This window comes from Frankia sp. AvcI1 (assembly GCF_001420875.1).
Classification (GTDB): Bacteria; Actinomycetota; Actinomycetes; order Frankiales; family Frankiaceae; genus Frankia; species Frankia alni.
Map to the genome: position 1 here is coordinate 285,057 of NZ_LJFZ01000001.1, position 55,832 is coordinate 340,888.

The 55,832-nt window shown below is 71.5% G+C and carries 28 protein-coding genes and 74 pseudogenes (1 of these 102 only partly in view); 57 read left to right on the forward strand and 45 right to left on the reverse strand.

The features are described from left to right. The 7 genes and pseudogenes from UK94_RS36200 to UK94_RS01175 all read right to left on the reverse strand — a co-directional run. Positions 1–56 (reverse strand): annotated as a pseudogene (locus tag UK94_RS36200) (allophanate hydrolase subunit 2 family protein) (its annotated part extends 282 nt beyond the left edge of the window); the annotation flags it as partial. 6 nt (positions 57–62) lie between these two features. Then, positions 63–348: pseudogene (locus UK94_RS36205) on the reverse strand (allophanate hydrolase subunit 2 family protein); the annotation flags it as partial. A gap of 1 nt (position 349) precedes the next feature. Next, positions 350–400: pseudogene (locus UK94_RS72525) on the reverse strand (hypothetical protein); the annotation flags it as partial. A gap of 35 nt (positions 401–435) precedes the next feature. Further along, on the reverse strand, positions 436–1,053 hold the full coding sequence (locus UK94_RS72530; protein ID WP_268761161.1) for an allophanate hydrolase subunit 1: 618 nt from the start codon (positions 1,051–1,053) through the stop codon (positions 436–438). A gap of 1 nt (position 1,054) precedes the next feature. Continuing rightward, a pseudogene (locus UK94_RS36215) lies at positions 1,055–1,135 on the reverse strand (allophanate hydrolase subunit 1); the annotation flags it as partial. Position 1,136: 1 nt separating this feature from the next. After that, positions 1,137–1,296, reverse strand: a pseudogene (locus UK94_RS36220) (hypothetical protein); the annotation flags it as partial. Continuing rightward, positions 1,253–2,149, reverse strand: coding sequence for a 5-oxoprolinase subunit PxpA (locus UK94_RS01175; RefSeq protein ID WP_231861163.1), 897 nt, complete (start codon positions 2,147–2,149; stop codon positions 1,253–1,255). The pseudogene UK94_RS36220 and the gene UK94_RS01175, both read right to left, overlap by 44 nt. A 562-nt stretch (positions 2,150–2,711) precedes the next feature. Between UK94_RS01175 and UK94_RS36225 the strand changes: the two genes are divergently transcribed. The 3 genes and pseudogenes from UK94_RS36225 to UK94_RS36235 form a co-directional block, all read left to right on the forward strand. After that, positions 2,712–3,367 (forward strand): DUF222 domain-containing protein (locus UK94_RS36225; protein ID WP_235486174.1); only part of this gene is annotated, 656 nt, incomplete at its 3' end. 67 nt (positions 3,368–3,434) lie between these two features. Beyond that, positions 3,435–3,639 (forward strand): annotated as a pseudogene (locus UK94_RS36230) (hypothetical protein); the annotation flags it as partial. Between the two features lies 1 nt (position 3,640). Next, positions 3,641–4,085 (forward strand): annotated as a pseudogene (locus tag UK94_RS36235) (hypothetical protein); the annotation flags it as partial. A 68-nt stretch (positions 4,086–4,153) separates the two neighbouring features. Here the strand turns inward: UK94_RS36235 and UK94_RS36240 are convergent. The 8 pseudogenes from UK94_RS36240 to UK94_RS36275 form a co-directional block, all read right to left on the reverse strand. Then, positions 4,154–4,354: pseudogene (locus tag UK94_RS36240) on the reverse strand (hypothetical protein); the annotation flags it as partial. 1 nt (position 4,355) lies between these two features. After that, a pseudogene (locus UK94_RS36245) lies at positions 4,356–4,902 on the reverse strand (ribonucleoside-triphosphate reductase); the annotation flags it as partial. Position 4,903: 1 nt separating this feature from the next. Continuing rightward, positions 4,904–5,283: pseudogene (locus UK94_RS36250) on the reverse strand (ribonucleoside-triphosphate reductase); the annotation flags it as partial. A 1-nt stretch (position 5,284) separates the two neighbouring features. Then, positions 5,285–5,338 (reverse strand): annotated as a pseudogene (locus UK94_RS36255) (hypothetical protein); the annotation flags it as partial. 1 nt (position 5,339) lies between these two features. After that, positions 5,340–5,737 (reverse strand): annotated as a pseudogene (locus UK94_RS36260) (ribonucleoside-triphosphate reductase); the annotation flags it as partial. A 1-nt stretch (position 5,738) separates the two neighbouring features. Beyond that, positions 5,739–5,951: pseudogene (locus UK94_RS36265) on the reverse strand (hypothetical protein); the annotation flags it as partial. Between the two features lie 6 nt (positions 5,952–5,957). After that, positions 5,958–6,118 (reverse strand): annotated as a pseudogene (locus tag UK94_RS36270) (hypothetical protein); the annotation flags it as partial. Position 6,119: 1 nt separating this feature from the next. Then, positions 6,120–6,378: pseudogene (locus UK94_RS36275) on the reverse strand (ribonucleoside-triphosphate reductase); the annotation flags it as partial. 401 nt (positions 6,379–6,779) lie between these two features. Between UK94_RS36275 and UK94_RS36280 the strand changes: the two are divergent. Further along, the coding region (locus UK94_RS36280; protein WP_235486050.1) for a thioredoxin domain-containing protein at positions 6,780–7,127 on the forward strand (348 nt) is incomplete at its 3' end. Between the two features lies 1 nt (position 7,128). Next, positions 7,129–7,316 (forward strand): annotated as a pseudogene (locus tag UK94_RS36285) (disulfide bond formation protein DsbA); the annotation flags it as partial. Here UK94_RS36285 and nhaA read toward each other — a convergent pair. From nhaA to UK94_RS75670, 8 genes and pseudogenes are all read right to left on the reverse strand, one after another. Continuing rightward, positions 7,275–8,485 (reverse strand): Na+/H+ antiporter NhaA (gene nhaA, locus UK94_RS01195; protein WP_235486052.1); only part of this gene is annotated, 1,211 nt, incomplete at its 5' end. The pseudogene UK94_RS36285 and the gene nhaA overlap by 42 nt on opposite strands. Before the next feature lies 1 nt (position 8,486). Continuing rightward, positions 8,487–8,666, reverse strand: a pseudogene (locus UK94_RS36290) (Na+/H+ antiporter NhaA); the annotation flags it as partial. Between the two features lie 256 nt (positions 8,667–8,922). Further along, positions 8,923–9,176 (reverse strand): annotated as a pseudogene (locus UK94_RS36295) (prephenate dehydratase); the annotation flags it as partial. Position 9,177: 1 nt separating this feature from the next. Then, positions 9,178–9,789 (reverse strand): annotated as a pseudogene (locus UK94_RS01200) (prephenate dehydratase domain-containing protein); the annotation flags it as partial. Between the two features lie 55 nt (positions 9,790–9,844). Continuing rightward, positions 9,845–10,503: pseudogene (locus UK94_RS36300) on the reverse strand (acetate--CoA ligase family protein); the annotation flags it as partial. 1 nt (position 10,504) lies between these two features. Next, positions 10,505–11,228: pseudogene (locus UK94_RS36305) on the reverse strand (GNAT family N-acetyltransferase); the annotation flags it as partial. Between the two features lies 1 nt (position 11,229). Further along, a pseudogene (locus tag UK94_RS36310) lies at positions 11,230–12,137 on the reverse strand (CoA-binding protein); the annotation flags it as partial. Between the two features lies 1 nt (position 12,138). Further along, positions 12,139–12,548: pseudogene (locus tag UK94_RS75670) on the reverse strand (GNAT family N-acetyltransferase); the annotation flags it as partial. A 1,244-nt stretch (positions 12,549–13,792) separates the two neighbouring features. Here UK94_RS75670 and UK94_RS36320 point away from each other — a divergent pair. The 13 genes and pseudogenes from UK94_RS36320 to UK94_RS36380 all read left to right on the forward strand — a co-directional run. Next, positions 13,793–14,318: pseudogene (locus tag UK94_RS36320) on the forward strand (ATPase); the annotation flags it as partial. Between the two features lies 1 nt (position 14,319). Continuing rightward, a pseudogene (locus UK94_RS36325) lies at positions 14,320–14,595 on the forward strand (ribonuclease H-like domain-containing protein); the annotation flags it as partial. 1 nt (position 14,596) lies between these two features. Further along, on the forward strand, positions 14,597–14,691 hold a 95-nt coding region (locus UK94_RS36330), incomplete at its 3' end, for a hypothetical protein (protein ID WP_235486176.1). 1 nt (position 14,692) lies between these two features. Further along, positions 14,693–15,602 (forward strand): annotated as a pseudogene (locus UK94_RS36335) (ATPase); the annotation flags it as partial. Position 15,603: 1 nt separating this feature from the next. Then, positions 15,604–16,179 (forward strand): annotated as a pseudogene (locus UK94_RS36340) (AAA domain-containing protein); the annotation flags it as partial. A gap of 43 nt (positions 16,180–16,222) precedes the next feature. Next, positions 16,223–16,349 (forward strand): hypothetical protein (locus UK94_RS72535; RefSeq protein ID WP_268761179.1); only part of this gene is annotated, 127 nt, incomplete at its 3' end. A gap of 1 nt (position 16,350) precedes the next feature. Next, positions 16,351–16,484, forward strand: a pseudogene (locus UK94_RS36350) (hypothetical protein); the annotation flags it as partial. 1 nt (position 16,485) lies between these two features. Continuing rightward, positions 16,486–16,645: pseudogene (locus UK94_RS36355) on the forward strand (AAA domain-containing protein); the annotation flags it as partial. 1 nt (position 16,646) lies between these two features. Next, positions 16,647–17,002: pseudogene (locus UK94_RS36360) on the forward strand (hypothetical protein); the annotation flags it as partial. 203 nt (positions 17,003–17,205) lie between these two features. Further along, positions 17,206–17,285: pseudogene (locus UK94_RS36365) on the forward strand (hypothetical protein); the annotation flags it as partial. 1 nt (position 17,286) lies between these two features. Next, a pseudogene (locus UK94_RS36370) lies at positions 17,287–17,422 on the forward strand (helix-turn-helix transcriptional regulator); the annotation flags it as partial. 1 nt (position 17,423) lies between these two features. Then, positions 17,424–17,901: pseudogene (locus UK94_RS36375) on the forward strand (helix-turn-helix transcriptional regulator); the annotation flags it as partial. A gap of 1 nt (position 17,902) precedes the next feature. After that, a pseudogene (locus UK94_RS36380) lies at positions 17,903–18,054 on the forward strand (LuxR C-terminal-related transcriptional regulator); the annotation flags it as partial. A gap of 1,174 nt (positions 18,055–19,228) precedes the next feature. On the opposite strand, the pseudogene UK94_RS72540 reads toward UK94_RS36380, so the two are convergent. Both UK94_RS72540 and UK94_RS36385 read right to left on the reverse strand, forming a co-directional pair. Continuing rightward, positions 19,229–19,376: pseudogene (locus UK94_RS72540) on the reverse strand (1-acyl-sn-glycerol-3-phosphate acyltransferase); the annotation flags it as partial. A gap of 1 nt (position 19,377) precedes the next feature. Beyond that, positions 19,378–19,769: pseudogene (locus UK94_RS36385) on the reverse strand (lysophospholipid acyltransferase family protein); the annotation flags it as partial. Positions 19,770–20,412: 643 nt separating this feature from the next. On the opposite strand from UK94_RS36385, the pseudogene UK94_RS36390 reads away from it, so the two are divergent. From UK94_RS36390 to UK94_RS36410, 7 genes and pseudogenes are all read left to right on the forward strand, one after another. Then, positions 20,413–20,824, forward strand: a pseudogene (locus UK94_RS36390) (MMPL family transporter); the annotation flags it as partial. Position 20,825: 1 nt separating this feature from the next. After that, positions 20,826–20,913, forward strand: a pseudogene (locus tag UK94_RS36395) (hypothetical protein); the annotation flags it as partial. A gap of 1 nt (position 20,914) precedes the next feature. Continuing rightward, positions 20,915–21,030 (forward strand): annotated as a pseudogene (locus tag UK94_RS72545) (hypothetical protein); the annotation flags it as partial. 873 nt (positions 21,031–21,903) lie between these two features. Then, the coding region (locus UK94_RS72550; protein ID WP_268761180.1) for a hypothetical protein at positions 21,904–22,054 on the forward strand (151 nt) is incomplete at its 3' end. A 1-nt stretch (position 22,055) separates the two neighbouring features. Beyond that, a pseudogene (locus tag UK94_RS36400) lies at positions 22,056–22,279 on the forward strand (hypothetical protein); the annotation flags it as partial. Between the two features lies 1 nt (position 22,280). Then, positions 22,281–22,468, forward strand: a pseudogene (locus UK94_RS36405) (MMPL family transporter); the annotation flags it as partial. A gap of 4 nt (positions 22,469–22,472) precedes the next feature. Continuing rightward, a pseudogene (locus UK94_RS36410) lies at positions 22,473–22,801 on the forward strand (MMPL family transporter); the annotation flags it as partial. Between the two features lie 660 nt (positions 22,802–23,461). Here UK94_RS36410 and UK94_RS01230 read toward each other — a convergent pair. Then, positions 23,462–23,914: a ChaB family protein gene (locus UK94_RS01230; RefSeq protein ID WP_011606009.1), complete on the reverse strand. Its 453-nt coding sequence runs from the start codon at positions 23,912–23,914 to the stop codon at positions 23,462–23,464. Between the two features lie 737 nt (positions 23,915–24,651). On the opposite strand from UK94_RS01230, the pseudogene UK94_RS36415 reads away from it, so the two are divergent. The 3 genes and pseudogenes from UK94_RS36415 to UK94_RS36425 form a co-directional block, all read left to right on the forward strand. Continuing rightward, positions 24,652–25,194 (forward strand): annotated as a pseudogene (locus tag UK94_RS36415) (hypothetical protein); the annotation flags it as partial. A 1-nt stretch (position 25,195) separates the two neighbouring features. After that, positions 25,196–25,360 (forward strand): annotated as a pseudogene (locus UK94_RS36420) (twin-arginine translocation pathway signal protein); the annotation flags it as partial. 5 nt (positions 25,361–25,365) lie between these two features. Then, positions 25,366–25,677: an N-acetylmuramoyl-L-alanine amidase gene (locus UK94_RS36425; RefSeq protein WP_235486187.1), complete on the forward strand. Its 312-nt coding sequence runs from the start codon at positions 25,366–25,368 to the stop codon at positions 25,675–25,677. Positions 25,678–25,841: 164 nt separating this feature from the next. Here UK94_RS36425 and UK94_RS01240 read toward each other — a convergent pair. From UK94_RS01240 to UK94_RS01245, 3 genes and pseudogenes are all read right to left on the reverse strand, one after another. Continuing rightward, the coding region (locus UK94_RS01240) for a class I SAM-dependent methyltransferase (RefSeq protein ID WP_235486056.1) at positions 25,842–26,307 on the reverse strand (466 nt) is incomplete at its 5' end. Between the two features lies 1 nt (position 26,308). Then, positions 26,309–26,411 (reverse strand): annotated as a pseudogene (locus tag UK94_RS36430) (SAM-dependent methyltransferase); the annotation flags it as partial. 237 nt (positions 26,412–26,648) lie between these two features. Then, positions 26,649–27,581, reverse strand: coding sequence for an NADP-dependent oxidoreductase (locus UK94_RS01245; protein ID WP_011606005.1), 933 nt, complete (start codon positions 27,579–27,581; stop codon positions 26,649–26,651). A gap of 214 nt (positions 27,582–27,795) precedes the next feature. Here UK94_RS01245 and UK94_RS36435 point away from each other — a divergent pair. Together UK94_RS36435 and UK94_RS36440 are read left to right on the forward strand one after the other, a co-directional pair. Then, positions 27,796–27,926 (forward strand): winged helix-turn-helix transcriptional regulator (locus UK94_RS36435; protein ID WP_235486188.1); only part of this gene is annotated, 131 nt, incomplete at its 3' end. Position 27,927: 1 nt separating this feature from the next. Next, positions 27,928–28,194 (forward strand): annotated as a pseudogene (locus UK94_RS36440) (helix-turn-helix domain-containing protein); the annotation flags it as partial. 99 nt (positions 28,195–28,293) lie between these two features. Here UK94_RS36440 and UK94_RS01255 read toward each other — a convergent pair. Both UK94_RS01255 and UK94_RS01260 read right to left on the reverse strand, forming a co-directional pair. After that, on the reverse strand, positions 28,294–28,785 hold the full coding sequence (locus UK94_RS01255; protein ID WP_055748334.1) for a carbonic anhydrase: 492 nt from the start codon (positions 28,783–28,785) through the stop codon (positions 28,294–28,296). Between the two features lie 579 nt (positions 28,786–29,364). After that, on the reverse strand, positions 29,365–30,015 hold a 651-nt coding region (locus tag UK94_RS01260; RefSeq protein WP_235486058.1), incomplete at its 5' end, for a dienelactone hydrolase family protein. Between the two features lie 617 nt (positions 30,016–30,632). On the opposite strand from UK94_RS01260, the pseudogene UK94_RS36445 reads away from it, so the two are divergent. The 8 pseudogenes from UK94_RS36445 to UK94_RS36485 all read left to right on the forward strand — a co-directional run. Continuing rightward, positions 30,633–30,863: pseudogene (locus UK94_RS36445) on the forward strand (FMNH2-dependent monooxygenase); the annotation flags it as partial. Between the two features lie 58 nt (positions 30,864–30,921). Further along, a pseudogene (locus UK94_RS01265) lies at positions 30,922–31,858 on the forward strand (LLM class flavin-dependent oxidoreductase); the annotation flags it as partial. 90 nt (positions 31,859–31,948) lie between these two features. Further along, positions 31,949–32,144: pseudogene (locus UK94_RS36455) on the forward strand (F420-dependent methylene-tetrahydromethanopterin reductase); the annotation flags it as partial. A gap of 27 nt (positions 32,145–32,171) precedes the next feature. Continuing rightward, a pseudogene (locus UK94_RS36465) lies at positions 32,172–32,239 on the forward strand (hypothetical protein); the annotation flags it as partial. 1 nt (position 32,240) lies between these two features. Beyond that, positions 32,241–32,605, forward strand: a pseudogene (locus UK94_RS36470) (LLM class flavin-dependent oxidoreductase); the annotation flags it as partial. Position 32,606: 1 nt separating this feature from the next. Then, a pseudogene (locus UK94_RS36475) lies at positions 32,607–32,926 on the forward strand (LLM class flavin-dependent oxidoreductase); the annotation flags it as partial. 1 nt (position 32,927) lies between these two features. Further along, positions 32,928–33,070: pseudogene (locus UK94_RS36480) on the forward strand (F420-dependent methylene-tetrahydromethanopterin reductase); the annotation flags it as partial. A gap of 1 nt (position 33,071) precedes the next feature. Then, positions 33,072–33,295, forward strand: a pseudogene (locus UK94_RS36485) (F420-dependent methylene-tetrahydromethanopterin reductase); the annotation flags it as partial. Positions 33,296–33,520: 225 nt separating this feature from the next. On the opposite strand, the pseudogene UK94_RS36490 reads toward UK94_RS36485, so the two are convergent. From UK94_RS36490 to UK94_RS36510, 5 genes and pseudogenes are all read right to left on the reverse strand, one after another. Next, positions 33,521–33,789: pseudogene (locus UK94_RS36490) on the reverse strand (phosphotransferase); the annotation flags it as partial. A 1-nt stretch (position 33,790) separates the two neighbouring features. Beyond that, positions 33,791–34,527: pseudogene (locus UK94_RS01275) on the reverse strand (phosphotransferase family protein); the annotation flags it as partial. Next, positions 34,524–34,860 (reverse strand): acyl-CoA dehydrogenase family protein (locus tag UK94_RS36495; protein WP_268761162.1); only part of this gene is annotated, 337 nt, incomplete at its 5' end. The gene UK94_RS36495 and the pseudogene UK94_RS01275, both read right to left, overlap by 4 nt. Before the next feature lie 47 nt (positions 34,861–34,907). After that, a pseudogene (locus tag UK94_RS36505) lies at positions 34,908–35,262 on the reverse strand (acyl-CoA dehydrogenase family protein); the annotation flags it as partial. 1 nt (position 35,263) lies between these two features. Then, positions 35,264–35,738 (reverse strand): annotated as a pseudogene (locus UK94_RS36510) (acyl-CoA dehydrogenase family protein); the annotation flags it as partial. A 231-nt stretch (positions 35,739–35,969) separates the two neighbouring features. On the opposite strand from UK94_RS36510, the gene UK94_RS72555 reads away from it, so the two are divergent. Both UK94_RS72555 and UK94_RS01285 read left to right on the forward strand, forming a co-directional pair. Further along, positions 35,970–36,077 (forward strand): TetR family transcriptional regulator (locus UK94_RS72555; protein WP_268761181.1); only part of this gene is annotated, 108 nt, incomplete at its 3' end. A 1-nt stretch (position 36,078) separates the two neighbouring features. Next, positions 36,079–36,560: pseudogene (locus UK94_RS01285) on the forward strand (TetR/AcrR family transcriptional regulator); the annotation flags it as partial. A gap of 44 nt (positions 36,561–36,604) precedes the next feature. On the opposite strand, the gene UK94_RS36515 reads toward UK94_RS01285, so the two are convergent. Together UK94_RS36515 and UK94_RS36520 are read right to left on the reverse strand one after the other, a co-directional pair. After that, positions 36,605–37,497 (reverse strand): AMP-binding protein (locus UK94_RS36515; RefSeq protein ID WP_235486059.1); only part of this gene is annotated, 893 nt, incomplete at its 5' end. A 1-nt stretch (position 37,498) separates the two neighbouring features. Then, positions 37,499–38,311: pseudogene (locus UK94_RS36520) on the reverse strand (AMP-binding protein); the annotation flags it as partial. A 630-nt stretch (positions 38,312–38,941) separates the two neighbouring features. On the opposite strand from UK94_RS36520, the pseudogene UK94_RS36525 reads away from it, so the two are divergent. The 8 genes and pseudogenes from UK94_RS36525 to UK94_RS01310 all read left to right on the forward strand — a co-directional run. Then, positions 38,942–39,059 (forward strand): annotated as a pseudogene (locus UK94_RS36525) (amidohydrolase); the annotation flags it as partial. Position 39,060: 1 nt separating this feature from the next. Next, positions 39,061–39,289 (forward strand): annotated as a pseudogene (locus tag UK94_RS36530) (amidohydrolase); the annotation flags it as partial. 42 nt (positions 39,290–39,331) lie between these two features. After that, positions 39,332–39,739, forward strand: a pseudogene (locus UK94_RS36535) (amidohydrolase family protein); the annotation flags it as partial. Then, a partial coding sequence (locus tag UK94_RS36540) for a hypothetical protein (protein WP_235486192.1) occupies positions 39,736–39,838 on the forward strand: 103 nt, incomplete at its 3' end. The pseudogene UK94_RS36535 and the gene UK94_RS36540, both read left to right, overlap by 4 nt. 1 nt (position 39,839) lies before the next feature. Continuing rightward, positions 39,840–40,391, forward strand: a pseudogene (locus UK94_RS36545) (thiolase); the annotation flags it as partial. A 537-nt stretch (positions 40,392–40,928) separates the two neighbouring features. Next, a partial coding sequence (locus UK94_RS36550) for a zinc ribbon domain-containing protein (protein ID WP_235486061.1) occupies positions 40,929–41,168 on the forward strand: 240 nt, incomplete at its 3' end. Position 41,169: 1 nt separating this feature from the next. After that, positions 41,170–41,331 (forward strand): annotated as a pseudogene (locus UK94_RS36555) (OB-fold domain-containing protein); the annotation flags it as partial. Positions 41,332–41,442: 111 nt separating this feature from the next. Beyond that, a complete protein-coding gene (locus UK94_RS01310; RefSeq protein ID WP_011605990.1) occupies positions 41,443–42,129 on the forward strand; it encodes an FCD domain-containing protein in 687 nt (228 codons plus the stop codon). Between the two features lie 69 nt (positions 42,130–42,198). On the opposite strand, the gene UK94_RS36560 is transcribed toward UK94_RS01310, so the two are convergent. Next, positions 42,199–42,588: LLM class flavin-dependent oxidoreductase (locus UK94_RS36560; RefSeq protein ID WP_235486063.1), on the reverse strand; the 390-nt coding region annotated here is incomplete at its 5' end. A gap of 1 nt (position 42,589) precedes the next feature. Continuing rightward, positions 42,590–43,548, reverse strand: a pseudogene (locus UK94_RS75675) (LLM class flavin-dependent oxidoreductase); the annotation flags it as partial. Here UK94_RS75675 and UK94_RS01320 point away from each other — a divergent pair. The 9 genes and pseudogenes from UK94_RS01320 to UK94_RS01345 form a co-directional block, all read left to right on the forward strand. Continuing rightward, positions 43,494–44,471, forward strand: a 978-nt coding sequence (locus UK94_RS01320) for an acyl-CoA dehydrogenase family protein (RefSeq protein WP_235486065.1), incomplete at its 3' end; no start/stop codon positions are given. The pseudogene UK94_RS75675 and the gene UK94_RS01320 sit on opposite strands and share 55 nt — an antisense overlap. A 1-nt stretch (position 44,472) precedes the next feature. Continuing rightward, positions 44,473–44,729: pseudogene (locus tag UK94_RS36570) on the forward strand (isovaleryl-CoA dehydrogenase); the annotation flags it as partial. A gap of 28 nt (positions 44,730–44,757) precedes the next feature. Then, on the forward strand, positions 44,758–45,991 hold a 1,234-nt coding region (locus UK94_RS01325), incomplete at its 3' end, for an acyl-CoA dehydrogenase family protein (protein WP_235486194.1). A gap of 339 nt (positions 45,992–46,330) precedes the next feature. Then, complete coding sequence (locus UK94_RS01330) at positions 46,331–47,836, forward strand: fatty acid--CoA ligase family protein (protein ID WP_268761182.1); 1,506 nt, start codon at positions 46,331–46,333, stop codon at positions 47,834–47,836. Beyond that, a partial coding sequence (locus UK94_RS36575) for an acyl-CoA dehydrogenase family protein (RefSeq protein ID WP_235486067.1) occupies positions 47,811–48,127 on the forward strand: 317 nt, incomplete at its 3' end. The genes UK94_RS01330 and UK94_RS36575, both read left to right, overlap by 26 nt. Position 48,128: 1 nt before the next feature. Further along, a pseudogene (locus tag UK94_RS36580) lies at positions 48,129–48,308 on the forward strand (acyl-CoA dehydrogenase family protein); the annotation flags it as partial. A gap of 1 nt (position 48,309) precedes the next feature. Continuing rightward, positions 48,310–48,958: pseudogene (locus UK94_RS36585) on the forward strand (acyl-CoA dehydrogenase family protein); the annotation flags it as partial. Positions 48,959–49,024: 66 nt separating this feature from the next. Continuing rightward, on the forward strand, positions 49,025–50,212 hold the full coding sequence (locus UK94_RS01340; protein WP_011605983.1) for an acyl-CoA dehydrogenase family protein: 1,188 nt from the start codon (positions 49,025–49,027) through the stop codon (positions 50,210–50,212). A 99-nt stretch (positions 50,213–50,311) separates the two neighbouring features. After that, entirely contained in the window at positions 50,312–51,373 is a 1,062-nt protein-coding gene (locus UK94_RS01345; RefSeq protein ID WP_011605982.1) for an acyl-CoA dehydrogenase family protein, read from the forward strand. Positions 51,374–52,431: 1,058 nt separating this feature from the next. Here UK94_RS01345 and UK94_RS36590 read toward each other — a convergent pair. The 5 pseudogenes from UK94_RS36590 to UK94_RS36610 form a co-directional block, all read right to left on the reverse strand. Beyond that, a pseudogene (locus UK94_RS36590) lies at positions 52,432–52,596 on the reverse strand (branched-chain amino acid ABC transporter substrate-binding protein); the annotation flags it as partial. A gap of 1 nt (position 52,597) precedes the next feature. After that, positions 52,598–52,778 (reverse strand): annotated as a pseudogene (locus UK94_RS36595) (branched-chain amino acid ABC transporter substrate-binding protein); the annotation flags it as partial. Between the two features lies 1 nt (position 52,779). Continuing rightward, positions 52,780–52,830, reverse strand: a pseudogene (locus tag UK94_RS36600) (hypothetical protein); the annotation flags it as partial. Between the two features lies 1 nt (position 52,831). Further along, positions 52,832–53,195 (reverse strand): annotated as a pseudogene (locus UK94_RS36605) (ABC transporter substrate-binding protein); the annotation flags it as partial. Between the two features lie 14 nt (positions 53,196–53,209). Continuing rightward, positions 53,210–53,511: pseudogene (locus UK94_RS36610) on the reverse strand (ABC transporter substrate-binding protein); the annotation flags it as partial. Positions 53,512–55,832 lie beyond the last annotated feature (2,321 nt).

Below are 55,832 nucleotides of genomic sequence, written 5' to 3' on the forward strand. Positions count from 1 at the left end.
GTCCGATGCCGGCGAGGGTGTCTCGGGACCTGGAGCCCAGCACGGCCGGTACGTCCNCCCCNCCGCGGATTCCCAGATACGTACGCACGCCCCGGGTGGGGGCGCCGACCCGAAGCAGCGCGCCCGCCTGCACGTCAACCGGCGCGTACATCCCGATCTCACGGCCCGAGAGCTCGAGCGGGCAGGGCGCGCCGGTGAGGGCGATCAGTCCGGGGTGGGTGAATCGGACGATCAGGCCGCCATAGGTGATTTCGATGGCTGCCGCGCTGGTCAGGTTGCCCACCAGCCGGTTCGCCAGGAGCAGGCTGGGACGATCGACGGCGCCGGATCGGGTGATTCCCAGGTGCGNGAGTCCGGGGCGGCCAAGATCCTGCACGGTGGCAAGCGGGCCCGAGGCCACAATCGCGATCTCGCNGGACGGTTCCGCTGGTCCCGTCACGCCCACACCGCCCGGGCGGCGCCCACCGCGACGAAGCGCACCAGAGTGCCTGGCGCGAGCAGCGCGGGCGGATCGTGCGTGAGGTCGAAGACGGCCAGATCGGTCTGGCCGATCAGATGCCATCCACCGGGCGAGGCACGGGGGTACACGCCGGAGAACTCGTCGGCGATCGCCACGGCACCTGCCGGCACCCGCGTGCGCGGGCTGTCCCGGCGGGGTACCCGCAGGGCAGGATCCAGACCGGCGATGTACGCGAAACCCGGCGCGAAACCGCAGAACGCCACCCTGTGCCGCCCGCGCAGGTGCCGTTCGACGATCTGCGCCGGTGTCAGCCCTGTGAGCCGCGCGACGTCGACCAGGTCGGGACCGTCGTAACGCACGGGAATGGTCACGGTTGCCGGTGAGTCCTTCGCCTTCGTGCCGATCGGATCGGCACCGGCGGGGCAGCGAGGGTCGCTACCGGGTACCACCGCGTGTGAAGCGGCGGCCGTGTGACCGGGTGTGTCGGGACCGGGCGTGTCGGAACGGGGTGTGTCGGAACGGGGCGTGTCGAGACCGGGCGCACCGTCGGACTGCTGCTCCCGGTCGAGCGGCGCGGCTGACATCCCGTGCAGNAGGGCCCGGAGTCGGGCTGGTCCGGTGGCCGCCGGGTCGAAGGCGATGAGGACGGTACGCGCTGCCGGCACCATGTCGATGNCCCCCGGCGGGGGATCCCGCCGTAGCCGTCCGTAGAGGGCCTCGGCCTCCCGCAGGTTCGCAACCTCGACGAGCAGTGCTTCGTCCCCGCAGGGCAGGATGCGCATCACGGTCCCTTCAGCAGAACGGCGACAGCGCGACACCGGCGTGGCGCAGAGCATCGCGCAGCCGCCTGACCACCTCCACGGCGCCCGGGGTGTCGCCGTGGACGCAGAGGGATCGGGCGAGTATCCGTACCGGTGTGCCCTGTTCGCTGAGCACAGTTCCCTCGGTGGCCATCCGTACGCCTCGCGCCACCACGGCGTCCGGATCGTGCAGCACGGCGCCAGGGCTACGGCGGGAGACGAGCGTGCCCGCCGGGGTGTAGGCGCGATCGGCAAACGCCTCGCCGACTGTCACCAGGCCGGCAGCGGCGGCCTGCCGCAACCAGACCGAGCCGGGTAGGCCGAGTACCGGCAGCGCCGTGTCATACCCGCGGACCGCGTCGACCACCGCCTGCGCCTGGTCCTCGTCGGCGACGATCGTGTTGTAGAGCGCCCCGTGCGGCTTGACGTAGCGCACTCGATCACCGGCGGCCCGGGCGAAGGCGTCGAGCGCGCCGAGCTGGTAGGTGACATCGTCACGGAGGTCGGCCGGATCCATGTCGATGCGTCGCCGGCCGAATCCGGCGAGGTCGCGATAGCCGACCTGAGCACCGATACGTACCCCCAGCCGGACAGCATGATCGCAGGTGCGTCGCATGGTCGCCGGATCCCCGGCGTGGAAGCCGCATGCCACGTTGGCGCTTGTCACCAGGCCCAGCAGCGCCTCGTCGTCGGTGAGGCGCCAGATCCCGAAGCCCTCACCGAGGTCGGCGTTGAGGTCCAGGACGCGCCCCTCGGAACCAGGTGCTGGCCGGCCGCCGGACGGCATCTCGGTGGCCGGCGCCGTCGCGGCGCCCGCCACACCGACGGCGAGCGGCGTCCGGTCCCGTGGGCCTTCCTCGCGTTGGTGGACAGCTCCTACGTCGGCCATGCCCTCGATTGTTCACCATGCCGGCCTGTGGTCCCGCGCTGATCAGCGGTCCTGGACGGAAGCTCGGATCCGGTGGCCGGCCCCCGCAGCAGAGGCTCGGAACAACCGGAGGACAGCGGGACACCGCCCCGATGCGGCGTACGGACAAAGGACGGCTTCCTTTGTCCGCCCTTGAATCTCGCGGCGCTCGGNGGAAGAAGACGGGAGATTCGTTGCACCGCGCGAGCCGTCNGATCGGTAGCAGCCGAGGGGATATCTGGATCTCCCCTTTTCTCTTTGTTGCAGGTCAGCCATCACAGTCACGATNCCTCGTCCTGCCTCTCGCGCGGGAGTCGGGTCCGATCGAATCATGGTGGTGGTCAGTACCGCCATGATCTGGCGCTCTTCTTGGAAAGTTTGACGACCGGAACGCCAAATTGCTGACACGCGATCGACGCGGGTATGTACGTGAATTACAGTCGGCCACATGACGTTGATCGCCGACTCGTTTGTATCGCCGCTCGGCCTCGTCGCCGGGATGGCTGCCGTCCACACCTCTGTCGACGGCGTTCTGGACGCGCCGATGTGGCCGTTGTCTGACGCGGAGCTGGCGCTTGCCGTGGATGAGAGCGCCGCCGCGCTCTCCCGGTTGGCCGCCCTGCGCCTCCAGCTCGTCCGGGAGGTACAGGGACGGGGCATGGCTCTGCGGGTCGGAGCGGAGAGCACACAGGAGTGGCTGCGGGAGCGGTTGCGGGTCCGTCCGATCGACGCGCGCCACCTGCTCGAACTCGCTGCCGCCCTGGACGGTCCGTTGACAGCGACGGGCTCTGCGTTGGCAGAGGGCAGAATCACCGTCGAGCAGGCCCTGGTGATATTCCGAGTGACGCGCTCGATGCCGGCTCTGACGACCGCCGACGTCGTCGCGGATGCGGAGTCCTGCCTGATCGAACAGGCGGCGATGTTCGATCCCGCCGAGCTGACCAGAATCGGTCAGCGCATTCACCAGCGGGTCTCACAGTCCCCCGCCGGATCGAAGGAGGCCGATCCACCTGGGGCGGATCCACCTGGGGCTGATCCCCCCAAGGTCGATCCTCCCGAGGCGGAGGGTCCCACGTCCACGACCGGCCGCGGCTCTGATGGGGCTGCCTCGGGTGCCTCTTCCCCGCCCGCCGGAAGCCACGGCAACGCGCCCGAGGCCGATGACGCCCGAGAGGACGGTGACGCCCGGAAGAACGGTGANGCCTCCGAGACCGACGGTTGTGCCGATGGCGACGTGGTGAACGGCGACGTGGTGAACGAGGACGTGATGGTGGGCCCGGCCCATCGGAGTGCCTCGGACGGCGTGGCCGAAGACGGCGTGTCGCCGGTCCGGGACAGTGACCACGGTCGGTCCGCGACCGGCATCACGACAACGGCCCCGCCGGAGCACACACGCGCCCGCCGCGGCTTGTGGCTGACGGATCTACCCGAGGGCATGACCCGGCTCGACGGCGAGCTCGACGCCCAGTCCGNCGCCACGCTCCGTTCGGCGTTGGAGCAGCTCACTGGAGCGGACACGGCCGCGGACGACCGCGCTGCCGCACCTCGACGGGTCGATGCCCTGCTTGAGATCGTCCGGCGTGCGCAGATGACCGCGATGTTGACAGTGACCGGAGGGGCGACCGTCGACCTGGCCGATGCCGTCTCGTGGGCCGTTCTGAGGGCGGGCGGGAACCTGCCGTCGGACTCGGGAACCGACGGTCATCCGATACCGGTCGTGCCGCCGAAGCTGGCCATGGTGTTTCGGAGCGGGCAGGTCGGGCCGCAGCTGACCGCCGTCCACCCCGATGTCGAGAAGTGGCGCCGCAGCGCCCGTCGGCAGCTTCGCCGTGCAACGGGCACAGGTGACAGACTGTGTGCCGCGCCGGGATGCGACGGCTCGGCCAGATGGTGCGACGGGCATCTGCTGCGGGCCTGACGCCACGTCCGAGCATCGTGGACTACCCCGACAGCTGGCCCAGGTACTCGTCTGAAGGGCCCGCCGGNGCGACCGGGAGGGTGACACCGGAAATTGGTTGGCCGACCTTGGCGGAGTCCCGGTACACGGCCAATGCCTTCAGCCCCCTGCGCCATCCGGCGTACAACAGGGCAGCGACGTCGTCGACCGTGGCCGACGCCTGGAGGTTGACCGTCTTCGAGATACCCCCGGACAGGAACGGCTGTACGGCGGCCATCATCCGGACGTGGNCCATCGGATCGATGGCACGTGGACCGAGGGCGCAGTCGAAGACCGCCTGATGTTCCGGGCGCAGCCCGGGCGCATCCACGGCATGACCGTGCGCCGCGATGAAGCTCACGATACGGGCCACTGCGGCCCGCGGATACCCAAGGGCGTGCAGTGCCGTCGGCACCGTCGTGTTCACGAGCCGCATCGCCGAGCCCGTTGCGCTTTTCCTGACCTTGACGAGCGCGAGATCGGGTTCGATGCCCATGGTGGCGCAGTCCATCGCGAGGCCGGTCGTGCCGGTGGGTGCGATCAGCGTCAGATGGGCGTTGCGCCAGCCGTGTCGCTCGCCGAGCAGTAGGGCTCGTTCCCACTCCAGACCCGCCCGGGGGAGGACCTGTTCGTGGATGCTCTTCTCCATCGATCGCCGGGCCGCCGGCGGGTGACGGATAGCGGCGTGCGCGGCGGAATGGCGGGCTACCACCCGGCGGTGGGCGGCAGCGTTCGCGGTGAAACCGGGATAGGGCCCGAGTACCGCGGCGATCTCCGCTGAGCGTCGGTACGCCGTCGCNGACATCAGCGAGGTGATCGCGGCGGCGGTGGCCCGACCCTCCTCGCTGTCGTACGCCTGACCGGTGGCCATGAGCAGCGCACCGAGGTTCGCGTGGCCGACACCGAGCTGACGAAAGGAACGGGTGGCATCTCCGATCTGCCGGGACGGCACCTCGGCGAAGCACAGCGAGATGTCCATGGCGAGCACCACCAGTTCGACGGCGGCGGCAAAACTCGTCGCGTCGAAGCGGCGATCCCTGCCCAGGAACCGCAGTAGGTTCAGCGATCCCAGGGTGCACGAGGAATTGTCCAGATGCATGTACTCGCTGCAGGAGTTGCTGGCACTGATCCGGCCACTCGCGGGACAGGTGTGCCAGCTGTTGATCGTGTCGTCGAAGTGNAGCCCCGGATCGGCGCACTCCCAGGCGGCCTGCGCAATCATGCGGAAGATCTTGNGGGCGGGGACGGTTCTGACGGTCTGGCCGTCGCCTCGGGCGCGCAGCTCGATGCTCTGGTCCGCTGCAACGGCGCGCATGAAGGCGTCGCTGACCCGCACCGCGTTGTTGGCGTTCTGGAACTGGACGGAATCGATGTCCCGGCCGCCGACGTCCATGTCGAATCCGGCGTCGTGCAGGGCGCGGATCTTCCGCTCCTCGCGTGCCTTGCACTCGATGAAGTCGGCGATGTCGGGATGATCCACGTCGAGAATGACGATCTTCGTGGCTGGCCGAGGGGCTCCGCCCGTGCGGATGCTCCCCGCCGATGCATCAGCCCCGCGCATGATGCTCACCGGACCCGGCGCGGGCCGCCCCGAGGGCAGCAGTTCGGCCGTGGAGCGCATCCGGGAGAGGTTCNCCCCCGAGCCGGCACCGCCCCGGAAGAGCAACGCCTCGTCGCGGTACCAGTCCAGGACGGAGTCAAGACTGTCGTCGGCGGCGAGGATGAAGCACGAGGCGACCTGCTGGGGCAGGTCGGTGCCCACGTTGAACCACACCGGGCTGTTGAAGCTGAATGCCTGGTGGAGCAGCAGCCAGATCAGCTCGTGTTCGAAAATCTCCGCGTCGTCGTNGGACNCGAAGTATCCGTGCTCACGGCCGGCGTGCACGTAGGGGCGTACCACCCTCTCGATGAGCTGCCGTAGGGACCACTCTCGTTCCCTGTGGCCGAGTGCGCCGTGGAAGTACCTGCTGGCAACGATGGTCGCCGCCGCGGACGACCAGAACGAGGGAAACTCANCCCCGCGCTGCCGGAAGTTGGCCGAACCGTCTCGCCAGTTGGTCGTGACGACGTCCCGCCGATCCCACCGGACCTCGTCGAAGGGATGAACGCCGGGTTTCGTGTGGATGCGGTTGATGCGCAACCCGGCTGCGGCGTGCGGCTTCCTGTCGACCGGCGACCCGGGGTCACCGGCACCGTGCTTTTCGGGGTCAGCGACCAGATCGAGGGTCGGGCGGGGCTGTGGATCGGCGTGGAGTCCGGCCGGCGTGTCGAGCATGGTGCTCCTCGCGTCTGATGGGCACGCTGGTGCGAGTCGGTTCGTCTCACCNGCGAGCCGCGCCTGTGGACGGCGGNCTCGACGACGCCAGGCAACGGGGCGATGGTCACATACACCGCAGCGGGTCGAGCAGGGGCCCGCGAATGAATGTGACCCGCGACACAAAACTCGGTGTCCGGTTCCTGGCTCGGCATCGCCTTCCGCCAGGCCGCGGGGATAATCGCACCATGGAGGACGCGCCGACGTCGGTGGGAACTTGGTCCGGATCGGGGAGCCCGTCGCGGTCGTCCGAGCGCACCGAGCCCACGGGTACAGCCGAATCCTGCTCGCTGGGCGAGGCCGGGAGGTGGAGCCGGTTGCGGTCGCCGGCCGGCCGGGACGGGCGCCGAGCGACGGCCGCGGTGCCGATCGATCCGTTCCGGCACTCCCGAGGGCCTGCGGACGCTCCCATCGTGGTCGTGGAGTACGCCGACTTCCAGTGTCCCTACTGCGCTCGGGCGGCGCCCGTCCTGCACGAGTTCGCCGAGACCTCGGAAGGCCAGGTTCGGCTCGTCTTTCGACACTTCCCCGTCTTCGACATCCATCCCTACGCCCTCACCGCGGCGCTTGCCGCGGAGGCCGCCGGCCTGCAGCATCGGTTCTGGGAGATGCACGACCTGCTCTTCGCCCGCCAGGATCGACTGGCCGACAAGTTTCTGCACAGCTACGCTGTGTCACTTGGCATTGACGCCGACCGGGTCGTCGGGGATNCCGCGCAGCCCTACGGGGATGCCGTGGAGGCCGACTACGCACGCGGGATCGAGCAGGGCGTGCGTGGCACGCCGACGATCTTCATCAACGGCGAGCCCTATCGGGGGCGCACGGAGATCGCCCCGCTGCGCAAGGCGGCGAGTCTCTCACTTCGCCGGCACCGGCGCGCGCCATGGTCGCGGGGGTAGACGGGGCACGGGTTCGTCGGTCATCGGTGAGCACAGCGGCATCCGCTCGCCGAGCACCCGAAGGATGACGGTTCCGGCGAGGGCGGCCACGAGTGAACCGGCGAGAATTCCGATCTTGGCTTGTTCCTGCAGGGCCTCGTCGGTGAAGGCCAGTTCCGTGATGAACAGCGAGATGGTGAAGCCGATGCCTGCCAGAGTGGCCGCGCCGAGCAGGTGCCCGTATCGCACTCGACCGGGCAGCTGACCAAGACCGGTCCGGATCGCCGCCACGCCCGCCACCGAGATCCCGCAGGCATTGCCGGCGATCAGAGCGGCCGCCACCCCCAGCGTCACCGATGATGTCGCGGCCGTCCGCAGGGCCGAGCCGTCCAGGTGAACGCCCGCATTCGCCAGTCCGAACACGGGAACGACGACAAACGCGCTGATGGGGTGGAGCACGCGCTGCAGGCGGTCGTTGGCCGGCACCGTCGCCTTCGCCGCCGCCACCGCGAGGCCGACTCGGGTGGCGTTGGAGTCCTCCTGCAGTGCCCGGACGTAGACGGGTACCTCCTCGACCTGGTCGGGGCGGGGCGGGACGGCGGGAACGAGAAGGCCCACGAGAACGCCCGCCAGCGTCGCGTGCACGCCGGAGACGTGGATCGCACCCCAGAGCACCAGCGAGGCGAGGATGTACGGGGGAAGCTGCCAGACTCGCAGCCAGCGCAACCCGAGGATCGCCAGCACCGTCGCTCCCGCGACGGCAAGACCGACAGGGTTCAGGTGATCCGTGTAGAAGATTCCTACCACGGTGATCGCGCCGATGTCGTCGACGATCGCGAGGGTGAGCAGGAACAGTCGAAGCCGATCCGGACAACGGGGGCCGAACAGGGCGAGGATTCCGATCACGAACGCCGTGTCGGTGGACATCGGGATGCCCCACCCGTTCGATTCCGGCCCCGATCGGTTGACGACGAAGTAGATCGCTGCCGGTAGGATCAGCCCACCGATCGCGCCGAGAGCGGGCACGGCGATCGTGCGCCGGTCGCGCAGCTCGCCCGTCGTGAACTCGCGGCTGATCTCCAGGCCCACGACGGCGAAGAAGATCGCCATGGCGCCGTCGTTCACCCAGTGATGCAGCGTCATGTCGAATCCGGCGCTCCCGAGGCGAAGCTCCGCCGTGGTGCTCCAGANCCTGTCGTAGCTGCCCGACCATGGCGAGTTTGCCCAGAGGAGGGCGGCGACCGCGGCGAGGAGGAGGAGCACGGCGCCGCCGGCTTCGGTCGCGAGGAACTCCCGCACCGACGGGGCGACCTGCGGTAGCCGCACCCGAAGCCCTGGGCCTGGCCGCGGCGGCGCGGTCACCGTGCGCATCCCCTGTCCGGCCGACCGCTCCGCGAGCGTTGTCGATCTTCGGTTGGAGCCCGCACGTCGTCGTGGCCGCCCGAGCGATGATCAGGGCATGGATGCCCGCTGCCGCCCGCCTGTGCGTTGACCGTCGCGCGCCCCATTCCGGTGAGCCTGCCAGCTTGCCGCTGGGTAGACCAGGTGGTCGGCCGAGTGGGTGAAATGCCTCTCTTCCGGTACCCCGGGGCCGCCCCGCCCGTCGAAGCAGGTGACGTCGTCGGGATCAGAGCCCGGTGCGTGCGCCGATACGTTCGCGTTCCCGATACCGGCTCGCGCGGTAGACCCCGAGGATGCGGTGGTCCGCGTAGAACGACAGTTCCTCGAACGCGCTGGCGACGGTGGAGTCCTCGGGACTGCCTTCGATGTCGGCGAGGAACTGGGTGGCCACAAACTCACCACCCACCATGTAGCTTTCCAGCTTCGTCATGTTGACGCCGTTCGTGGCGAACCCACCGAGTGCCTTGTACAGGGCGGCCGNCCGATTGTGGACCTTGAAGACGAACGTGGTCACAATCGGCCCGATCCCGGCTGCGGCGCGCAGGTTCTCGCTGGAGAGGATGAGGAAGCGCGTCGTGTTGTGCTCCTCGTCCTCAAGATCCGCACGGAGGATCTGCAGCCCGTACGCCTCGGCTGCCAGCCGGGAGGCGATCGCCGCCCGGGAGGGATCGCCCGCTTCGCTGATCTCCCGCGCGGAGCCCGCGGTGTCGGCGGCGGCGACGGCGACAAGTCCCAGCTCGCGCAGCGCCACGCGACACTGGGCGAGTGCCTGCGGATGGCTGTGCACCGTCTTCACGTCGTCGAGGGACGCGCCGGGTATCCCGAGCAGCTGGTGGCGGACGGGAAGAAAGTACTCGCCGATGATGTGCACCGCCGGCCTGGGCAGCAGGTGATGGATGTCGGCGACTCGACCCGCGGTGGAGTTCTCGACCGGAATCATCGCAAGGTCCACCGCACCGTCCTCCAGCGCGCCGAAGCACTCGTCGAAGGTCTGGTACGGGACCGCGTCGTAGTCGGGATAGACATCCCGGCAGGCGATGTGCGAGTTGGCTCCCCGCTCGCCCTGGAACGCGATCCTCTGTCGTGCGGTCATGCGTAGACCGTACCGGTCGGTCAGGTCGGGACGGCGAGCGCGCGCAGGAGCGTGNGTGACTCCGTCTCGGGCGGTAGCAGGCGGATCCCCGCGTGGAGCAGCACCACGCCGCGACGCCCGACGAGGACCGGATCGAGCAGGATCTCGCCGATGGCGGGAAGCTCCTCCGCGAGCCGGGCCACCCGGTGCAGGAGATCTGCCAGCGCATCGGTATCGGCGGCGGGCGCGCCGGACCCCCCGACCAGCAGCACGCTGCCCCGGATCTCATGGATCAGGTCCTCGGCGTCCCGGTCCGTCAGGGGCAGGGTGCGAGCCAGTGGATCGACGAGCAGGTCCGCGACGGCGCCGCCCAGCCGGAGTGAGAGCAGCGGGCCGACAGTCGGGTCCTGACGCAACCGGACGACGGTGGACACCCCGGCCGGCGCCATCGGCTGCACGAGCATGTCGCCGGGGCCGACCGCGGCGCGCACGGCCCGCCAGGCACCCCCGAGTTCATCCGGATCACCCAGTCCGAGTTGGACTGCTCCGACGTCGAGCCTGCTACGGAAGCGCTCGTCGGAGATCTTGAGGGCCACCGGCCAGCCGAGTGCCTCGGCCGCCGCCCGCGCCTGCGCCTCGTCGGCGACGCGAATACTGGGCCATGCTCGCAGCCCGACCCCGGCCAGCAGGGTGGCCACGGCCGGTTCCGGCAGCCAGGTGCCGTTCTTCGGATGGNGTTCGACTTCCGCGCGGGCGCCGTCCAGGTCGATGCGGTCCAGTGCGGGCACCCGGCCGTGATCCCGCGCGCGCCAGGCAGCGTGGTCGGCGGCGCGTGAGAGCGCCAGTGCGGCCGATTCCGGTGAGGAGTAGGACGGCACCGATCCTCGGCCGGCGGAGCCGCTCGGGTCCGCTACCGCGAGCGCGGCGGGGATGCCGTCCTGACCGAGATAGGAGGCAAGCACCGGCAGACCGCTGTCGGCCGCAACCTCCCGCACCGCGGCTCCGAGCCGGTCGACCTGGGCGTGTGGAGTCACCAGCGCGATGATCGCGTCGACGTCGCCCGAGGCCGCGACCAGCCGCAACGCGGCGTCGAACCGCTCGGGATCGGCCAGCGGACCGAGGTCGACCGGATTGGTGGCGTACCGGTGGCCGACGAGAGCGGCGAGTTCGGACCAGGTCTCCTCGGACAGCGCGGGGACCTCGAGTCCATAGGTACGGCAGGCGTCCGTGGCAAGCGCCGCGAGCGCGCTGCTTGTTCCCACGATGCCGACCCGTCGTCCGGCGGGCAGGGGCTGATGGGCCAGCAGCTGCACGGCGTCGAAGAGCTGGTTCAGGGTGTCCGCGCGAACCACTCCGGCGCTGGTGAAAAGCGCGTTCACCCCGGTGTCCGCGGACTCCTGGCCGCTCTTCAACGCCACGACGGGCTTGTGTCGACCGAGCTGGCGAGCAATCCGCGCGAANCGCCTCGGATTGCCGAAGCTCTGCAGGTGCAGCATGATCACGTCGGTTCGCGGATCTGACTGCCAGTACTCCAGAAAGTCGTTCGTCGAGACGTCGGATCGGTCTCCGGCGGAGACGAAGGTGGAAAATCCGACCGCACGGCGGGCGGCGTCGGTGAGGAAGGTGCCAGCCAGGGCGCCGGACTGGGTGAACACGCCGACCCGTCCGGCCGGGGGTTCCCCGACGGCGAAGGTGGCATGCAGCCGGGTGGTCGGCGCGGTGTTGATGACCCCCATCGCGTTCGGGCCGATCAGGCGCATGCCGCCGTCGCGGGCGATGCGGATGGCGTCCGCGAGCAGGGCCCGGCCCTCGTCCCCGCCGTCCGCGAAGCCGGCCGACACGACGATGACACCGCGGACCCGCTTCTGCGCACAGGTGCGCAGAACCTCGGTCACCCGCTGCGCCGGCACCGCCACGACGGCCAGGTCGATCTCGGCGGGCACTGCGTGCAGATCCTGGTAGGCGTAGACCGAGGCGACATGGGTTGCCGCGGCGTTGACCGGATAGACCGCTCCGGTGAAGCCGCTGCGGAGCAGGCGGCGGAAGACCTCGTGACCGACTGCTCCAGGCTGGCGACTTGCCCCGATGACGGCAACCGCACGAGGGTGCAGCAGCCGGTCGATGCTTCGGGAACCGTCCGGATGGTCCAGACCTCCGCCGACCCGCCCCCGGCGCGACCGGGTACTGCTCCCGGGGCCGTCACCGGTTTCCACCGGGTAGCTCACGCGGATCTGGGTGTCGTCCATGGGCGTGAGGTCGAACCCGACCGATCGCAGAACCTCCAGGACCCGTCGACTACTCGCCGGCACATCCGCGACAAGCCGACGCACACCGGCCTCACCAGCGGTGTCGATGAGGATGTCGATGAGNAGTGTGCCGAGCCCTCGTCCCTGATGAGGGCTCTCGACGAGAATCCCGAACCGGGCGTCGCCCTCGTCGCCGATCGTGCTGTACTCGACCAACCCGACGATCTGGTCGCCGACGAGGGCGCCGAGCACCGCGGATGCCCGGCTGCCGGGCGAGACGACTCGCCCGGCCAGCAGCGCGGGATCCCCCGCGGCGCCGGCGAGATCCGGGTCGTGGGGATTGGCCTCGCTCAGGCGCAGATGGAAGGCACTCAGCCGGCCGACGTCATCGGGGCCCAGCGGTCGCACCGCGACCGACCCGCCGTCGGCGAGCACAACGTCCTCGACCCGGCGTGTCTGCTCCGCGTTCGCTGCCCGGGAAGCTGCCACCTTGCGTCCTCCCGAGGCTCGAATCCGCTCGTCGCCGCCGCCCACGTCCGGCCGTGCGCGGCAGCGACCCCATGTCGGCGGGCCGGACCGCGAGGAGTAACCGCGGCCACCCGTTCCATTTCATGATCCTCTTCGTGTTCCATCGTAATACCTGGTGGTGAAGGCGGCCCTGGTCGGTTCGGGTGGAGGCGATCGCAGGGACGCCCGCTCAGACGGACCCGGATCGCACCTGGGTTGTTGATGTGACGAACGCGACAGTTCGCCTGGACTCGTCTCCATCCACCCGCGCGGACATGGTGCACCTGAACGAGGTGGCCCGAACGGACGGGCCGTGCCACGAGGGTGAGCTGCGGAACTCGGTGACCCGGAATCGTCTGTCCCGCCGTATCGCGAGTTCGGACCCGGCCGAATGCCGAAGGGGGGGCGCGGGACAATATGCGACCGGACCGGATGGGTGGTCCGGACGGGATGGTGACGTGCAGAGGTTCGACGATCGCTGGGTCGTCTCCGCAGGCGATCTTGTTGACGACCTCGAGTGNGGGCACCGGGTCGNGCTTGCGCACGCGCTCGCCACCGGCCTGCTGTCCGCCGGGGGCGACAGTGCCGGCGGCCCCGATGCCGGCAGCCCAGGGGGGCNTGCCGCCGTCACGCCCATGGCGCAGGTGATGCCCGAGGATCCGACGGGTGGCCCGACGGGACGGCTGCGGGTCAGTGCCCCGGATCCGACCGCGGTCCGGCACGGTGAGGCCCACGAGCGACGCGTGCTGGCACATCTCCGGCGATGCTTCGGCCCCGACGGGGTGGTGGAGATCCCTCGCCCGGCGCCGACTCCCGACGCCCTCGCCGAGGCCAACGAGCGGACTCGTCGCGCGCTCGCCGACGGCGCCCCGGTGGTCTACCAGGGTGTGCTGTTCGACGGTTCCTTCCACGGTCGGCCGGACTTCCTGATCGCGGCGCACCGTGACCCCGGAACCGGTGCGCACAGCGGTCCCGTTCAGCCGGGCCACTACGAGCCCTACGATGCCAAGCTTGCCCGGCAGGCCCGGCCCGGGGCTGTCCTGCAGCTCGCCGCCTACGCCCTGGCGTTGCCGTCGGTCGGCGTGGCAGTGCCGCGCATGATGCACATCCTGCATCCCGCGCGAGAATCCGGCACTGCCGGCACTGTCGGCACTGCCGGCACCGTCGCGCCGACGGAACCGGGTTGCGTGGGCGACGGGCGTGGCGGACCTGATGAGCGGCGGGGCGGCGTCGCCGTGGTGCGTTCGTTCAGCGTCGATGACGTCGCGCCGATGGTTCGCCACATACGCAGCCGCCTCGATGCCCGGCTTGTCGAGCCGGCGGTTGTTCCTGCCCCGTCGTGGGCGCAGCCCCGTCCGGAGTGCGCAAGCTGTGCCTTCTCCGAGCATTGCGCCGAGGGTCGGGCGGCGGCCCGCGATCTGTCCCTGGTCGCGGGGCTTCGGACCGGGCAGCGGCGCGTGCTGCGCGGGGCGGGCATCACGTCCGTCGAGGAGCTCGCCGCTGCGCGCGACGAGCAACGGCCGACGCCGATGTCCGCCGCGGTGTTCGCTGGACTGCGCCTCCAGGCCGAACTACAGGCGGCGCAGGATGCGACCCGCAGCGCGGATGACCCGCTGGGGACGGTGACCGTGCGGATGGTGGATCCGGCGGGCCTCGCATCACTCCCGGTGGCGGACCCGGCCGACATCTACTTCGACATGGAGGGTGATCCGTATGCGTTGGACGCCGCCGGTCTGGAGTACCTCTTCGGGGCCGTCACGCTGACCGGGCCCCCGAGCGGGGGTGGCCCGGCCGAGGNCGCGGCGGAGGCCTTCCAGGCGTTCTGGGCACATGACCGGCACGGCGAGCGGCTGGCGTTCGAGTCCTTCGTCGACTGGGCCGTGGCGCGGTTACACGAACATCCGGGCGCCCACATCTACCACTACGCACCCTACGAGCTCAACGCGCTGCGGCGGCTGGCGGCACGGCACGGCACACGGGAGCGGCAGGTCGACGAGCTGCTCGCCGGCAACCGGCTGATCGACCTCTACGCGGTGGTCCGGCGCAGCCTCCGAGTCTCCCAGCCCTCCTATTCNATCAAGTATCTTGAGCCGCTGTTCTTCCCGGACGCGCGGCAGGCGGCGGTAAAGAACGCCGCGGACAGCATCGTGGCGTACGAGTCCTTCCTCGCNCACCGAGCCGCGGGGGAGATCGCCGAGGCCGACCGGGTGCTCGCTGAGATCGCCGAGTACAACCGGGTGGACTGCGTGTCGACCCACCGGCTGCACCGCTGGCTGCTCCGGCTGCGCCAGGACGAGGGGGTCGAGGCGCGGGGGAGCGTCGCGGTGGATCCGGGCACCCTGGGAACCGATGTTCCGGGCGTCACCGAGCCGTCGTCGCTGGCCGGCGACGACGATCCTGACGCCCTCGTCGACGCGCTGGTTGCGGGGCTGCCTCCCGAGCCGGCGGCCTGGTCGGCCGACCAGCGGGCTCGGGCTCTGCTCGCCGCAGCGGTGGGCTATCACCGACGGGAGAACAAGCCGGCCTGGTGGACCTACTTCGCGGCGTTGATCGCCGATCGGGAGAGCCTGGAGGCGGCCGACGACTGTGCCGTGCCGACCGGGTGGGCCGTGATCGAGGACTGGGAGGAGCCGTCAGGGCGGCGGCGTCGCAGCCGCCGGGTGCTGCAGGCGCGCGTCGACTCGAACCGTCCGCACCCGTTCGACCGCGGCGAGTCCGTGCGGCTGCTCTACCCGGGCCCGGCAGGCACCGCCGGTGGGACCACCGACGCTCTGGTCGAACGGGCTGAGCCGCACGCACTGCTCCTGAGGGAGAGCGTGGCACCGGACGCGGTCAGCCGCGCGCTGCCGACAGCCGTACTGCCTGGTGCTCCGGTACGGCCCGAACCCAAACCCACTGCCATCCGCGAGCTCGCCCGCCGGGCCGCCGCCGCGCTTCCCGGCCGACTGCCCGCGGAGTCGGCGACGGACCTGCTGCGTCGCGATCCACCTCGACTGCTCAGCTCGACACCCGGCCTGCCGGTACCCGAGGACGGGGACGACCAGGTCACCGCCGTCCTGGCCGCGGTCAGCGCCCTCGACGNCTCGTATCTGGCTGTGCAGGGCCCGCCCGGCGCCGGCAAGACCTATCTGGCCGGGCGGCTGATCCAGGATCTGATCGCTCAGGGCAAGTCGGTGGGAATCTGCTCAACCAGCCACAAGGCGATCGAAAACGCGATGCTCGCCGCCACCGGCCAGCCCCCGTCGTCCACCGCCGACGCCGAGCCGGGCAGGGTCAACGGCGAGTCCGGCAGGGTCAACGGCGCCGAGGGCGCCGATGGTGCCCCGCCGTGGCGTCCGCTGGTCGCCGCGGCCAAGAAGCAGCGCTCCGGTGCACCGGCAGACCCGGCGCACCGGCCACCCTGGGACACGCCGCGCGACCTGCGGGCGCTGGCGGCGTGGCGGGACGCACATCCGGACGGCCATCTCGTCGGCGACACCGCCTGGGCCTTCGCCAACACAACGCTCGCGGCCGTGCCGTTCGACGTCCTGATCATCGACGAGGCAGGACAGTTCGCGCTGGCCGACACCCTCGCGGTGGCCCCAGCGGCCCGCAACCTGGTCCTGCTCGGCGATCCGCAGCAGTTGCCGCAGGTCGTGGCGGGCATCCACCCCGAGGGNGCCGACGCTTCTGCGCTGTCACACCTGCTGGGCGACGCCGAGGTGATCCCACCCGCGCTCGGCTACTTTCTCGATCGGACCCGCCGGCTCCATCCGGCGGTGTGCGCGCCGGTGTCCGCCCTCGCCTACCGTGGCCTGCTGCGGTCTCACCCGATCGCCGCGACCCGTGNCCTTGCCGGCGTGCCTGCCGGGCTGTACCTCCACGACGTGGTCCACGCCGACAACGGCACCCGCTCCGACGAGGAGGTGTCCGCGGTGGGGGCAGTCATCCGACAACTGATGAATCGTCTGATCATCGAGGGTGNGAGTTCCCGTCCGCTGACCGGGGCGGATGTGCTTGTGGTCGCCCCGTACAACCGCCAGGTTCGAGCGATCGAACGTGCGCTCGAGGCCGCCGCCCTGCCGGGCGTGCGGGTCGGCACGGTGGACCGGTTCCAGGGCCAGGAGGCGGCGGTGGTGGTCACGNCGTTGACGACCTCCAGTGCCGACGAGGCGCCACGCGGGCTCGACTTCCTGCTTTCCCGTAACCGGCTCAACGTCGCGCTGTCCCGGGCCCAGGTGGCGGCGGTCCTGGTGATGTCGCCGGCGTTGCTCGACAGCTCTCCACGCAGTGTCGCGGAGCTCCACCTGCTCGCCGGGCTCGCCCGACTGCGGGCCATGGCCCGTACCGACCTGTTCGCGGTGCCGGCTCATCGTCCCGGCGGGCCGGCGACGGCCGCCGCGGGGGACGGCGGTTCCGGGGCCGGCGTCCCCCAGCCGGTGACCGAGGGTGCTCGCGTAGCCGTTGGGCCGCCCGCGCAGATGCATCTGCCCTTCTCCTGAGGTTGGGTTCGAGTCGGGAAAAGCTGTTACGCGCGAACGGGTCCCGACTCTCGGACAACATTCGGCGTCATGCCGTTTGTGCACTTATTTGTGCTTATCGTAAAACGGGTGCTACGATTCCCTTCGTCTTCTACAGGTCGGGGAAGGGGACGCTCGTGACAGTGGACGTGTCGGCCCCCAGTCGCGTGCAGACAGTCCTGCCNCGGGCGATCGCCCGGCTGCGCGCTTCATCGGGAGCCCATCTCACATTCGGCGGAATGGTCACACCACATTCCGGTCGATTNACCGTCACCAACGTGGACGGACCCGCACCGAGCGGACTGCTCGGTCACTCCGTCCCACCTGGGACGGGAATCGGCGGGCAGGTGGTACGGCATTGCCGCCCGGTCGTCATCAACGACCCGGCCGCGGCGAGAAGGGNTCTTCGCTCCACTGCCCCAACGATCGAGAGCAGTGAGCTGGGAGCGATTCTCGCCGTGCCGGTCTGCATGGACAGCGTGGTGGTCGCCGTGCTGTATGGAGCCATGCGGACCGAGGCGCCGTTCACCGAGGCCGCGATTCACGCGGCCATCGCCACGGCTCGACTGATGGAACGCGAGCTGGGCGCAGTCGCAGCGCGTACGGAGCCGCTGTCGACGTCGATGCCACCAGGGCATCGCGCGCCGGCTGCCAGAGCGGTGGGCGCCGTGCCGCTGCCGCGTTCGCCCGGCCAGCCACAGGAGAGTCTGCGGCTGGCCTACCGGGAGCTTCAGGAGGTCACCGAACATGTGGCCGACCCGTTGCTGCGTGGCCGGATCGGGGGCGTATCGGAGCTGCTGCGCGGTTTGCTGGACCAGGAGGCGAAGGTCGGCGGCCGGTTGGCGTTGACCCCGCGTGAGCTCGAGGTGCTGGCACAGGTCNCACTCGGCCTGTCCAACGTCGAGACCGCGCGGCGCCTCACCGTCTCACCGGAGACGGTGAAGGCATATCTGCGCAGCATCATGCGCAAACTCGGGGTCCGTAACCGGACCGCGGCGGTGCATGCTGCTCGCCAACTGGGCATGCTTCCCTGACACGGCGGCGGCTTCCGGGCTTCGTCCGGGAGGTCCGCTGGTCGGGTGAATCTCTCCCTTCGGATACGGCGCGTGGTCTGCGCCAAAGCTGAGAGTCGGACAACTTCCCGTTCTGGGAAGTCTCGTTCCGTGCCGGCGGATCCGGGAGTCACCGAATCCGCCGGCGCGGAACGGGTCGATGGTCGGACCCGCCGGCAACGGAGTGGACGGCGCTGCGGCCTCAGCCAGACCAGCGATCTTCGAGTCCGCGGGCAGGCACCGGCGTACCCGATGGCCGGGCCGGTCGTCGTGCGGGCGCCGGGGGCTCCTCCTGGGCCGGTCGGCTCTCCCTGGGCAGTCATGATGGCAGGCCCGGCGGACCGTGCCGACGGCACGCGGCGATAATCATGCGGCCTGCGCCGGGGCAATCCACGTCGCGGCCTGCCCGGATGCCCCGAGATCGCAGGCGGCGCCCGGCGGGTCCCGCGGACCCGAGGTCGATGGGCCGACCGGTACCGTCGGACCTGTCCGGTGGCCCGGGGCGCCCGGGGCCCACGTTCCCGCCAGCGGCGCACCGCGGCCATCGCCAGGGAAGTCGTGCGGCGGGCGGGAGCATGGCCGGACCTGTCCCACGCGTCATTCGGATGCGGAGTCCGGACCGCGCCTCGGTGGTCTGGCCTGGTCCGCTCGGGATCAACCTGGCACCGGGATCGTCTCCACCTGCGGCCCGAAGGTGCCCAGCGGTCGGTATCGGACCGGTCATGGCCGTGGACCTGGCAGGTGCACCCACCTGTCGCCGAACCGGGAGGTCCGCGGGGCGGTGAACCCGGGACGGGCGGGCTTCGCGGCGTCCGAAGGCCGCCGGCGGTGGCCCGACCGTCCGTCGGTCTCGTTGAAGTGGCTGCCGGAAGTCCGTAGCGTCGGCGTCCGTCCGTGAGGTTCACGCGGGCATGCGCGGGGCCGGTGCAGCCCGCTCCGCCGCACCGGCCCCGCTTCGTCCATTCCGCCGCACCGACCAGGGAGATGCGGCGGAATGGACGGCCTTTCGTCAGCCGGTCATCGGATGGTCATCGGCTGACGAGTCCCAGGGAGGCCTTGAAGCGCTCGGCGTAGATGTCCGCCTGGCGCTGCCCGNACAGTTCCTGGATGGACCTCATGATCTGCTCGGTCNCCGCCCGCTGCGCCAGCCCGGTCNGTTCGCCTGTCATGCGCGGGAAGTTCAGCGGTGTGCCGAACCGAACCTGAACGCGTCCGGGGCGTGGCAGTCGCCGGTCCATGGGCAGGACCTGGAAGGTGCCGACCAGCCCCACCGGGATGACCGGCACCCCGGTCTCCAGAGCCAGNCGCGCCACGCCGTGCTTGCCGCGATACAACCGACCGTCAGGGGAGCGGGTCCCCTCCGGAAAGATCCCCAGCAGGCCGCCCCGGCCCAGCACACCAGCGCCGGCCTGCAGCGCGGCCGTCGCCTTCCGGCGGTTGCCGCGGTCCACGGCGATCTGACCGGTCGCGGCGACGAACATCTTCCCGGCCATGCCCTTCAGGCCCGGCGTGGTGAAGTACTCACTCTTCGCAAGGAAGGTGATCCGCCGGTTGGACGCGATCGCGAGGAACGCGGCGTCGAGCACCGAAAGATGGTTGCCTGCGATAATGGCAGGACCATCGGTCGGAATGTTCTCGAGACCTTCGACCAGTGGATGCCAGAAGGCTTGGCATATCGGACTCAGTACCTTCTTCATGCAGGCGTAGGAGATTCTCGACCAGGCATCGACCCGATGTGTCACCGGGGCCGTGATCGTGCTGCCCCGCTGTGNGGGCACGAGTTGCGGAACCGCGGTGTCGACCTGTCGAACCATGGTCTGAGCCTGAGGCATTGCCGTACCACCTTCGAGATTGGCCCCCCGGCATTCCCTCCCGTCAGTGGTACGCCGCCGGAGCCGATCCCCCTNACCCGATCCGCTCGACCACAGATCTGGATTCCGGGTACTGAATGCCGCCCCGTCGACGGCTGCACCTTTCCCTACCCCCGTACGGGGGTATTTCGGAATCGAGGACCTCCCGGAGGTCTAGTTTTGAGGTAGCGACCCGGGACGTCCTCGCCGTGCTGCACGTCCGGCCACGCGGTCGTCTCGGCGCCGTCGTGCGATCACNGGGCTGCCGGGAGATCCACCGTTGCGGGGGATCCTCGAAGGGAGCGTCATGCCGTCGTTCGCCGATTCGGCGCAGCAACGCGAATCCCGGACTGATCGGGTGGNGTATGCCGCGTTGCCACGCGGACGCGATGAGGAAGATGAATGGGTGGGCCATCTACCTGCGGAAACAGGAACCGGTGGTGCTGGCCCACCGCGAGTGTCGCGCCGGGTCATGGCCTCGGTGGCCTCCATGGCCGGCGTTCCCGCACCTCCGCGTTCCCTGTTCACAGTCGCGGCGGACGCCGCCGTGTTGCACCGTGGTCGGCTGCTCGCGGCCGCCTGCCTGCTCGTGGTGGTCCTGCTGCCGTGGAACGCCGGGATCTACCACCAGCTCGCCACCGGCGGCTTCTACGCGCCGGGTGACAAGTCGACCCAGGCTGAGCAGCTCCTCGACGCGGAGTTTCCCGACGCGCCCCCGAACGTCGCCGTCATGCTCACCTCGGACGCCGGGATCGACGGCCCGACGCCCGTCCACCTCGGCCGCGAGCTCACCAGGCAGCTGGCGGCCGAGAACGGGGTGACCTCCGTCCTGTCGTACTGGCCGAACGGCTCCGAGGCGGGCAATCCGCTGCTGCGCGCGAAGGACGGTCGCTCGGCGCTCANCGTGTTCCGGCTCACCGGCTCCGAGGATCACATCCAGGATCGCCTGAGCGTGCTGCACGAGCGATACTCCCACGTGGGGCCGGGCGTGNAGGTTCGCTTCGGGGGTGCCCCGGCGGTCATGCGAGATGTCACCGAACGCAGCCGGGTCGACCTCGAGCGTGGCGAGACGACGGCTGCCCCGCTGGTTTTCCTCGTCCTGCTCTACNCCTTCGGAACGGTGGCGGCCGCCCTTCTACCGGTACTGGTCGGCGTGGTGTCCGTGGTGTCGAGTCTGGCGCTGTTGCGGCTGGCCGCGACGCTCACCGACGTCTCCGTCTTCTCGGTGAACCTGACCACCGCGCTGGGCTTCGGCCTNGCCGTCGACTACAGCCTGTTCATTCTCCGACGGTTCCGGGAGGAACAGGACCGCGGGCTGTTCCCGGGNGCGGCGCTGCGTCGCACGCTGGAGACGGCCGGGCGCACAGTGTTCTTCTCNGGCGTGACCGTGGCGCTGTCGCTGACCGCGGCCCTCGTCTTTCCGCTGTACTACCTGCGCTCGTTCGCCTTCGCCGGCATCATCGTCGTCGTGACCTCGGAGGTCGCGGCGCTGCTCGTGCTGCCCGCGGCGCTGATGGTGCTGGGGGACCGCCTCGATCGTGGGGACATCCGCGCGGCGTTGTCCCGGCGGCGAGACGCCGGTGGGCGCCGACCCGTCGGTACCCGCCGCGCGGGTGGCCACCGCTCGCGGGAGGCCTCCGCTGCGGGCCGCGGTTGGACGGCACTGGCCCGCCGGGTCATGCACCGGCCACTGCTGTACGGCGGCGCGGCCATAGCCATCCTGTTGATCTGCGCCGCGCCGCTGCGCCACCTCAATCTCGCGTTGGCCGATGACACGGTGCTGCCGGCCACCGCGGAATCGCACGTCGTGAACGATGCGATGCGCGACGACTTCATCGTCTGCCTGCCCTGCCAGATTCCGATCGTCGTGCCCGGGGTGGACGCGCGCGACCCGGTCAACGCTGCCAGACTGACCGACTACGCGACTCGACTGTCCGCACTTCCAGGTATTGCTCGCATCGACACCGTGACTGGCAGCTTCATGCAGGGAAAACGGATCGGCGCGGTGCCCAAGGTGCCCACGGGATATGTGGGTAACCACGGTGGCGCCTGGTTGTCGGTGTGGCAGGGCGACACTTCTCCGGTGTCCAGTGAGGCGAAAGACCTGGTCCGGGAACTGAAGGCGACCCCGGNACCCTTCGGTGTCCTCATGGGTGGACTTGCTCCTCATTTTCTGGACACCTCGCGCACCATTCTGCATCGACTTCCCATCGCCTTCGCGGTTGTGATGGCCGCCACCTTCCTCCTGTTGTTCCTGTTCACCGGCAGCGTGCTGCTTCCACTCAAGGCGATGTTCCTGAACTCGCTCAACCTCGCCGCGACGATCGGCCTGCTCGCCTTCGTCTTCCAGGAAGGGCNCCTCCGCGGCCTGGTCGGCGACTTCCAGGTCTCGGGAACGCTCGAGATGACGAGCCCGGTACTGATGTTCTTCATCGCGTTCGGGCTGAGCATGGACTACGAGATCTTCCTGCTTGCCCGTATCCGCGAGGAATACCAGCGCACCGGCGACAACAAGGAATCCGTGGCCATCGGCCTGGGAGTGACCGNACNGCTGATCACCAGCGTTGCACTCGCCCTGGTGGTGGTCATGGTCGCGCTGTCCACCTCCCACATCAGCATGATCAAACTTGTTGGGGTGGGACTGACCGTCGCGATCACGCTCGACGTCACCGTCGTGCGGGCGATCCTTGTTCCGGCATTCATGGCCCTCGCCGGCAGGTACAACTGGTGGGCTCCGGCGCCGCTGCGACGCCTGTATGACCGTTTCGGACTGCGCGAGGACTCCGGCGAGACGGCTGTCGGCGCTGGTCCGGCTGGTGGCCCGCACGCGATGCCAGGGCAACCCGGTCTGGCTGAGGTGAACGGCATGGCCGCGCCGGNCGGTCACGGGGGCGGGTACGGGGTGTTGGCCTATGGTCTGCCGAGCCCGGGCTCATCGGGGCCGACACAGCCAGGTTCGGGGTGGAGCGGGGCACAGGGGTGGAGCGGGGCGCAGCGAGGCGGGGCGCAGGATCGGGGCGGGGCGCAACTGCCCGTCGGCACGACTGACCGGCCGATCGGAGCCGCCGGTCCCGGAGACGACGATCGCCGACTCCCCGCGTTGCCGTCCTACGCGGCGTACGTGACCAACGGCAGCCCGGCCACGGGTGGACAGTCCGACTCGGGGGCCAGGGCAACCACGAAGANCACGTATCAGCGAGGGCGTGCGGAGGCCGCCCGCTGGGACAGGCCTGCGCCCGTTCAGGCGCCGACGTGGCACTACTTCCTGCGTAACCGATGGCGGGCAGACGNCACCGCTCCGCAGGTCGTGACCGGGACACGCGGGTTCGTCATCGATGGCATCCAGGTGGACGACCCCACGGTCCTTGACGCGGACGCGCACCGCTGACGCGCGCGTAGCCCTTCCGGGCCCAAACACCGACCCGGGACGGCGCCCCCGTCCACTCCCACCCAGCCGTACCGGGCCGTTCCGGGCACTTCTGTACCCGGTCCGCGCCCGACCGGGCCGGCTGGCCTGCTGGCGAACGCGCCGGTCGAGGCTAGTGCCCGGACCCGCGAGCCCGAGCCGTCGCGCGACGGTTGGCCTTCTGCACCGCGCCGACGAGCTCACTCTTCGACATCTTCGACCGACCTGGGATGCTCAGCTCGCGGGCGATAGCACGCAGATGAGCGAGGGATGCGTTCGTGTCCACGCCCTCCGCCGTCTGCCCGCCCGCCAGAGAGTCGGGCGACTTCCTGGCGGCCTGCGCGTCCGAGGGCCCCGGCCGTGCCTTCGGCTCCCAGTGATCGCCGACCTTCTCGTGGGTGTGCTTGAGGGCGGCGAAGGCCGCCCGATGGGCCCGCTGGCCCTCGCCGTAGGTCCCGACCGCCGAGTCGTGGGTCTTCTTCCAGGTCCGGACGGCCTTGTCGGCCGAGCGGGCGATCGTCGACGGCACATCGGCACGCATCCGGTCGGCCTGCACGCGGGGGTTCTCCCGCTTCCTCACGGCCATGTCGTTCTCCTCCCGACGGCTCCTGCCGCTGGGGACTGCCTTCCCACCGCAGGCCGACTCAACGACTCGGACGGAAGGGGACTTCTCGGCCGTCGCGGCGCCCGCGCCGTCAGNGGGTCGCCACCCCGTCCACCCAGATCCGGGTGCATCCCGGTGGGCCGCCGGTCGAGGGTGATCCGGCAGACCACGTGGCCTGGCTCGGGCCGGTCGGCGCTTCGATACACAGGGTGATGCCCTGACTGTCGTAGCGTGCCCGCTGACCCGACCACGTGAACACGGAGGACGCCATGCCCGCCGCCGATCCGCCCCGTCCGCACCACCCGGCCGCTCCCTCCCGGCGCAGAGTTCTCAGCCTGGCCGGTGCCGGCGTCGGAGGGTGGGCGGCTCTGGGACTCGCTGCCGCTCCGGTGGCGGCGAGCACCGCCGGCGTGCCGGTCGCGTTCACTGCGGGCCCGGCGGGTACCCGGGTGGTACTCATCCCGCAGACACTGAGCGCGACGTCGAAGGGAACGGGCCCGGCGGCCCCGGCTTTTCGCATCGGCTACCTGGCTGTCCGCTGGAGCGCTCCGGGCGGNGGTACGGGCCCCGGGGCGGCGGCAGGGACGGAGAGCGCAGGCGCCGCGATCCGCCTCCGGCAGGTGAAAGGTGGCTACGGTTCGTGGAGCCCGCTGGCCGTCGGCTGCCCTGCGGAGCGGGACGACCGGCCGGCCGGTGCCTCCTCCGCTCATGCGNTCCTGATGGGAGCCACGACGGCCACCGGCTACGAACTTCGGGTGCCGCAGGGAGCTTCCGGGGTGGTCGTCACGGCGCTGAACACGACGTCCGGCCCGTGCCGGCGACTGATGGTCCCGGACCTGACCGCCCAGGCCGCCCTCGCCGCCGTGGCCGGACTGGCCGCCGCAGCCGGCGTGGCCGGCCCGGGGAGCCCGGCGGCCGCCGTGGCCGGACTGGCCGCCGCAGCCGCCTCGGCCGAGCCGAGGAGCCCGGCGCGGGCCCGATCGGTGCCGCGGCCGCGACACGCACCCCTCGCCGCAGCGGCGGGACCGGCTCCGGCGGCCGGACCCGCACCGGCGGGCGAGGGTGGTGCGCCGCCGTCCGTATCCACCGCACCCACCGCCGCACCCACGGGATCGGCGCCGTCGGCCCTCGGTCTGCGGTACCTGCCTCGAGTGGCCTGGGGTGCCGACGAGTCGCTGCGACTCAACCCCGCCACGGGCCAGCCCTGGCCAACGACCTACCACCCGGGCCAGGTGATCACTGTGCACCACACCGTGACGCCGNACGACGATCCGGACCCGGCCGCGACCGTGCGGGCGATCTACCACTTCCACACCGTGGAACGCGGCTGGGCGGACATCGGTTACCACTTCCTCATCGACGAGGCGGGCAGCCTGTACGAAGGACGCTGGTCCGGGACCGACGGGGTTCCCGGACATCGTCCGGACGNCCAGGTGGTCACCGGCGCGCACGTCGGCGGATTCAACGCCGGCAACGTCGGAGTCGCGCTGCTCGGCGACCACCGGAACCGCGCCCCGACGGCAGCCGCGCGTCGCTCGCTCGCGTTGGTGCTGCTGGCGCTCTGCGGTGCCCACAGCCTGAACCCCGTCGGCAGTGTCGACTACCTCAATCCGGTCGGCGGCGCCCGACGCCGGGTGTCGGCGATCAGCGGGCATCGTGACTGGATGGCGACCGAGTGCCCCGGGGCGGTCCTGTACTCGACGTTGGACAGCGTCCGCCTGGAGGTCGCTCGAGCGCTCCTGTGAGCCGACCCCGTCCGGAGTGTCGGGTCCGGAGCGCGTCGGGTCCGGAGAGTCGGGTCCGGAGCGGGCCGCACGACCCAGGCCGCACGACCCAGGCCGCACGACCCAGGCCGCACGACCCAGGCCGGTCGGCCCAGGCCGGTGGGGTCATGCGGCCGGTCGAGGGGTCAGGAACGCCATCCGGCGTAGACGGCGAACCGGCCGTTCTTGACGATGCAGTCGACCGGATCGAAGCCGGCCTCGGTCAGCCAGGCGAGCTGGTCGGCGAGCGGCGCGCAGCGGTCGAAGGCCATCCGTCCCAGGGCGGCCTGCCATTCGGCGTCGTCCGACCCGGCCGCCCGCGCGTGCCGCTCGTGCATCTCCTCGTACCGCCGGGTCAGGGCCGGGGTCGGCCCGTCGACCTGCTCCAGGTTCGCGAAGACACCGCCCGGACGCAGTGCAGTGTGCACCCGCCCGAACAGGTCCCGCTTGCCGGGATCGTCGAGATGGTGGATGGCGAGCGCGGAGACGACGGCGTCGAAGGGCCCGGACGGCAGCGCTGCGGAGAGGTCGGCCATGGTGACGGCCTCGACGTTCTCGGCGGCCAGCCGGGCCCGCGCCTTGGCGAGCATGGGGGCGGCACCGTCGAACAGGNGCAGGCGTACCTCCGGCACCGCGGCGACCACGGCGGAGGCCAGCAGTCCGGTGCCCGCGCCGAGGTCGAGCACCCTCGGCCGGGTCCTGCCCAGCTGGGCCACCAGGTCGCCGACCGCCCCGTACAGCAGATCGAACGAGGGGACGAGGCGGTGGCGCTCCGCGTCGTAGGNGGCAGGATCCCAGATGGGTATCTCGGAATATGAGATTGCTGTCTCACTCATTGGACAAGCGTACGACTTGACCCGACCCGCCCGCAGCAGGTTTTCCGCGGGCACCGTGCCTGCCCTCACCGGCCCCGGCGCACGCGCCGGTGCCGGCGGGCGAGGGCCGCCCGGTGCTCAGAACAGGAGGCTGATGCCCGTTCGCCGGCCGCTCTTGGCCAGGCGGGCGTACGCGGCCGCTCCCTCGGCGGCCGGATAGGTCTCCACCTCGCGGATCGTGACCTCCCCTCGCGCAATCGCGTCCATGATCGTGGCGAGCGCCCGACCGTCCGCGTGCACGTTCAGTGCATGGGTCCTCACTCCGACCCGCGGCGACGGGGTCGAGGGCGGGGTGAGCCCGACGAAGGCCCCGCCGGGCCGGATGAGATCGATGATCGACTCGCCGAGCAGGGCGGCGTCGATGATGCCGTCCACCCCGTCGGGAAGCGCCGCACGCAGAGTGGCGGCAGACTCCTCGGTGCGGCCGACGAAGATCTCCGCGCCCAGCTGACGGACCGCCTGCTCGTCCTCGGGTCCGGCGAGCGCCGCGACGCGGGCGCCGGTGCCGGCGGCGAACTGGACGGCGAAGCCACCCACGGCCCCCGCCGCCCCGGTGACGAGGACGGTGGCACCCGCGGCCAGGTGCAGCTCCGCTACAGCCTGGTGCGCCGTGAGTGCGTTGAGTGGGACGGTCGAAGCCAGTGTGGAAGCCACGGCGTCCGGGCGGGCGGCAAGGTGGTCGGCCGGAAGCACGACCTGCTCGGCATGGGCCCCGCTCCGTGCGCCGATCCAGTCGATGAGGGCGACGACCGCCGTACCTACCGGCCATTCCGTCACCCCTGCACCGAGCGCGTCGACGACACCGGCGAGCTCCCATCCGGCCACCACCTGGGGTGGCTGCTGGGTGGCAAGTGCGGCGAAGCCGCCTGCGCGGATGAAGGGGTCGACCGGGTTCACTCCTGCGGCCTCGACCCGGACCCGGACCTCCCCCGGGCCGGGCTCCGGCGTTGCCAACTCCGTCAGGATCAGCGGGCTGGTCTCGCCATAGGCCGGGATCGTGAGCGCTCGCATCGGTTGTCCTCCGCTTCCGGTGCCGCGGCGGGTGCCGCGGCGGTGGTCCGAACGCTACGGGGGTGAGTATCTTCTAGGTAGTAGTTACCCAAGAGTTCCCTAGTATCCTGGAGGAAGCTTCGTGACTACCCGGACGGCCGCGCAGCGGCGGGCCGAGGCGAAGGTGGCCTATGACGCCTTCATGGCGGCCTGCCCGTCACGCAAGGTGTTCGAGATGCTCAGCGACAAGTGGGTCGGCCTGGTGCTGGCCGCGGTTTCGGCGGGACCGCGCCGCTACGGCGAGCTGAAGGCGGAGATCGCCGGGGTCAGCCCGAAGATGCTCACCCAGACCCTGCGGACGTTGGANCGCAGCGGGCTGGTCGACCGGACGGTCACCGCGTCGGTTCCGGTGCGGGTCGACTACGAGCTGACGCCGCTGGGCCGTGACCTCTATCCCCTGATCACGCCCCTCAAGGCCTGGGCCGAGGCGAACGTGGACGCGATCCGCGCGGCAGAGCAGGCCTACGACCTGCGTACCTTCGCGCGGGAGCCGACGGGTGCGTCGGCCGCCACGGGTGCGTCGGCCGTAATCGGGGTGACGGCGGCGATGGGGGTGACGGCGGCTCGGCAGTGACGGCCGGGGCGGCGGGTCCAGGCCGGCGCCTCCCACCGCGCCGCCCGGTCGGCGGGTTCGGCCCGCGCGGCCGGGCGGCGCGATGTGCGGACGGTGCGCTCAGCGCACTTCGGTGAGCGTGCCCTTCTCGACCGAGTAGACGAACCCGCGGACCGAGTCCTTGTGCGGGATGAAGGGGCTGGCCGTGATGCGGGCGATCGACTGCCGGACGTCGTCGTCCAGGCTCGTGAAGGTCTCGACGGCCCACGGCGGGCGAATGCCCGTCTCGGCGGTGATCTGAGCCTTGAACGCCTCGTCGGTGAAAGTGAGCATGCCGCAGTCGGTGTGGTGGATGAGGATGATCTCTCGGGTTCCCAGCAGCCGCTGACTGATGGCGAGAGACCTGATCTCGTCGTCGGTGACCGCCCCACCCGCATTGCGGATCACGTGGGCGTCACCCTCGGTCAGGCCCAGCACCCCGTAGACGTTCAGTCGGGCGTCCATGCACGCCACGACCGCAACCTTCAGGTTCGGGGGCAGTGGCAGCTCTCCGGCGGTGAAGTCGCGGGCGTACTGGACGGCGTTACCGAGTAGGTCGTCGGTGACGGTCATCTCGTTGCTCCAGACGGAGTTCGGGCGGCCTGCCGCATGGCATGCGACAGCCGCGACGGGGGCGGGCGAGATTGCGTGGAGCACGTGTCCGGGCCCGAGGCGTCGACGCGTGCCGGGGGTCGGCGCGTCGGCGGCCGGGTGACGACGGGAATCGCGGCGGCGGGAACAGGGCCGTGGACGCTCACCCGTCGCAGTGGACCGTTCCCCTGCGCATGTGCTCTGCACCGTCCCGGTGGATCCACGCTGCGTGAAGGTCAGCTCCGCGCGAAGGTCAACTCGGCGGAAAAGGTGGCTCTGCGCGGAGTGCGGCCCAGCGCGGAGGTCCGCGCGAAAGGCNCCGTGAACGCGGCGCGCCCGCCGGCGGGACAGATGGCAGAGGAGACGAGCAGCAGGTCGATGTGCCGTCTGTGCACCAGCGGAGGCGGCGTCGGCATCTACGAACCGAAACACGGGGGAGACCGCTCCGCCAACCGTGAGGATCAGTGACGCATGTCACATCTCTATGGCGAAGCTGAACAAACTCGCCGGTCCTGACCTCCGAGTGGTCGGCGGCGAGTCAACTCGCGGTCGGTCGCGGCGTCAGGCGCCGAGATGTTCCGTCAGGAATCGTTCGATCCGGACCCAGGCATCGGCGGCGGCGAGGGGCTCTGGACCGATACCGGCAGCTCGCAGCACCGGGTGCAGGACGCGCGGGCCGCTTGGAGTGCCGTCCGGCCGGGCGCTGAGGAACGCGTGCCCGGCCGTCGGGTACTCCTTGACGTCGTGTGGAACGCCGGCCCGGCCCAACGCCGCGGAGAGGCGGCCGGCGGCCCCGCGCAGGGTGCGGTCCCGGCCGCCGTAGCTCGCCACCACCGGGCACGCCGCCCGCAACGAGGCATCGAGCTCACGGGGCAGTGGACCGTAGTTGACCGCCGCGACCTCGAAGCCTCGGCCCGCGCTGAGCAGGGCGAGGCCGCCGCCGAGGCAGAAGCCGATCACGCCCACCCGTCCGTTGCACGCCGGCAGGGCGGTCAGCCACCGTCGCGCCGCCTCGATGTCGTCGAACGCCCGCCCGCGCCCGGAGGACATCGCCCGCACCGTGGCCACCAGGCAGCGCCGGGCGCCGCCCGCGCTGAACAGGTCCGGGGCGAGGGCAAGATATCCGAGGCCAGCAAGGCGGTCGGCGATCGCGCGGATGGTCTCGTCCAGACCCCACGCCTCGTGCAGCACGATCACGCCGGGACGCGGGAGNCCCCTGGCCGACGGCCCGTCACCGGGGGGCGGGGTCGGGCCGACGGCGGTCGGTCGGGCCAGGTATGCGCTGAGGCCCGGGGAGATATCCAGAACGTCAGCGAATCCGGACAAATTGACCGTGGTCACGATGCCCACCCCTCATCCGCCGGTCGCGCGGGCGACACGGTCGCGCGCTGCGCGGCGCGCGTGGAGTCCGTCGTCCCGGCCCGGCCGTCGCGGCGGAAGCGCATCGCCCGGCGAGCGCCTGCTTGAACATGCTGTGCTGCACGTCACAGTATGTGCTCTTGACCGAGGAAAGCCGACCTACTCAGAGTGAAAAGGGTGCGCACCTCGCTGTTGTTGACGTGCCGCCGCTGCATCGATTTTGGACGCGCCGAATCCAGCCGCTGTCGTTGATGCGGGGGTAACCGGCGTTCCGCCGTGACCGGGATCCGTCCGTGCGGGTGGCCGGGATCCTCGGCACCCCGCCGGGGCCCAGCGACGGCGTCCGAGGCCCCATGACCGCCGCGATAGTTCTGCGCCTGCAGCTCGAAAGCCCTGCGCCCGCCGTTCGCCAGCCGGTTTCGATCGTCGAGGAGTGCCCGTTGCGTCTCGTGCAGGATTGCGCCCGATGNCCCCCCGCCCGCCGCTGCACCTCGCCCTCGCGCTGGACGGGGCTGGCTGGCATCCGGCCGCCTGGCGGGAGCCGCGCGCGCGGACCGCGGAGCTGCTGGATGCCCGGTACTGGACCGATCTGGTCCAGGAGGCCGAGCGTGGCCTGCTCGACTTCGTCACGATCGAGGACTCCCTCGGCCTGCAGTCGGACCGGTTCGACGGTCCGGACGCCCGGACCGATCGGGTTCGCGNCCGCCTCGACNCCGTGNTCATCGCGGCTCGTGTCGCTCCTCTGACCTCTCGGATCGNCCTTGTCCCCTCGATCGTTGCCGGGCACACCGAGCCCTTCCACATCTCCAAGGCGATCGCGACGCTGGACTACGTCAGCTCCGGGCGGGGCGGGGTCCGGGTGCGGGCCGGTACCGGCGGGGCCGAGGCCGCCCTGTTCGGCCGGCGAGCGATTCCCGGGATCGCGCTGACGGAGCTGGAGCGGCCCGAGGTCGTCGAGCTGATCACCGAGCTGTTCGACGAGGCGGCCGACTATGTCGAGGTCGTGCGCCGGCTGTGGGACAGCTGGGAGGACGACGCCGAGATCCGGGATGTCGCCACCGGTCGGTTCGTCGACCGGGACAAGCTGCACTACATCGACTTCGAGGGACGCTGGTTCAGCGTGCGCGGGCCCTCGATCGTGCCCCGCCCGCCGCAGGGCCAGCCGCCGGTGACCGTCCTCGGCCACGCCACGGTGCCCTACCGGCTCGGAGCGCGCCAGGGCGACGTCGTCTACGTGACGCCTCGCGACGCCGACGACGCCCGCCGGATCGTCGAGGAGATCCGGGCCGAGCAGGACGCGGCCGGCCGGGGCGACGAGACCGTGCACGTGTTCGCCGATCTGGTCGTCCACCTCGCCGACTCGGCGGCGCAGGCCGCCGACAACCGTGCCCGGCTCGACGAGTGGGCCGGCGCACCCCAGGGCAGCGATGCGCTCATCGTCGCCGGTACCCCCGCCGAACTCGCCGATCTCCTGCTCGACTGGCAGCCGGCCGGCCTGTCGGGCTTCCGGCTGCGTCCGGCGGCCATCCCGCACGACCTGGAAGGCATCACCCGGGGGCTCGTCGGCGAGCTCCAGTCCCGTGGGGCGTTCCGCACCGCCTACGAGGCCGCCACGCTGCGGGGCCTGCTCGGCCTGCCCCGACCCGCCAACCGCTACGCCGCGGCCGCCGCCAGCACCCCCACCGCCGCCGTCTAGCCCGACGCAGCCGTCCAGCCCGCCGCCGTCCAGTTCGCCGCCGGCAGAGCCGGCAGCCGGCAGCCCTGCACACACCAGCGGAGGACCTCCATGAGCAGGCCGACCAAGCAGATCCACCTGGCGGCGCACTTCCCCGGGGTGAACAACACGACGGTGTGGAGCGACCCCGCGGCGGGCAGCCAGATCGAGTTCAGCTCGTTCGCCCACCTCGCCCGAGCGGCCGAGCGCGCCAAGTTCGACTTCTTCTTTCTGGCCGAGGGCCTGCGCCTGCGCGAACAGAACGGCCNCATCCACGACCTGGACGTCGTCGGGNGGCCCGACACGTTCACCGTGCTGGCCGCGATCGCGGCGGTCACCGACCGTCTGGGGCTCGCCGGCACCNTCAACTCCACCTTCAACGAGCCTTACGAGGTCGCCCGGCAGTTCGCCAGCCTCGACCACCTCTCCGCGGGGCGGGCCGCGTGGAACGTCGTCACGTCCTGGGACGCCTTCACCGGGGAGAACTTCCGCCGCGGCGGCTACCTCGCAGAGCAGGATCGCTACGAGCGGGCCCGACGCTTCCTGCACACGGCCTGGGAGCTGTTCGACTCCTGGCGCGGCGACGAGATCGTCGCGGACAAGGACACCGGGCAGTTCCTGCGTGAGCCACGGCCGGGAACGTTCGCCCACCACGACGACTTCTTCGACATCAGCGGACAGTTCAACGTCCCGCGCAGCCCGCAGGGCCGGCCGGTGATCTTCCAGGCCNGCGACTCCGAGGCCGGCCGGGAGTTCGCCGCCTCCTCGGCGGATGCGATCTTCAGTCGGCACAGCACGTTCGAGGATGGCCAGGCGTTCTACGCCGACATCAAGGGCCGGCTCGCCAAGTTCGGCCGTCGGCCCGAGCAGTTGGTGGTCCTGCCGGCGGCGACGTTCGTCCTCGGCGACACCGACGCCGAGGCGCGCGAGCGGGCCGAGTTGATCCGCCACCAGCAGGTCAGCGGGGCGACGGCGATCCTGTTCGCAGAGCAGTTGTGGAACCGCGACCTGTCGGCCTACGACCCGGACGGGCCGGTCCCCGACGTCGACNCGCTGCCCGGGGAGAACACGATCTCCAAGGGGCGCGCCAGCGTGCGGATGTTCGACGACCGGCTGGCCACGGCGCGTCGCTGGCGCGAGCTGGGCGAGGCGAAGAAGCTGTCGCTGCGCGAGGTGGTCATCGAGGTCACCGGGNGGCAGTCCTTCATCGGCTCGGCGGCCACGGTCGCCGAAACCATCAATCACTTCGTCCAGGAGGACGCCAGCGACGGCTTCATCCTCGTCCCGCACATCGTCCCGGGCGGCCTGGACGAGTTCGCCGATCAGGTCGTGCCGCTGCTGCAGGAGCGAGGCGTCTTCCGCTCCGAGTACACCGGCACGACCCTGCGCGAGCATCTCGGCCTGGAGCTGCCCGGCTGAGCCGGCGAGGGGCGGTGAAAGCACCGGCTCCGGTGAAGNCGTTCCGGTCGGGCCGGCACCCACCCGCGCCGGTACCCACCCGCGCCAGCCCCGGGCCGGGCCGGCCCCGGGCCCGGATCGGATCAGCCGGCGAGTACGCGCAGCCCGCCCGCGGCGAGCGCTGGCACGGCCTGGCCGACAAGGTCGAAACCCTCACCGACGGTGTTGCCGGNGAGATGCCGGGCNTGGATGCCCTCGGCGATCACCACCAGCTTGAAGTAGCCGAGCGCCAGGTAGAAGTCCATGTTCACGATGTCACGGCCGGACTCCCGCGCGTAGATCTCGATCATCTCGTCCCCGCCGGGCATCCGGTCGCTGGCCGCGGCCGCCGAGCCGCCGAGGACGGGATCGAAGTCCGGGTCGCGGTAGACGACGGTGAGCCCCAGGTCGGCCAGCGGGTCGCCGAGGGTCGCCATCTCCCAGTCCAGCAGGGCCCGCACGGCACCGATGTCGTCNGGGTCCAACACGAAGTTGTCGATGCGGGCGTCGCCGTGCACGATCGACGCGTCACTCTCCGCCGGTACCGCGGCGTCCAGCCGGGCGTGCAGCGCGTCGAGGTCGGGCAGCGACCGGGTCCGCACCCGCTCCCACTGACCCCACCAGCGGTCGACCTGACGGCGCAGGTAGCCCGCGGGCCGGCCGAACCGCTCCAGCCCGACGGCGCGGTAGTCCACGGCGTGCAGCCGGGCAAGGGTGCGCAGCAGGTTCTCGGCACAGCGGCGCACGTCGGCGTCGGAGTAGGGGGCCAGGTCCGCCCGGCTGCGCAGGACCACCCCGTCGACCAGGGAGACCATCGCGAACGGCACCCCAAGCACGGCGAGGTCGTCGCAGTAGGCGACCGCCTCGGCCACGGGGATCGGGGTCTCACGCAGCGCGGCCACCACCCGGTACTCGCGTTGCATGTCGTGCGCCGAGGGCGTCAGGTTGCCCAACGGGGGCCGGCGCAACGCCCAGTGCGCGGCGTCATCCCACACGCGGTAGGTCAGGTTCGACCGGCCGCCGCTGAGCAGAGTGGCGCGCAGCGGCCCGGCTCGGCCGGGGACGGTGGCATCGAGGAAGGCGGACAGCGCGGCCAGGTCCAGGCCTGGCGGGGAGACCAGCCCCTCCTGCCCGGCGCCGGCGCCGGCGTCGGTCGGTGTGGCGGCCGTGACCGGCCCGGGGACGGCGGCGGGCGGCGGGTCGAGCGGGGTCATGATGCCGACTCCAGGGCGCCGGTCGCCTTCAGCCGCTCCTTGACCGCGCGCCGGGCGAGCGCCCAGCGGTGGGTCTCCGACGCTCCGTCGTAGATGCGGAAGGCGCGGACCTCGTTGAGGTAGCGGCCCAGCAGCAGCTCGCCGGAGACGCCGGCGGCGCCACAGAGCTGGATGGCCCGGTCGACCACCCGCCAGACCGCCTCGGCGACGAACGTCTTGGTCATCGCGGTGGACTGCGCCGCGCGCTGTCCCTGGTCGAGCTCCCAGCAGGCCTGCAGGATGAGGCTGCGGGAGGCGGCGATGTCGATCTCCGAGTCGGCGATCATCTGCTGCNCCATGCNGAGCTCGGTGAGCTTGGAGCCGAACAGCCGGCGCTCGGNGATCCGGTCGATGGCGATGTCCTGGGCGCGGCGGGCGATGCCGAGCCAGCGCATGCAGTGCGTCATCCGGGCCGGGCCGAGGCGCACCTGTGCGTAGGCGAAGCCCTGGTCGAGCTCGCCGAGGATCGCCGAGTCCGGCACCACGCAGTTGTCGAAGATCACCTCGCAGTGGCCGCCGATCATGGCCTGGTCGAGGGTGTCGATGTGCCGGACGACCTTCAGCCCGGGATTGTCGGCGTCGACGACGAACATGGTGGCGCCACCGACAGTGCCGACCGTGCCGGAGGTCCGGGCGAAGCAGATCGCGTAGGCCGCGCCGTCCGCGCCGGTGGAGAACCACTTGTGGCCGTCGATGNGCCAGCCGTCGTCGACCCGGACGGCGGTCGTCGACAGCGCCGCCGGATCCGAGCCGGCCCCGGGCGCCGGCTCCGTCATCGCGAAGAACGACCGGACCTCGCCGCTGGCGAGCGGACGCAGATACCGCTCCTTCTGCTCGTCGGTCGCGATGATCTCGAGCATGTGCATGTTGCCCTCGTCGGGCGCGGAGAGGTTCAGCGCCAGCGGCCCGAACAGGGAGTAGCCGGCGGCCTCGAACACGGGCGCCCGCGCCGTCATGCCGAGCCCGAGGCCGCCGTACTCCTGGGAGACGTGCGGGGCGAACAGCCCGGCGTCGCGGGCCGCCGCCTGCAGCCGCGCGCGCAGCGCCTCTCCACCGGCGGAGACCACGCCGGCGTACCGCTCCTCCTCCGGGATCACGACGTCGCGGACGAAGGCAGCCGTGCGTTCGACGAGGTCGACGACCTCTGGCGGCTGTGAAAAGTCAATGGCCATGCGATCTCCCGCCTCGGTGCGAGCGCCGGCCCCCGCGGGGGCGGGTCGGCTGGAAGGGCTAATGCTCAGTAGCCTTGATAGCAGGGGTGGCGGCGATCCGCCAGCGTTGAGAGAAAATCCTCCCTGCTACCATGCACATGGTGCGGGGAGTCGTCCGCATGCGCGCGGCTACCGTTTCCTAGCCGCGACGAGTGTCGTGGGCGGGGATGCATGAGTGGATCGGACCGAGNGGTGCTGGCGCGACCGCAGCTCACCCCGCGCGGGCGGGCGATCCGCGACGCGGCGCTGAAGCTGTTCGCCGAACGCGGCTACGAGGCGACCACCACGACCGAGATCGGCNCGGCGGTCGGCATCCGGGGTCCGAGCCTGTACAAGCACGTGAGCTCCAAGCAGGACCTGCTCGCCGCGATCATGCTGGACGCGATGGACACCCTGCACGACGTCCACGCCCTCGCCGTCGCCGGTGTCGACGACGTCGCGGACCGGCTGCGTCGCGCCGTGGAGGCCCACGTGCGTTTCCACACCCGCCACCGCCTGGAGGCCTTCGTCGGCAACCGGGAGATCCGCAGTCTCGACGAGGCCAACCGGGCGGTGGTCGTCGCCCGGCGCAGCAGCTACGAGCGGCTCATCCGAGGGCTGATCGAGGAGGGTGTCGCCGCCTCCCGATTCCACGTGGCCTCGGTCAAGCTCGCCTCCTACGCTCTGCTCGACCTCGGGATGGGTGTCGCCGCCTGGTACCGCGAGGACGGCGACCTGAGCGAGGACGAGATCGTCTACACCTACGGTCGGTTCGCGCTCACCCTCGTCGGCGTGGCCGGCTGACCGCCACGACGCGGGGGCGACCGCGGCGCTCGACCAGCGACGCGTCAGCCGCCCGCCGATCCGTCTGGACCGCCCGTTCCGGCGAGGTGGTGGGACCCGCCGGCATGCAGGCCGGCGCGCAGCTCGTGCTTGCGGACCTTGCCCGCCGCGGTCCGCGGCAGATCGGTGACGAGCACGAGTCGTTCCGGGGTCTTCTGTCTCGCGGCGCCGGCGGCGGCGAAGTGCGCCCGCACCTCGTCAAGGTCGAGGACCGATCCCGGCCGCGGCAGGACGAAGACGCAGACGCGCTCGCCGGTGCGGTCGTCCGGTTCGGCCACGGCGGCCGCCTCCGCCACGGCCGGGTGGGTCATGAGCAGGTCCTCGACCTCCTTGGAGGAGACGTTCTCCCCGTTGCGGACGATGATGTCCTTGATGCGATCCGTGATCGTCAGGTAGCCGTTGCCGTCGACCCGGCCGATGTCGCCGGTGCGCAGCCAGCCGTCGGCGGTGAACGCGGTCGCGTTGAGCGCCGGATCGCGGTAGCCGGCGAACTGCTCCGGGCCGCGCGTGACGATCTCGCCCTCCTCGCCGGGGCCGAGGTCGTGGCCGGCGGGGTCGAGGATGCGTACCTCGCTGCCCGGCATCACCCGGCCGTCCGTGGCGGCCCGCCGGTCGAGCGGGTCGGCCGCGCTGCCCGAGCTGATCGTCGGATGTTCGCTGGAACCGTAGGCGCGGTAGGCGCTGACGCCGGCACGATCGGCTCGCTCGACGAGCGTGGGAGACACGCTCGCCCCGCCGACGAGGAAGTCGCGCAGCGGGCCGAGGCCGCGGCCGTCGCGCTGTGCCGCATCGAGTAGCGCGCTCAGGTGAAACGGCACCCCCGCGGACGCGGTCACGCCGTGCGCGTGGACGAGTTCGATCGCCTCCGCCGCGTCGAACCGTTCGAGGAAGACGGTCGNCAGCCCGTCGACGAGGGTTCGTAGCAGCACGCTCAGCCCGGCGATGTGGCCGGGCGGGAAGAGGTCGAGGTAGCCGAAGTCGGGTTGGCCCGCGCGCAGGCTGCGCATCGAGGCGACCTCCGCGGCGACGGAGCGGTGGGTGTGGGTGACACCCTTGGGTGCCGCAGTCGTCCCCGAGGTGTAGACGAGCACGGCGACCTCGTCGAGCGGGCGGGCGCACGGCGTCAGCGGCGGGGCCAGTTCGAGCTCCTGCCAGGGCACGGCGTCGGCCGGTGGCGTGCCGCTGTCGGTGCTGTCGGTGCTGTCGGTGACGGTGACGATGTGGCGCAGTGCCGGCAGCCCGCCTGGTGCCCCGCGCAGGTTGGCGATCTCCGCCGCCCGCGCTGCGGGCAGGATGATCGCGCTCGCACCCGACTGTCGCAGGATGAAGGCGACCTCGCGGATCCCGTAGATGGGCACGATCGGTAGCAGCACCGCCCCCCGTAGCAGCACCGCGGCGTGCGCGATCGCGCTCTCCACGCGGCTGGTCAGCTGGAGCGCGACGACGTCCGCCGGGCCGATCCCGCGCGCGGCGAGGCCGCCGGCGACCCGCGCGGCCCGCTCGTACAGCGTGGCCAGATCCGTGGTGAGGGTGTCAACCGGACTGCGGAAGACCAGCCGGGTACCCGGCTGGTCCGCCGCGCCCTGGTGCAGCAGCGCGGCGAGCGAAAGCGGCGCAGTCTCGGGCACTGGCCGGACCGGCGGGTGGGCAGGTCCCGCGTTCTCCAGGTTCACCGGCGCTCCTAGGGTCGGCAGGAGTATGGCGGCCGCCACACCGAGGAAGATATACCTAGTTCACTAGGAGTGGGTGGCTGTCGCGGGAGCAGCTCGGCGTCGTGGTGTGGCGCGCGGCCTGCGCCGGCCCGATGCCCATGATCCGGTGACCGGATCCGTGGAGTCGGGGCTCCGGGCGGCTGGCACTTGCCTGCGGTTCTTTCAGGTATCTAAAGTAACCATGTCAACTGAGTCGCCATCGATGCCATCGAGTTCCGTGTCATCGAGTCCGGCGACGGCACGCGGTCCGAGCAGCAGGCGACCGGCTGCGCGGCGCAACCCATGCGGAGGCAGGACGACATGGCAAAGATCTGGGCGAACTCCGGCGACTNACACTTCCTGGAGCCCGACGACCTGTGGCGGTCGAACCTGCCGCCGCGACTGGCCGAGCTCGTGCCGAGGGCGGTGAAGGACCCCGACGGCACCTACGAGACCGTCTACGTCGACGGCCAGTCCTTCCGGCGCAAGCTGCCGAACGTACAGGCCCAGGAGTTCCTCGACGAGAGCAGCCGGGCGCCCGGCGCGCGGGATGCGACCCTGCGCCTGGCCGACCTCGACACCGAGGGCGTCTGGGGCGAGCTGGTGTTCCCGTCGCTGGGCCTGTGGAGCTCCTCGTTCCGCACCCCTGAGGTGCTGCGCGAGGCACTGCGGGTCAGCAACGACTGGGCGATTGAAGCGATCATGAAGGTCTCGCCGCGGCTGGTCCCGACCGCGCAGGTCTCCACGCTGCAGGTCGACGACGCGGTGGNCGAGCTGGAGCGCACCGCCGAGCTCGGCTACCGCGCGGTGTTCCTGCCGACCACCCCGCACCCGCTGGCCGACGACTGGAACCGTGACTCCTGGGAGCCGTTCTGGGCGGCGGCGGAGGCGGCGAACATGGTGCTCGCCTTCCACGTCGGCACCGATCCGATCGACATCGGCAGCCAGCAGGTCGGCGTCGTCTACCGCGGCCCCGGCGGCGCGGTGCTGAACTACACCNAGACCACGTTCTCCGGCCAGCGGGCCGCGATGAAGCTCGTNGCCTCGGGCGCGCTCGACCGGCACCCGGATCTGCGGATCCTCGTCGCCGAGGGCGGCGCGACCTGGGTGCCCTTCCTGGCCGATCGGATGACCGAGGGCTACCGCCAGCACCACATGGCGGTGCGGCCCAAGCTGAAGCGCAGCCCCAAGGAGATCCTCTACTCCCAGGTCTACGCCTCCTTCCAGCACGACGCCTCCGCGGTCGCCGCGCTGACCGGCATGGGCTACCGCAACGTCATGTGGGGCAGCGACTACCCGCACATGGAGGGCACGTTCGGCCACACCCAGGAGACGCTGCACGGGCTGTTCGACGGCGTGTCGGACGACGTCCGCAAGCGGATCACCATCGACACCTTCCTCGAGCTGTTCCCGGGTGTCGGTGAGCCGGCCGTGGCAGCGGCCGCGTGAGCGCATCGGGTCCGTTCGACACGGCGATCGTCGGTGTCGGCGCCACGCCGTACTACCGGCGCGGGGGCTCCGCCCCGCAGACCATCACCGAGCTCGCCGNCAAGGCGATCCTCGCCGCGTGCGAGGACGCCGGCCTGTCGGTCAGGGACATCGACGGCTTCGCCTACTACTCGGGGGCGGGCGCCGGCTACGGCCAGTCGATGGACACCGCCACGTTCATGGAGACCCTCGGCATCCCCGAGGTGACCTTCTCCGCCGCCCTCACCTCGGGGGGCGGCGGGTCGGCGGGGTCGATCGGCCTGGCCCGCGCGGCGATCCTCGCCGGGGACGCCACCGTCGTCGTCACCGTGATGGCGCTGCAGCAGGTCAAGCAGCGTCTCGGCACCGTCTTCGGCGCGGTCGCGCCGAGTCCGGAGAACTCCTTCCTGCAGCCGTCGGGCCTGGTCGGCCCGGGGCATCTGATGTCCGTGCTGGCGCGTCGGCACATGCACGACTACGGCACCCGGCGGGAGGCGTTCGCCGAGATCGCCCTGTCCAGCCGGGAGAACGCGCTCACCCGGCCCAAGGCGATCATGCGCACCCCGCTGACGCTGGACGACTACTTCAACGCCCGGATGATCGCCGATCCGCTGTGCCTGTTCGACTTCTGCCTNGAGACCGAGGGCGCCGTCGCGGTCCTCACGACCAGCGCGGAGCGGGCGAGGGACCTGCGGCGCACGCCCGTCGGCGTGGTCGCGGCGGCGCACGGCGGCGTGCGCGAGTGGGGCNGGGCGTTCGCCTGGTACGGGATGCCCGGCGAGTACTTCGCCTCCTCCGGGCACGCCCCGATCGCCCGGCGGCTCTACGACCGGNCCGGGATCACCCCCGACGACATCGACGTGGCGCTGATCTACGACCACTTCACCCCCATGGTCCTCATGCAGTTGGAGGACTACGGCTTCTGCAAGAAGGGGGAGGGCGGCCCGTTCGTCGAGTCCGGCGCGATCCGCTACAAGGGCGGCTCGATTCCGGTCAACACGCACGGCGGCCAGCTTTCCGAGGCCTACATCATCGGCATGACGCACATCGTGGAAGGCGTCGAACAGATCCGCGGCACCGCCGTGAACCAGGTGCCGGACGCGAAGCTCGCGCTGGTCACCGGCGGCCCGGCCGCCCTGCCGGTCAGCGGCCTGATCCTGGGACAGATGGCATGAGCACCCTGACGACGACCCTGCCGCCCGCCGGCATCCAGATCACCACCGACTCGGCGACCGAGCCGTTCTGGCAGGCGGCGAAGGAGAACCGGCTCGTCGCGCCGAAGTGCGCCGACTGCGGGACCTTCCGGCTGCCGCCCTCGCCGTTCTGCCCGACCTGCCAGTCACAGAACGTCGACTGGGTGACCCTGTCCGGACGGGCGACGGTGTACAGCTTCAGCATCGTCAACGGCGTGNCCGGCCAGCCGGGACTGACCCTGGCCGCCGCCGTCGTGGACCTGCCCGACGCACCGGGGGCGCGGTTGGTCAGCAACGTCGTCGACGCCGATCCGGACGCGGTCCGGATTGGGACGCCGCTCACCGTCGACTTCGTCGAGATCGCCGACGGCTGGAAACTGCNGGTGTTCCGGGTCGACTCCGCCGCCGAGGACGCGACCCTCTCAGGTACCTGAAAGTATTATGTCGCCTACGTCACGCGTGGGAGGGGGGCGCATGGAACGGGTGGCCGCGGTGAGTACCGCGTCGGCGGTCGCCCATGTGCTGCGCGAGGAGATTCTCAGCCGCCAGGATGGTGATCTCTACCTGGGGCAGGAGGACGAGCTGCTGGCCCGGTTCGGGGTCAGCCGGCCGTCGCTGCGCCAGGCCGTGCGGCTGCTACAGGCCGAGGGGATCCTGACCGTCCGCCGCGGCCACCACGGCGGGCTGTACGGGCAGCGGCCCGACGCGGCCGGTGTCGCCCACGTGGCCTCGGTGTTCCTGCGCACCCGGCGGGCCTCCCTCGCCGACATCAGCGCCACCTACACCCTGATCACCACGGAGTGTGCCCGGCTGGCCGCCCTCAACCCGGACGGGGTCGAACGCCGTCGGCTGCTGACCTTCGTCGAGCAGGCCGTCGGCGGCAACCAGCGTGACCATGCCCGGGCCCGGGTGCAGTGGGGGATCCTGCTCGCCGAGCTCGCGCGCAGTCCCACGCTGCAGTTGTTCGAGGACGTGCTCGGCTCGTTGTCGCGGTACCCGACCTCGCGGCCCCTCCTGCTGGACCCGGACAGCATCGCGCTGGCCTGCGAGCAGTGGCGGCAGGTCGCCGAGGCGGTCCGCGACGGTGACGCCGACACCGCCGCGGCGCTGTCCCGCGCGCACGGCGACGCGCGGGTCCGCTACATCCGCGACCTCCCCGAGGACCTCCTCGGCTGGTAGGGCTCCGGCGCCATCCGTGGTGGTCCGCGCCGAGGCGGCGGGCGCTCGCTCAGGCGGCCGGACGCTCGCTCAGGCGGCGACGGAGCTCATGAGACGTACCGCCGACTCGGCGTAACGGGCGCGGCGCCGGTCGCCGACCATGAAGGCCGGGCTGGACAGGAACGCGAGGTCGGGCAGCGCCTTGCGGGCCGCCAGGCGCTGGGCGGCCTCCTCGAGGTCGCCGCACACGGCGATCGCGTCAAGCATCTCGTCGCTGACGGCCGCGGCCATTCCCGGGATGTCCCCGGAGCGGAACGCGGTGCGGATCGCGGCCACCTCGTCGCCCCAGCCGTGCAGCTCGACGAGGGTGTCGTAGGTCTTCACCGTCAGGTAGAAGGCGATCTGGAGCCGGGCGTCGCGCCGTCCCCGCTCCGGGTCCTCCTCGTCGACGGCGGTGATGAGCCAGCCCCAGCGGCGCAGNGACTCCGGGTCCCGCCCGGCCGCGGTGGCGCCCTCGTGCAGGTTCGGACGGATCGTCTCCGTCCACCACCGGTCGGTGAAGATGCCGTGCCCGAGGACGCCGTCCGCGGTCCGCCCGGCGGCAGCCACCATCCGACGGTTGAACGAGCCGAGCAGGATCGGCACGTCGAGCCGGCCGAGGACGGGGGCGCGGATGTCGGCGTGGATCGGGTAGAACTCGCCGTCGTGCACCACGGGCCGACCGTTCTCCGCGGTCAGGTAGGCGCGGATCGCCCCGACGAGGTCCTCCATCCGCCGCACCGGCTCGCTGGCCGCGGTCGCGAACCACTCGGTGTTCATCCGGTAGGTGCCGGACCCGAGGCCGAGGAAGATCCGTCCGGGGGCACGCGCGGACAGATGTCGCAGCGCCGAGGCATGGACGAAGGGTGAGCGGGCGAACGCGTAGGCGATGCCCGGCCCGACCAGGGCCCGTCGGGTGGCGGCGACCATCTCGCCCGTCGCCAGGTAGGAGTTCGTGTCGGCGAACTCGCCGGCGCAGAAGGCGGTGGCTCCGGCCTGTTCGGCCAGCTCCGCGACCTGCGGGCCCGGCCAGGGAAGTCCCCACTGCACGTGTCGCCACCTCCGCCTCGGGAGCCCGGCGCCCCGGCGGCGCCGCGGACGCCACGGTGCCGATCGGCCGGTGAGTACCGTCGCTCCAGTTCTTGTCTTCCTCGCGAACTTAGTAAACCATGTAACCTTGCAGCGATGTCCAGGTGGCGGCGTCCGACGCCGCAGGCGAGACCCGTCGGAGCACCGGGCCCCGATGGGCGGGGTGTGGGCGACGAGCCCGGCCCGACCGACGAACAGGGCTCGCCGATGGACGCGGTCCGCCGATGGACGCGGTCCGCCGACGAGAAGGAGGCGCGGTGACAGCGGTCGAGATCGTTGACCGGCCCCGCCAGGGCGAGTTCCTCGGCCCACTGCGGGAGTTCCTGGCCGCTCACGCGGGCCCGCCGCCCCGTGGTGGCAGCGCGCGGCTCGCCTGGGCCCGCGCCTTCCACGCCGACCTGACCGACGCCGGGCTCGCGGCGCCGGGATGGCCGAGGGAGGTCGGCGGCATGGACCTCTCGCTGCCCGACCAGATCGCCTACCACCGGGAGATGACGAGGGCCCGGGCCCCCCGCCACCCGTGCGGCCTGTCGTTCATCGTGGCCCCGACCCTGATCCGGCATGGCACAGCCGCGCAGAAGGACCGCTTCCTGCGTCCGCTGCTGCGCGCGGACGAGTTCTGGTGCCAGGGCTTCTCGGAGCCCGGCGCCGGCAGCGAGCTCACGGCCCTGTCGACGAAGGCCGTGCGGGACGGCGACCACTACGTCGTCACCGGCCAGAAGGTGTGGACCAGCCAGGCGCACCTCGCGGACTGGATGTTCGCGCTGGTGCGCACCGGCGAACCGGGCCCGAAGGGGATCAGCTACCTGCTGCTGTCGATGACGTCGCCGGGGCTGACGGTGCGGCCGCTGCGGGACATCAGCGGGGGAACGCACTTCGCCGAGGTGTTCCTCGACGAGGTGCGCGTGCCGGTCGAGAATCTCGTCGGCCGGGAGAACGACGGCTGGTCGATCGCGCGCACGAGCCTGGGCCACGAGCGCGCCACCGCGTTCCTGTCGGACGAGTTCCGGTACCGACGGGTGGTCAGCGAGCTGATCGCGCTCGCCGCCGGCTCGCCGGCCGGGGACGACCCGGTGGTGCGCCAGGACCTCGCGCGGATGGAGGCCGGGGTGCGCATCCTCGCCTCGAACAGCCGCCGAGCCCTGGAGACGGTGCTCGCCGGGCGCGATCCCGGGCCCGCCTCCTCGGTCAACCGGCTGATGCGCGCGGAGTTCGACCAGCGCCTGCACGAGGTGNCCCTGCGGGTGATCGGCCCCGACGCGGTGCTCGGCAATCGCGAGCCGACCGCGCCCGAGGGCGGCCGGTGGACCTACGGGTACCTGATGAGCCGGTCGTCGACGATCGGCGCCGGCACTGCCGAGATCCAGCGCAACACGATCGCCGAGCGGGTGCTGGGGCTGCCCGCCCCCCCGCCGGCGCCGGGAGCCGGGCACCGGGCACCGGTGACGGGCCAGGACGGCGGCGCCGGGCGCCGCGCCGGGGGCGCGGGATGACCGCGGGACGACGAGGAGTGAGGTGACCGTGGACACCGCCGAGGCGGAGGGCGAGCTGCGCGACGCGCTGGCGCGGCTGCTACGCGAGCACTGCGACATCGAGCAGGTCAGGGGGATCGCGGCCGCGCCGGGCGGCTGGGACCGCGAGCTGTGGTCGGAGCTTGCGGCCATGGGAGTGGTGGGGCTCGCCGCCCCGCCGGAGCATGGCGGGGAGGGGGCGGGGCTGGCGCTGCTCGCCGTCGCCCAGGAGGAGCTGGGCCGCCGGTTGGCACCGGTGCCGCTGCTGTCCAGCGCGACCGCTCAGGCGGCGTTGCTCGCCGTCGTGGCGGGGGGCGCACCCGGGGCGACCGCCGCGGGCGCGCTGCTGCCGGCGATCGCGTCGGGCCGGTCGCCCGCGACCGTCGCGGTCGGGCGCACCGTCGACGGGTGGACGCCGCTGGCGACCGTGCGCGCCGAGGAGGCCGCCGGCGGGTGGCGGCTGACCGGGACGGCTCCCGTCGTCGCCGACGCCACCGCCGCGCGGGTACTGCTCGTCGCCGCCACGACCGGGACCGGTCCCGCGTTGTTCGCCGTCGACGTCCCCGCGCCGACCGGCGGCGGTGATGGTGATGGAGCCGGCGGCGGTGACGGTGCCCCCGGCGGTGATGGAGCCGCCGACGGCGGTGCCGGCGGTGCCGGCGGTGGCGGGGCAGTCGGCAGCCAGGGCGGCTTCGCGCAGGCCGTGGTGGGGGTCGAACCGCTCGACGTCCTCGATGCGACCCGCCCGCTCGCCCGAGTCACCCTGGACACGCCCGCGACCCTGCTCGCCGGGCCTGCCGCGTTTGCCGGGGTGCTCGCCGCCACCCGCCGGGTGGCGTTGACACTGCTGGCGGCCGAGGCGGTCGGGGTCTCGGTGTACTGCACCGAACTGGCCGTCGACTACGCCGGCATCCGGCACCAGTTCGGCCGTCCGATCGGCACCTACCAGGCGATCTCCCATCGCTGCGCCGACATGTTCGTCGGCACCGAGGCGGCTCGCGCCCTGGTCGCCGCCGCCGCGCAGGCCCTCGACGAGGCCGGGGGCCCGGCGGATGGGCCGGCGGACGCCGGTGAGCTGGACGTGGCGGTGGCCCTGGCCGCCGCCGAGGCACTTGACGCCGGGGTCGGCGCAGCCCAGGGCAGCCTTCAGGTGCACGGCGGGATCGGCTTCACCTGGGAGCACCCCGTGCATCACTACCTGCGCCGGGCGAAGTCGAGCGAGGCGTTGATCGCGGCGCCGGACCNGCTGCGCGAGCAGGCCGCGTCCCGGCTGGTCGCGGCCGCCCGACGCTGAGACGGCGCCGGCGCCGGCGCCCGGGTCGTACGACCGATCGACATCAATTCATTCAACCTAATAAACTCATCTAGCGGTAGCTTGGGCGAACGGGCCCTCTCGGCGGGTCTGCGGATCCGTCCGGAGCCCGCACCGATCTGCCCGGGCGGCAAGGAGCGATGATGCGGGACCCTGTGATCGAGGTCGTCGGACAACCCGGCCTCCCGCGTGCCCCTCTCGGGTCGGATGTCGTCGCCCGCGGCCACGCCCGATGACCGAGCCCGCCGACCTGCCGGGNCGCCTGCGCGCGTTGTGGCAGGCGCCCGACTCCGCCCCCGTCCTCCAGGTCGACGGCGCCTGGGTGTCCTGGGGGACCGTGCGCGCGCTCGCCGACGAGATCACCCGCAGCCTCGACGGGCTCGGCCTCGGTCGCGGCGCTCGGGTCGGCGTCCTGCTCGGGAACTGGCCCGAGTCCATCGCGGCGATCCTCGCAATTCTCGGTACCGAGCGCTGCCTGACGGTCTTCAACCCGCTGCAGCCGGCCGAGCGACTCGCCGGCGACCTGGAGCGGGCGACCCCGCCGGTGATGATCGTGCCGGTGCGGGCCTGGGCGTCCTCGGGGCTCGCGGAGCCGGTCGAACGGCTCGGCATCAGTCTTCTCCACACCTCGCCCGAGGGAATCGCGGTGGTGCGGGCCGGGCGTGCCGACGCCGCGGTCACCGCGGTCGACGCGCCGGGCGTCGCCGTCGAACTCACCACCTCGGGCACCACCGGCCCGCCCAAACGCATCCCGTTGACCTACCGTCAGCTCGAGGCGTCGGTCGGGTCCGCCCGGGGCCACATGAAGCCCGGCGGCGGCGAGCGATCCTGGTTCGAGGGCGGCGTGGCCATCGTCTCCGTGCCGCTGGTGCACATCGGGGGGTTGTGGGGGGCGCTGCAGGCCCTGAGCGACGCGCGGCGCATCGTGTTGCTGGAACGCTGGACCCTGGACCGGTGGCTCGACGTCATCCGCGAGCACCGGCCCCGCCTCGGCGCGCTGCCGCCGGCGGCACTGCGCACCCTGATGAACGCGGACGTGCCCGCCGAGGATCTCGCCAGTCTGCGGGCACTGACCTGCGGCACCGCCCCGGTGTCGCCCGACCTGGTCGACGCGGTGCTGGAGCGCTACGGCATCCACGTGCTCGGCGTGTACGGCGCGACCGAGTTCTCCGGCGCGGTGGCAGGCTGGTCGCTGCCGGACCACCGGCAGTGGTGGGCGAAGAAGCGGGGCAGCGTCGGGCGCGCCTTCCCCGGGGTGGGGCTGCGCGTCGTGGCGGAGGACGGCAAGGTGCTGCCGACGGGGTCCAGCGGACTGCTGGAGATCAGGACCGACCAGGCCGGTGCCCGGGCGAACGCGGACGGCTGGACCCGGACCAGCGACCTCGCGCACCTCGACGACGACGGTTTCCTCTACATCGAGGGTCGCGCCGACGACGTGATCATCCGAGGCGGTTTCAAGATCCGCCCGCTCACCGTCCGCGAGGTGCTGGAGGAGCATCCCGCGGTGGCCGAGGCGGCGGTGTTCGGCCTGCCCGACGAGCGCCTCGGCCAGGTGCCCGTCGCCGTCGTGGAGCTGGCGCCCGGCGCCGGGCCGATCGGCGAGCAGGAGCTGCGCGACTGGTGCCGGCCCCGGATGCTGCCCTACGAGGTGCCGGCGCGGGCGCTGACCGTGCCGGAGCTGCCCCGCGGAGTGTCCCAGAAGGTCAGCATGCCTGACCTGCTGGCGTTGTTCGCCGAGCAAGGAGACGACCGTGGAACGCGAGATCTTCGAGTATGAGCACCGGCAGTTCCGGGAGGTCGTCCGGGAGTTCGTCGCCCGCGAGATCACCCCGTATCACGCGGGGTGGGAGGCCGACGGGATCGTCGACCGCGCGGTGTTCGCCAAGGCCGCCAAGCACGGCGTCATCGGGTTCAACGTCGCCGAGGAGTTCGGCGGCGGCGGGGTCCGCGACTTCCGCTTCAACGCCGTCGTCGCCGAGGAGCTCGCGGCCGCGTTCGTCACCGGTCCGGGTTTCCTGCTGCACAACGACGTCGTCGGCTCCTACCTGAGCCGGCTGCCCGACGACGANCAGAAGGCGCGCTGGCTGCCCGGCTTCGCCTCCGGCGAGGCGATCTGGGCGATCGCGATGACCGAGCCGGGTGCCGGCAGCGACCTGCAGGGAATCCGGACACAGGCGGTGCGCGACGGGGACGACTGGCTCGTCTCCGGCGCCAAGACGTTCATCACGAACGGGATCCACTCCGACTACNTCATCGTCGTGGCGCGGACCGACCCGGCGGCGGGCAGCCGGGGCATCTCCCTGCTCGTCGTGGAGCGGGACATGCCCGGTTTCTCCCGCGGTCGCAATCTCGACAAGATCGGCCTGCACGCGCAGGACACCGCCGAGCTGTTCTTCGACGCCGTCCGGGTGCCCGCCCGCAACGTGCTGGGCAGGCTGGGCGGCGGCTTCGTCCACCTGATGGAGAACCTGCCCGAGGAGCGGCTGTCGATCGCGATCTCGGCGGTAGCCGGGGCCCGGGCGGTGTTCGACTCCACGCTGGAGTACACGAAGACCCGCACCGCCTTCGGCCAGCCGATCGGCGGCTTCCAGCACAGCCGCTTCCTGCTGGCCGAGCTCGCCACCGAGATCGACATCGCCCAGGTGTACATCGACCGTTGCCTGAAGGCGTCGTTCGAGGAGAAGCTCACCACCGTCGACGCCTCCAAGGCGAAGTGGTGGGCCACGGAGCTGCAGCAGAAGGTCGTCGACCGCTGCCTGCAACTGCACGGGGGGTACGGCTACATGACGGAGTACCGTACCCCGTCGCCAAGGCGTTCACGGATGCGCGCATTCAGACCATCTACGGCGGCACGACGGAGATCATGAAGGAGATCATCGGTCGTTCGCTGGGCGTGTGACGGCTCGGCTCAGACACACGGGCGGATTGCCGCCGCAGCCATCGTCCTCGGGTAGGAGCAGGAGTCATGGGCGTGGACTGGGGTTCGGGGACCGAACTCGGTGAGTTCCGGACGCAGGTGCGGGCGTTCATCGCCGGCCACGCGCCCGGGCGGCAGGCCAAGGCGGGGGTGCGCAGCCCCGAGACCGCCGAGGAGCTTGCGGAACTGCGGCGCTGGACTGCCGCGCTGTTCGAGGCAGGCTACCTGGGCGCTGACTGGCCGGTGGAGTTCGGTGGCGAGGCCGAGCACGACCCGCGCCGCGACGTCGTCGTCTCCGAGGAGATCGCCCGGGCGCGCGCGCCCATGCACTCCGGAGCGAACGGGCTCGCCGCCAGCGCGCTGATCCGCTACGGCACCGACGAGCAGAAGGCGAAGCTGCTGCCCGCCATCCGCTCCAACGAAGACCTGTGGTGCCAGCTTTTCAGCGAGCCCGATGCGGGCAGCGACCTGGGCGGGATGCGGACCCGCGCGGTCGCCGACGGCGACTCCTACGTCGTGACCGGGCAGAAGGTGTGGACCACCAACGGCCACTGGGCCAACCGCGGGTATCTGCTCGCCCGCACCAACCCGGACGTGCCCAAGCACAAGGGCATCACCGCGTTCGCGATCGACATGGACACCCCGGGCATCGACGTCCGGCCGCTGCGCGAGCTCACCGGCACCTCCGACTTCAACGAGGTGTTCTTCGATGGGGCACGCATCCCGGCCTCCGCCGTGATCGGCACGCCCGGGCAGGGCTGGATCGTCGCGAACGCGTCGCTGGCCGAGGAGCGCAACGGCGTCAGCGCCGCGGTCGTCGACCTCCAGCTCGCCTGGGAGGACCTCCACGCGCTCGCGCAGAAGATCGAGATCGAGGGTCGGCCGGCGCTGGAGCTGGCCGACATCCGCCAGCGCCTGGGGGCGTTGCGCGCCGAGATCCGCGCCTGTGCGCTGCTCGGGCAGTCCTCGTTCGCCCGCTGGCGGGTCGGCCGGGAACGGGTGATCGACGCCCCGGCGGGCAAGCTGTGGTTCAGCGAGCTCAACCTGCGGCTACACGAGTTCGCCGTGGACCTGCTCGGCGCGCGCGGCATCCTCACCGAGGGCGACGTCGAAGCGGTCGAGGGCGGCCGCTGGCAGGACGCCTATCTCTACGCCCGCGCGTACACGATCGCCGGCGGCAGCTCGGAGATCATGCGCAACCTCATCGCCGAACGCGCCCTCGGCCTGCCCCGCTAGCCCAACGACCTGCTGGCCCGACGACCTGCTGGCCCGACGACCTGCTGGCCCGACGACCCGCGCGCCCGACCGCTGCGGTCGGGGGAAGGATCCGGCGACATGCTTCTCAGCGACGAACAGGAAAGCCTGGCCGAGGCGGCCCGCGACTGGCTCGCGAAACGCACCGATCTGTCGGCGGCCCGTGCCGACGGCGCGGCGCTCGCGGCGCTCTACTCCGCGGACGACGTGCGCGCCGCCGCCGAACTCGGACTCACCTCGCTGCTTCGGCCCGCGGAGGGGGGGACCTTCGCCGATCTCGCGGTCGTCGTGGAGGAACTCGGTCGCGCCGGTTCGCCGCTGCCGCTCGGCCAGGCCGCCCTGGTCGCCCGGCTGCTGGACCAGATCGGCATCGGGGCGGCCGTGGCCGACGCGGTGGCCGAGGGCGCGGCGCTCGCGGTCCCGGCGACGGCCGAGCCGGACGACGCCGCGATCAGCGGCCTGCCCGGATCCGACGGCACGCTCACCCTCGCCGGCCGGGCGGCCGCCGTCGTCGGCGGCCTTGGCGCGGCGTGGCTCCTGGTCGGCGCCGCCGTCGACGGGGACCGCGCCCTGGCGCTCGTTCCCGCCGCGAACGCCACCCGTACCGCCCGCACCACCCTCGACCTGAGCCGGGACATCGCCGCCGTCGACCTGCACGGCGTCACCGTCCCGGCGGGTGACTGGGCCCGGGTCGGCGCGGACGTCGCCGACGCCCTGGACCAGGCCCTGGCGATCATCCACATCCTGGACGCGGTCGGCGCCGCCGGTCGCCTGCTGGACATGACCGTCGGGTACGTCAAGGAACGTGAGCAGTTCGGCCGTCCGGTCGGCTCGTTCCAGGCGGTCAAGCACCATGCGGCGACCATGGCCGTCGACATCGAGGCGGCGCGGCTGTGCGCCCATGACGCCGCCCGCGCGCTCGACAGCGGCGATCTGGTCGCCGCCGCAACCGCCGTCGCGGTCGCCGGCTCCGTGGCCGAGGGGACCAGCCGCGCGGCCAGCACGGCGCTGCAGCTCCACGGCGGCATGGGCTTCACCTGGGAGCACGACCTGCACCTGTTCCTGCGCCGAGTCAAGGTGGACGAGCTGGTCCGCGGCACGCCCCGCCAGCACCGCGAGCACCTGATCGCCACCGCCGGCTGACACCGGGGACGTCGACCCGGGGACGTCGGCCCGGGAACGTCGCCGCGGGGGCGTCCCGCTAGTTGCCCTGGGCCTCGATCGAGACCTGCTCCCACTCTGCCCAGGTGGCCAGCCGCTGCTGGTAGACCGCCTTGACGATCTGGGTCGGCGGGATACCGAACAGCACCCGCAGCGGCGGGTTCTCGGCGTTGACGATCTTCAGTAGGGCCGCGCCGGTCGCCGCCGGGTCGCCGATCGCGGACCCGGCGTTGGCACGCCGCTCGGCCATCGCCTTACGCAGGTTGTCGTAGGCGGGCGACGGGGCCGAGTGCACCGCCGAGGAACCGGCCCAGTCGGTGCTGAAACCGCCCGGCTCGACGAGGGTCACCTTGATCCCGAAGTCGGCCACCTCCTGGGCGAGGGCCTCGCTGAGTCCCTCCAGCGCCCACTTCGACGCGTGGTAGGCGCCGAGCGAGGGGAAGGCGGCGATCCCGCCGATCGTGGAGATCTGGATGATGNGCCCGCTGCCCTGCGACCGCAGCTGCGGCAGCACCGCCTGAGTGACCCACAGAGCACCGAAGAAGTTCGTCTCGAGCTGGTCGCGGATGTCGCTCTCGGTGAGCTCCTCGACCGCGCCGAAGTGTCCGTAGCCCGCGTTGTTCACGACGACGTCGAGCCGCCCGAAGTGCGCGATCGCCGCCTTGACCGCGGCGTCGACGGCGGCCCGGTCCGTGACGTCCAGCGCATCAGCTCACCCGCGCGGACGCGCCGGCCGGGTCGGTCGGTCGGTCTGATCTGTCGGCGAGGCCCGTTCCCTCGGCCGGGACGGAGCCTCCGGCCGGTCCACCGGAGGCCGACGAGCGGGTCAGCGGGGTCGAGCGGCGGGTCAGCGGGGTCGAGCGGCGGGCCGCCGCGGTCGTCGCGGCCGCCCTGGCCTGCCTCAACGCCGCCCAGAGCGCGTGGTGCGACGCCGGCGGCCACGCATCGCTTGCCGCGCTGCTCGACGAGGCGATGGGCGCGGTCGCGCCGTTGCGCGGGTGAGCGGGTGAGCGGGGCGGGCGATCGCCGGCTTCCGGCGGTCAGTCCGGCAGGATCCTTCCGCAGAGTTGCTTCTGGGTCACTTCGAAGGCGGTCGCCGTGGCGTTCGCCCGCACGAAGGCGTAGCAGATCTGCTGCCGGCCGAAGTCGTCGGCGATGCTGATCGGCGCGATCAGCCCGCGCGCGTTGTAGTTCGTGACGCGGTGNAGGCTGTGGATGAAGGACGCGCGGGTCGGGCAGGCGCCGGCGTCGGCCAGGCCGCGCAGGAACAGGTCGGTCTCGATGTAGGAGTGCAGCGCGAACTCCTGGTCGGGCGAGGTCAGCTGGGGCGCGTACTGGCGCACGGCGTTGCGGTACTCCTCCAGCGGTGGGCCGCCGGCCTCGAACGNCAGGAAGTACAGCGGTATCGACACCCCGGCCATCACCGGGCCGAGCTGGCGNAGCAGGCCGGTGTCATACCCGGTGAAGGACAGGGTGGCCGTCGGCGCCGCGCCGGCTGACCGCATGGAGCCCAGAATCTCGGCGAGAGAGCGGGCGTCGAGCAGGCTGAGCAGGACGTCGGTGCCCTCGGCGGCGAGCCGGCGGCCGGTGGCGGCGGCGTCGTCCACACCCGCGGTGTAGGTGAGCCCGGTCGCCTCGATGCCGGCGGCCCGCATGCTCCGGATGACCTTGTCGCCGAAGCTCGTCACGGCGCCGGACAGCGGCTGCGTGAGCACGACGGCCTTCCTGCCGCCGCTCTGGCGGACGTAGGTGCCGAACGTGTCGACCGCGGACTGGGTCGGATAGACGAAGGAGAACATGTTCTNGTACTGCGACCANACCGGTTCCGCATCGAGACCGGTGACGGGAACGCCGCGGTCGCTGAGGTACCTCGCGCTGCCCGAGACGTTCGTGGACGACATGATCAACCCGAAGACCCCGGCGTCCTCGACGAGGTCGCGCGCCACCCGCGCGTTCGTGTCCGGGTCCGCCGCGTCATCGCGCCACTCGTAGGTGACGCGGCGGCCGTTCACCCCGCCCTCGGCGTTCGCGAGTCCCAGCCGGGCGTCGACGCCAGCCCTCGCCGAGGCGAACAGCGTCGACCCGACTCCGGTGTCGGGGTAGATGAATCCCAGCTTGATCTGGTCTTTGGTGACTCCGGGGGNGGNGCAGGATCCGTCGGCGTCCGGCGGGCTGGCCGTCGAGCACCCGGCGCCCACCACGAGCAGGCCGAGGATGCCGGCGGCCAACCGTAAGCGGCCCTTCCGAGACGAAGACACAGATCCCCCTGGAGACGATGGCCGTGCTGGTGCTGGTGCTGGCGAGGTACCGGGCGCTGGTGCGCGGGGTCGTTCCCCGTCCGGTCGTGCCTGCCACGGCGGGGACGCCCATCGGAGGGAGTGATCCAAGCGGCCGGCGCACCGTCATAACGTAGGTAACTTAGTAAGCCTTGATTGATCCTACGACAAGGGATCTGTGATGCCGGGCAGTCATATCCCCGCGGACGGCCGGGCTCCAGGTGGCTATGTCGGCCGGGAGGGTGCGCCGGCCGGGAGGGTGCGCCGATCGGGCGGGACGGACANCCCCGGCGTCTCCTGGCGCTCTCCCTGGAGAGCCGGGATGAGGACATAGTTATCTGTTATAACTACACCCCCACAGGCGCAGGGGACTCTCATCGCGATCATGGGCCTGACCTNCAAGGAGNCTGACGTGAGCTGACCCGTGCTGACGCGCTCTGACACTGCCTGACAGCGCGATCACGCCCGGATTTCGCCCCGGATCCGCCCCGGGCCGCCCACGGACGGTCCGGGGCGGATCCGCGTGACAGTTACTGAACGTCATGAAGGCCAGTGCTATGCCAGTGGCCGGGGCATGGCGCTGGCTGGTGGCTACCAGCCTGATCTGGCTGTTCCCGGCCGGTCCAGCGCATGGTGTGCCGGTCCGACAGACCGGCACACCGATCCGGCCATCCCATCTGCGTGAACCTCCATGCCTGGAGATCGCCGATGCGATTCGACATATGCGCATCTCCGCCCCCAAGGCCGACGGCAGATGTCGGTCGGGCATGATTGGGGGTGATCGTCAACGTCGCCGCGCCGGGGCGGCGCCGTCCCGCAGCCGCCACTGCTTGGAGGCAGAGATGGCCACTTACACGCCCCGAGAGTATTCGTATCTCACCCCGGAGCGTTTCGAGCACGACGCCTACCGCCTCGTGTGCCGCGTAGCCGGCGTCCCGGCCACCACGACCGGCTATGGCCTTCTCCACCTCACCGACGCCAGCGAAACTCGGTGGACGNCCATCTCCGGGGATCTGATCTACGTGGGCATGTTGGCAGCGTTGCACCCGGTGGGACGGACCGGACTGGAAATCCCAGCGAAGAAATTCGCTCTTATCCGTCGCGGATGGCCGGATGAGTGGGCAACCCCTCCTGCTCGCAGGAGCCGGTGACTACCCCGCCGAGCTGGTCAGCTCACGCGCTGACCAGCCGGGGCACGACAATGTCACCCTGCTGGGCCANCAGCCAGGCCAGATCCGCACCGGCCAGATACCCATATCCTCCCTGCCCCCAGCTCAACCCCCATGAGTTCGCGATTCTGTACCGGTCGTGGGTGGCATCCCACGCAACGATGACGTACTCATGGCCGCCGGCCAGCCCGCTGGACCGAACCACCGGGATCAACCCGTTGCGGTCCGGCTCGAACATGGAATTCAGCCACAGGGTGCCGGCGGCGACCGGTCCGGACTGCAACGCGGAGCGCAACGCCTGAATGTCGAAGGCATGGGTGTAGCGGCGCACCAGCCCGGCCGCCTGCAACGCCTTGGCGCCGCCCAGGCCGGTGCTGCCGGTGTCGGTGGGCGGACAGTGGCCGTTGACGTCGTCCAGCCAGGTTGCCAGGTGGTAGAAGTCGACCGCCAGCTTCTCGTCGACCTGGCGGCTGCCGGCGCGCAGGATGCCGAACTTGTCGGCGGTGAGGGTGACCGTGGTGCGCCCGGTGTAGCCCGCGGCGTCCGTGCCGACGATCCCGGCGACCGCGTTTCCGACGCAGGAGCCCAACTGCCCCTGATCGAAAATCGGCGCGCGTCGGGTCCATTCCACGCTGTGCAGCGCCGAGTCGGGCAGCGCCTCGTGGGCGAACTCCAGGGAACGGGGATCGAGATGGAAGTGGCGGCCCAGCGGATACCGGCTGCCCGCCCAGTCCAGGATCTTGATGTCGTCGACCACGGTCAGATCTCCCNTCCGGACGGCGCGCTGCTGCGGGCCGCCGCGTGCAGAGCCGCGGCCTTCACCCGGCTGCGGNCATGGGAGTAGAGAGCGGTGGCGATCGCTGAGGCCACCACCCCCACGGCCTGAACCAGCCCATCGAAGCGGTGGACGTCCCCGATGCCGGGGTCGACCAAGGCGATGACGGCCAGCACCTGGGTGATCAGCATGCTGATCCCCTCCGAGGTCAGTAGACCCGG

What these genes read in the sequence shown, in the direction of transcription:
- UK94_RS01175 (WP_231861163.1), bottom strand. Translation starts at nt 2,149, where the DNA reads ATGGCCGACGTAGGAGCTGTCCACCAACGCGAGGAAGGCCCACGGGAC.
- UK94_RS01230 (WP_011606009.1), bottom strand. Translation starts at nt 23,914, where the DNA reads ATGGCCGTGAGGAAGCGGGAGAACCCCCGCGTGCAGGCCGACCGGATG.
- UK94_RS01245 (WP_011606005.1), bottom strand. Translation starts at nt 27,581, where the DNA reads ATGCGAGCGCTCACGATCCCGGCCTATGGCGAGACCAGCCCGCTGATC.
- UK94_RS01255 (WP_055748334.1), bottom strand. Translation starts at nt 28,785, where the DNA reads ATGACCGTCACCGACGACCTACTCGGTAACGCCGTCCAGTACGCCCGC.
- UK94_RS01340 (WP_011605983.1), top strand. Translation starts at nt 49,025, where the DNA reads ATGGGCGTGGACTGGGGTTCGGGGACCGAACTCGGTGAGTTCCGGACG.
- UK94_RS01345 (WP_011605982.1), top strand. Translation starts at nt 50,312, where the DNA reads ATGCTTCTCAGCGACGAACAGGAAAGCCTGGCCGAGGCGGCCCGCGAC.